This is a genomic window from Nostoc sp. DSM 114167 (assembly GCF_052692655.1).
This window is the reverse complement of the sequence record NZ_CP195116.1, coordinates 5606751-5664421: the sequence shown is the minus strand read 5'-3', so window position 1 is coordinate 5664421 and position 57671 is coordinate 5606751. Positions and strand designations below refer to the sequence as shown.

Genomic DNA, 57671 nt, shown 5'->3' with positions numbered 1-57671 from the left:
AATTAGCACTGGAGCATCCTTGAGCAGGGCACGGGCGATCGCTAACCGTTGCTTCTCACCCCCTGAAAGTGTGGCTCCGCGCTCGCCAATTACCGTGTCATAACCTTGAGGTAATCGTTGAATAAAGCTGTCAGCATTGGCAACTTGAGCGGCTTTGACGATCGCTTCGCGGCTAGCATTAAAGCAGCCATACGCAATGTTCTCAGCAATAGTTATCGGCAGTAAAAATGGCTCTTGCAACACTAGGGCAATCTGCTCGCGCAGGCTTTTCAGTTGTACGCTTTGGACATCCACCCCATCAAAGAGGACTCGTCCCTGCCAAGGATCGAAAAACCGGAGAATCAGGGAGACTAGGGTAGTTTTGCCAGCACCCGTTGCGCCTACGAGGGCGATCGTTTCTCCCGGTCGCGCTTCTAGGGTAATTTCTTGAAGGACGGGATAGTTCGGTTCGTAACCGAAGGTGACTTTCTCTAAACATACGTGTCCGCGTCCTCCTACTGGACGAACTGGCAATGGTCTAACATCAGGAGCATCCTGCACCCCATCTTGAGTATCCAAAACCTCTAACACTCTCCTAGCACTAGCAGCTGCACTAGCAAAACTAGAGGACATATAAGCCAGAGTCGCCATCGGCACGTACAAGGAGGCGAGATAAGAGAGGAAGACTAGTAAAGAACCAATTGAGAGTGACCCATCCAAAACCTGGAAGCCACCGTAAGCCATGATTGCTGCTGTTCCAACTGCGGTTACACCTCCCACCCCAACTTTGAATTGCATTTGGGCAAGGATAGAGCGTACATAAGCTTGCAGGGCTTTTTGAGACAGGTAGCGAAAGCGCTCATCTTCGTGTGCTTCACGTCCGAATGCTTGAATAATCGGTATTGCTGTCAAGGTTTGCTCGCTGAGTGCAACGATCTCACCTTCAAATTGTTGATACTGATAGGTTCGTTCAGTCATGGGCTGGTTAAAGACCCAAATTAGTAAGATTATTAAAGGAGCGATCGTCAGCGAGAGCAGTGAAAGCAGTTGATTAATTTGCCACATCACGCCGAACATTGCGACCAAATTCACCAGAGAAGTAAGCACGGGCAGAAAAACCCCCATTGCCAAATTCTGAATACAGATGCTGTCGGTCATCACCCGCCTGACCAGATCGCCAGCGCGCTGTTGATTGTGGAATCTCAAAGAAAGATGCTGTAAGCGATCGAATAGTGCTGCTCCCAAGTCATAAACCATCTGGCTGCCAACACCAGCTCCAACATATTCCTGTATCAGTCGAACTCCCTCACTGGATAAAAATAAAACGATTGTGGCAGCTGCTAACCAAGCGAGTAACTGCATATCGGATTGACTACCAGACAAGGTTTTGAGCCAAAGAACGCTATTTGGTAGCGATTGGTTGTTCAAGACGCAATCAACGATCAACTTCAAAGGCCAGGGCTTGAGTACATTTAGCCCCACATTAATCAGCATTAGCAGCATGACAAAAATGAGTCCGCGCCAACGAACCAGGGCGTAACGTGCCAATCGCAGCCACCACAGTTTCATAGAACGACCTCCTGCGGCGGTTTGGGAAACTGCAAGGAGTGCAAACGATGATAGAAACCATTGATAGCCAGCAACTCCTGGTGCGTTCCCATCTCCACAACCTTTCCCTGTTCCAGAACTACAATCCGATCTGCTCGTTGAATCGTGGAAAGTCGATGGGCAATGATAAACGTAGTCCGGCCTTCGATCAGGCGATCTAAAGCTTCCAGCAGTAAAGCCTCAGTCTGGGCATCCAGAGCAGAAGTGGGTTCATCGAGAATCAGTACTGGTGCATCCTTGAGCAGGGCGCGGGCGATCGCTATTCGCTGTCTCTGTCCGCCAGAGAGGAGTGCCCCTCTTTCACCGATCGGGGTATCATACCCTTGGGGCAACTGTTGGATGAAGTCGTCCGCCTTAGCCGCTTTGGCTGCTGCGACAATCTTTGCTAAACTTGCTTCTGGACACCCGTAGGCAATGTTCTCTGCCACCGAGAGCGGCAGTAAAAACGGCTCTTGCAGCATCAGAGCAATTTGCTCGCGCAAGCTTTTCAGTTGTACATCTCGGACATCCACCCCATCAAAGAGGACTCGTCCCTGCCAAGGGTCAAAAAAGCGGGGAATCAGGGAAACCAGTGTACTCTTACCAGCACCTGTCGCGCCTACGAGGGCGATCGTTTCTCCCGGTCGCGCTTCTAGGGTAATTTCTTTGAGGACGGGATAGTTAGGTTCGTAACCGAAGGTGACTTTCTCTAAACATACGTGCCCGCGTTCTCTAAGTGGACGAACTGGCAATGCTCTGGCAGCAGGAGCATCTTGTACGCCATCTTGAGCATCCAAAACTTCTAAAACTCTATCTATATTGGCATCTACAGACTTCAGGCTCCCGTAGATGCCAAATAGACCCTTAAATGCTCCTTGTATAGATTGTAGGTATGCTAAGAAGACGAGCAAGCTGCCGATACTCATAGCCCCCAATAACACCTGCTGCCCGCCCACATACAGAACGATCGCAGTACCAATCGTTGTCACAGTACCATTGGCTACACCGTAAACACTTTTGAGCAGAGTTTCGCGTTGTGAAAGAACAACTGCGTCTGCCGCTAAATGCTCAAACTGCCGGGTATTGTAACTCTCTCTACCAAATGCCTGAATCATCGGGATTGCTGTTACTGTTTGGTGGACAAAACTGGTGAGGCGGGACTGGGCTTCACGGTTAAGTTTTGTCCGGCGCTTGAGTCGGGAACCAAAAACAAGGGCTGAACCGCCCATTATTGGAGCCACGAAAAGCGAAAGTAGTGTTAGTAAAGGACTTAGATTCCAGGCGACGAGGCTAATAGTTGCTAGCGTCAGCAAGTATTGCACAGGTGAAATTAGCAAAGCACCGCTTAAGGTATAAACGCAATAGGTATCTCCGGCTAGACGGCTGAGGGAATCACCCACAGTCCGTTGGTTATGGAACAGCAGTGAAAGGCGTTGCAAACGATAGAACAGTCTTTGGGCCAGTTCGTAGACCATACCTTGTCCGGCAGCGCTCCAGGCCCAGCTAAGGCTAGTTTCTAGGGTAGCGTTTAAAGTATAAAGTCCAAGGCTACAAACTGCGGCGACAACAACCAGCAACGCTGGTGTGAGCGCCAAGTTAAAAGTCCCCAGGAATGAGCGAACCAACGGGGGGATGACTGCCTGACCGAGAGCATAATCTACCAAGATTTTCATTGGCCAAGGTTGAAGTGTGGCGGTGGCACAAGTGCCAGCCGTGAGACCGATGATTGCGATTAAGGTACGCCACTGGCGCAGCGGATATCGGAGCATCTGCCCGTATCGATGCATGATTAATTTGATCTCTTGCCTCACTTGCAGATTTACCTCTCGTCTGGCCATTTGCTTACTGGAGTACCAAGACGTTTGTCATGGCTGTAATATTACACTTTCTGCGACAGACTGGTTGTTGGTGGTTTGTATTGGCAGCAAGTAAACTCTTTTGGCAACAATCTCCAGTACTTGGTAAAGAATACGTCCCAACTGGAAGTTCTGATATAAGATGACACTGGCGTTCAGCGTACCTAGTGCAATTGTGAGTGTTGCTACTTCTGGCATTCCCAGAACGATCGCCACAATTGCGAACAGACAATAGCCAACCATCGCCATAATGGCTAACTGTGACATTCTCAAAGCACACCGCACCCGCAAAACTCTTTTGTTACCTCCATGATTTTCAGCACATACTTTCAGTTGAACTTTTGACCAAATCCCCTGATAAATCTCTAAATCCCAGTCGCTCCAGCCTCGATCCATCGCAATGAAATACTTGCAAGACACGAGTAAATCCATTACCTTTTGCAGCAGGTTCTCCTTTTCGATTCCTGCTTCTGTCCAATAGGACAACTCATAGGCGCGATCGCGCCAGGAAATATTTACTTTGTGCGCTGGCAAATCAAATTGAATTAAATCTGCTTGAGTTAATGTTTGAGTCACGTCGCTTCGCTCCGAATTCAAAATTCAAAATTCAAAATTAATGATCCCCATAAATAAATTTAGAGGCTTGTATCATGAGTCGTTTTCGGTCATTTTTTTTATGCTTCTATTTTTATTTACAGTTCATCAAACTTTATCGGCTCGGCTTTCTTAAGTTCTTTAATTCGCCATTTATAGCGCTCTATACTACGTACAATCGGCCCCAGGTAAATTAATAGCGCCACCAGTAACCGTGCCCTTCTTTTGAGAAAACGAGAGTCAATCCGCGCTTGTATAGCACCAGCTACACACCAGCTAAAAGAGATAAGGAACATTGCTGCACCCAACCACGGGCGATCGCCAGATAAAAGCGCAGACACAAATAGGATCAAAGCTGCGATATTCCACTCCAGTGTCAGGGGGAGGTAAGAAATCAGAGACGAGGAAGGCTCGTACAAGGTTTGAAACAGACCGCGACCAAACACCCCAGAGTAGATAATTGGTTGACCAATACGAAGAAATGCAGATAAATCTCCGTAGATTCTCCCCAACCAAGAAGGCTGTCCCAGAAGGTTAAAGCGGTAGGGATGCTGAAAATAAACGAGTGCTTCTGCCTTGCCATAACCTTGCTGCTGTTTGAGATAGGCTGCTACTGTGTTACGGCGAAAATGCCATACGATTGCCGCTGGGCTAAAACCAATGGTGTAACCTCGATCTTGCAGTCGCCAGCAGATATCAACATCATCCCCGGCAGTACGAAATATCGGGTTGAAGCCGTTAATTTCTTGTAGAACCTGCCGACGAAAAGCCATGTTACAGCCAGCAATATGTTCCGCTACTTCATCACTCAAAAGTATGTGGGTAGGTACGCCAGGTGAGACAGCAACGCAGGCGGGAACAAGAGAGTCTTCCGGGGGAGATAAGTTTGGCCCGCCTACGGCAGCTAGACCAGAGGAGAGAAACTTGGCGACCAGATAGGTGAGCCAGTCTGGATCTGCCATACAATCAGAATCGGTATAGGCAACAATCTCGCCAGTTGCGGCGGTCATCCCAACGTTGCGGGCGACGCTTAATCCCTTATTTTCTTGGTTAATTAGGCGTACATAATCGTAACGCTGAGTAATTTGGAGAGTGCGATCGCTCGATCCATCATTAACTACAATGACTTCATAGTTGGGATAGTTGAGTTCTTTGAGAGAAGCTAGACAACTATCCATCGTGCGTTCAGCATTGTAAGCGCAGACAATCACTGAGACTTTAGGATATTCAGGTAGCGCTGGCGGCAGAGGCGCTGTGTAGTACTGCTGAACTGTCTGGAAAGCTGGCTTTTCGAGCCGTTCGGCGTCAACTAGACCAAAAGCCCAATCTTGTATGGCATATCCGCCGGTAAACCATTCATCCGTCCAAGAAAATATGATTGTCCCGGCTGCTCCCATCTCAAAACTAGATGACAGCTTTTGAGAGAGAATTTCGGCTTGGGCTTGGGTTCCTTCACGCATCGAGTCAACGCCAAACTCACTCAGTACTAGAGGTTTATCCTCAGCTAGATTATGGAGTCGTGAGAGGTAGCGACGAAAATCTGTTTCCCGATGCAGGTAAACGTTAAAGCATGAAAAATCAGTAAAGTCAATATTTAAATACTCTGTAGAGGGGTAATTGGCATAGCTCACCAAACCTTCGGGATCGCTGTCTTTTGCTACCGCCATTAACTCTTTAATAAAAGCCCGAACTGGTTTTGCTCCATGCCATCGGACAATATCTGGAGGAATTTCATTGCCCACCAAATAGGCAAAGGTAGCGGGATGATTCCGGCAAACTTTAACTCCTTGAACAATGCAGTTACGGATTTCTGCTTTGACAGCAGAAGAGTTAAGGAAGGCAATATGCTGAGACCAAGGTATACCAATTAACAGTCTCAGACCAGAGATTGCAGCTAGATCCAACAGCCAATCAGGTGGAACAGTATAGGTACGCACACAGTTAGCTCCCATTTCTGCCATCATGGCGAAATCTTTTTCCACAACTGATTTTTCTGGAAAGGATTCACCGTGGCTACCAATGGAGAAAGGGCCGTAACTAACTCCTTTAAGATAAAACTTTTTATCCTTAATAAAGAAAAACTTACCTTTTACTGTGACTGCCTCGCCTTGTGCAAGTGGTTCAGCACAGAAGCCAGAAGGTGTTGAAGTCAAGTTTCGCAAATTACCCCCGACAATTCCCTGCAAATTTATTTCCTTGTTGCTGAAACACTACGTCAGTTGGCTCAAAAAAAGAAACACACATATACTTCGTTCAATGCATTGGCAGCATATTTGGCGTTAATACCACCACAATCGCCATTAATTAACAACCTTGTAATACTTAAGAGTGTGTCAGAAGTGGGTTTGCGATCGCGTTTACGAAAATGTATGAATTAACGTATATTTTCAGTCTAGTTTTGTATCCAGTTGGTCAATTAAACTCAGCAACACCAATTGCTGAGTCAGTTCAAAATCTACAGTTGAATATTGAATATATAAATATAGGGTTTCATTTCAACCAATGGACAAAATGTTGCCAAAAATTTGATACTACATATACCCAACTGGAAATGAGTAGTTTAAAACTTCTTACTACTATGGTTTATAAACTTGCTCTCTGCTTTAGCGGTAGGTAACAATAACGTTGCCAAAATACTCTCTGGTATGGTGGGAGTTACTTTACAAGCACTATTGAGGCAATCTACCAATAACTGGCTAGCAGTATAGTACTGTTTAAGTATTTCTTTCTGCTCCTCGCTGAACTGCCATTGATGACCAATGTTGCGACACTGAACTATCGCCAACCTCAAATTATTAGCCCAAGTTTTACCGTTAGCATTCCACCATTCTTTTAACTTTTCTCTACCTTGAACTGGGGTTGGTAATTGTTCTTTGAGTTTTTGCAAAGAATGCTGTAACTCAGGGTGACAGACAATAATTCGGTCATTAGAAAGAGCAAAGCTTAAAGCCAAAACTCGATCTAAAGTCGGCTCGTTAGAGAGAGCAACGCTTAAGTGAAGGGCACAGTGAAGAGTTATATCTAGATCCAAATCAGGGGTAAGATTACTAGTAAGTCTGAGATCGATGCCAAGGGAAAAAGCCAAGTCATTAGTAAAGCTCAGATCGTCGAGAAGTTCTAGGGTTAGATAAAAGGCACGAATAGCTACTCTTTTATGAGTAGACTGAACTGAAAGAGACTTCTGATTAAGCCAGTTGAAGAAATTTTGTAATTGCCAATCGAAGGCGGCAAGCCGATCGATATGTTGCTTGATTAATTGCAACAGATAAGTCGGATTATCCAACATTCCAGCGGTTAGTAAAAAGATTTTGCGCCAACGTGGTTCAGTTAAATGGCTAACCAGATCGATTAATTTTTTTTCTAATATTTGAGGGTTAGGGCTAGTAACAAGATTTTTAGCTGTTAAATACTCCTGAAAAGCTATATGTGAAAACGAGTAAATTCCCTGCGCCTGCTCTATTAGTAATCCATGTGTCTCAAGCAGTTTCAGCACTGCTTCACTGTTGAGTTGCAGTATATCAGGCTCAGTTTGGGTTATGGGTAAGTTACAGAGGTAGTCCGTAATGTATTGCTCGATAATACTTTGTGTGAAAAAGTAATGACCTTGTTTAAAGGTAATAGCAGCAATTTGACTCAGCAGTTCCAGCTTTTGAGCTAAAGAAAAATGAAGATAAATTTCATCTCGTTTAATGTTCCTCACTTTATCCCAGCGATTGAGCAAAGTGTCCAATCCTTGCTTGTAAAATTCGACCTTTCTAATTGGAAAGTCCGAGCAAGCTTGAAACACACAACAAGCCAAATTAAGCAAAAGTGGTCTGACAGCTAGTTCTCGAATTTGTTGATTCTCTAATAACTGTAATTTTTGCACAAATCGACAAGCTAAAGCTTTTCCTTTGTCGATGGAATTCTTACTAACATTGACAAACCAATTTTGCACAAAAGCCTCAATTTGAGAACAATCAAAATCAGCAATTTCAACATCACTAAATTCCTCGAACTGATACTGTTGATAACCGATACGACATGTTAGAATCAACTTATTTTGGTAATAGTTTGCAGCAAAACTGCGAATTTTAGTGATGATTTTGGCGTTATCATCTTCTGAAATTTCATCTAAGCCATCCAGTAAAATTAATATTTTGCCACTAACTAGTAATGTTTGAATTTCTCGATCTGAAGCACCGCAATTGGCAAGCTCTTGACTAATATAGTTCAATAAACTATAATTTCCGCTTTCTCTAGCATTCTCAGCAAAGTTTTTCAAGCGAATAAAAATTGGTATCCGGTCTGATAGTAATTTGCCTTGATTGCATTGCATAGCAATATACTGTAAAAACGTAGTTTTACCAGATCCTGGTTTACCTAGTACCATGAGTTTGGGATAGGTGATAACTGCTTGGATTGCAGAAACTCGTTCTTGATAAAGTTGATTAAAAGCAAAACAGTCGAACTCTTCGGGAATGAAGTTTTGTAGGTCGAGAATATCTACCCATCTTCGACTTGTAATATGATTCAGAATATTGGTGTTGACATAAATTTCTTCTAGTTGAATTGGTCGATCGATATCTAACAACCTCGTAGTGCCACATTGGCATTTAATCTTATCACTTAGACGCGATCGCAACATTTGCACTAAGCTTTCGATATCTTGGCAGTTTTCTCTTTCCCATTCCTGCTGATTGGGTAGTTCAGCAATATCTTGCCAATCTAAACCGAGTCGAAAGCATATTTCCATAAAGTTCTGACGCTCAATCGGCTTGCCTGTAAAAAATTTCCAGATTGGTTGCCGAGTCTCAAGTCCTATCTCGCTAGCTAAATACTCTTGCGTCCATTCTCTAATTTTAAAAGCCTTTTTTGCTTTCTCAATACCTACAGTAGATGCTTTCAACGAACGTCGTGCCATAAAGCAGTTTTTTAATCTCCAGTTATTAACTTAAGGAAATATTTAATCAATTAATTAATTATTGATTCATAATTATGTCACTTTCATGTTTAAATTTTATCAATTTTTTTTGATATATCTAAATAAGTAAAATTGTAACTAACGTAATCAATGTAGTTTTACTGATATTTATTAATACGATCGGTTTAATTACTGAGTTTTAAAACTAACTAATTTTTTTCGGGGCTTCTTCCCTCTTATGGCTTATATTTTACCTTTATTTGGAAAAAAAAATGTTTTGATGATTCGTGATTTTAAATCCGATTTAAAACAATTTAATTAAAAGTAGGAAAGGTAGGAAAAGTAGGAAAAGTAGGATAGATATACAAATTCAAGCAAACTCATCTGATATAACTTATACGTTAAGTCATACATGCTCCTGAATGGGATCGCAAACAGATTTGTTGGATTCATCCCCTATTTAGAAAAACCTTGCTATTAGGTATCCCAAAAGACAGTTGCTATTTTCGCCAGTACTGAATGTAAACTTTCAGACTATTTTCAGATTGCGATCGCCTTGATAAAATTCTCAAAGGTTTTACCTTAAAAAGCTACGCCAAGGCCATCTTTAGCACCGCTATCTGCGAAACTTTATGCCAAAAGGGGGAAGCAAAAAGTCCAAAAACCTCCTTCATTTGCATCTCTGCGATCTTAATGATAAGTTTTTAAGCGGACATGGTATCAACTAGCTACGCCTACGCAGGTATATAAAAATTGTTTATGATACCACACTTTACTGCGTCTACCTTAAAAACCATAGTTTTTTGGAATTAGGGTAAAGTTCACAACCCAAGCCACAACCGAATAATACACTCTCCTTAAAAGACTTCAAGTTTCAAAATGGACGGGGTTTATAACTGGCATAGAGTAACTTTGTCTAGAAGTTGCACTATTACCAGGAGAAAACATAACCTGGCAAATAAAACCTCTTTTTGTCAATTATGAGCGAGAAATACTCAGATTTTAACTCTGGTGGCTTTTTTATAGATAATTATAGTGGGGAATTATCAGCTAAATCCATTTACAAATAAAAAGCCATGAAAGAAAAACCTAAACAAATGCGTATATGGGCGATGTTGTGTCATCTCTCGGCTTTGCTAGGGTGGATATTATTGTGTTTTTTGGTATTTCTTGGCATTCCTTTATATTTACCTTTAAATGTTTTGCCTCCATTCATAATTTGGCACTTGAAAAAATCTCAATATCCTTGGATTGATTTACAAGGTAAGGAATCATTAAATTTTCAAATCTCTTTAACTTTTTATACTTTTATTACAATCGCAATATCATTAATTTTAGTAGTAACTAGCTTGAGTCTGGCAGTGACTACTAATGGTTCAATTAATCAAATAAAAAATACTTTAGATAATTTATTAATTATACTTATATCATTAATTTTATTCAAACTGTTACTACAATCTTTTGTAGTGACTTTTGCTGCTGTTAAAGCTTACAATGGTGAGCATTATCGTTACCCCTTGACAATTAGAGTTTTACGATAAGCCTAGATGATAGTATACTAGATTCAAAAGAGCGATCGCTAGATGTTATCAACTCAATAGCAATCGCCAAACATGAGGAAAATATTGCCGATATTTGATGTAACTACATATTAGATGTAAATTATAAGTAAACAATAAGTTGCATAAATATGAGGATAAAAATTAGATGATTGGAGTTGCGATCGCCGGCACTGGATTTGGTCAAAAAGTCCATATACCCGGATTCCAAGCACATTCTCGCACTGAGATAGTTGCTGTTTATCACCGTGATATAAATAAAGCCAAAGCCATAGCAGAATCCCATAATATTCGTCATGCTTCCGACTCACTTGCAGATATTGTGGCATTACCAGAAGTGCAAGCCGTCAGCATTTCGACACCGCCTTTTTTGCATTATGAAATGGCAAAAACTGTACTGCAAGCTGGCAAACATTTATTATTAGAAAAACCGACAACTTTAAATGCATTTGAAGCGAAAGAACTTTATCAATTAGCTAAAGCTAAAAGCGTGATTGCAACCGTAGATTTTGAATTTCGCTTTGTACCAGCATGGCAATTGTTTGCAGAATTATTGTCAGAAAACTATGTGGGTGAGTTACGCCTAATTAAAATTGATTGGTTAGGTTCTTCTCGTGCTGATGTTTCACGCCCTTGGAATTGGTATTCTGAGAAAGAGAAAGGAGGTGGTGCATTGGGATCTTTGGGTTCTCACGCCTTCGATTATATTCACTGGTTATTTGGGCCAGTGCGTAGATTAAACGCTCATTTAACTACTGCTATTCCTACACGAGTTGACCCGATTAGCGGGAAATCTAAAGCTGTGAATACAGATGACAATTGTATATTAACGCTGGAATTAGCCAATGGTACACCTTGCCAACTTTCTATCAGTGCAGTTGTTCATGCAGCAAGAACTCATTGGATAGAAGTATATGGCGATCGCGGTACATTAATCGTAGGTAGTGAAAATCAAAAAGATTATATACATGGTTTTCGTGTTTGGGGTTCCCAACCAGGTAAATCTTTAACAGAAATAGAAATACCGAATCGGTTAATTTTTTCCAAAAATTATGCTGATGGACGGATTTCGGCATTTATCCGCGTAGTAGATCGATGGGTGCAAGGAATCGATCGCAATCAGGAAATTACACCATCACTACGTGAAGGAATTTATTCTCAGCTGTTGATGGATTTATCTCATGAATCGCATCAAAAAGCAAGTTGGGTAGACGTACCCAGTTTGGAAGGATTTCTTAGTAACTAGAAAACAGATGAGCAAAACTCCCCGCATTCGTATCCCACCGGAAGTAAAAAAATATGTTTTTCAACGCGACCAATATCAATGCCGAAGCTGCGGTAAAACTAATGTAGAAGCTAATCTCAGTATTGACCATATTATTCCCCTGGCTCGTGGGGGTCAAAATGATATTAGTAATCTTCAAACTCTCTGTTTTAACTGCAATCAGCAGAAAACAGACAATATTGATCTCCGCTTCCGGCGACATTTTCAGCTTTAGGTTACGATGGTATGAGCTATTAGTTTCTCTCTCATTTCTATGCCTCAAAATCAAAATAGCAATTCCCGAAGATTTCCCAACATTAAAACTACAATTCTTTACCTCTTCGCTATCATAGCTATTTTTGTAGTAGCCTTTCCCTGGCTATATGAGATTAAAACAAAAGCTGGGATCGACATATCACCTGGACGCCATGCAGGAACATTTTTTGAAAAACATACACGCGGACTCTTCAAGTGTGAGTGGCTTTATCCCTACCATTGCGATCGCTCTCGCATTAGGTAAAGGAAGTTACAACGGAATTCTGAAGTATAGCAGGAGACAGGGAACAGGTGACAGAGGACAGGGTTGAAAGTCTCTTGGTGTCTAGGTTCTATATTCAGTTTATCTCCTAATCTACCTGGCGACCGCTATAAAACAGACTTTATTACCTGAAAAACCCAAGATTTTACCCCACCCTAACCCTCCCCTTATAAAGGGGAGCCACTGCGTTGGGCGGCTTCGCCGACTTGAAGCATGTGGCGTGAGGGAACTAGATTTATTTCTTATTTCCCCCCTTTATAAGGGGGGATTAAGGGGGGTAAAACGTATGTGGGACAAGCACTTTAGCTTAAATTGAGACTAATGCACCACTGTAGTGTCCCTACATCTATTTCAACTGATTTGAGATCGAGCTAACATCAACGGCTAACTTTTTGCCCAACTTGAGTAACTGAAGGCACTGATTATCTGCTTCATTTCCAACGCTATTAATGCACATCGGTGCTATCTGACTTTGCAGACAACTAAAATAGAGTTCCTGCGATCGCTGTAGGGAAATATGAATATTTAGTTGATCCCCGACATCAATCAATCGTTCCAACAGTTGGATATCTGCATTAAAGGTATCATTGGCATCGTGCAACAGTTGCCAGAGCGATCGCGCAATTAACTGCTCTAACATTTGCTTCCCGTCGGGAATATTCAGCCGACAACGCAAATGTTTTGCTTCAGTAGCGATCGCCTCCAATTCTAAGATGTGATTGCAACTCTTTTGGGGATCGGCAATCTCTTGCTCAAGCGATCGCAATGTCATCAGACAGCGATGTCCTAAAGCAATATCTGCCGCCACCTGCAATTCTTGCGGTACTGCAATTTCATCACGATGAAACGCCATCAGCACACCGTAATTATCACGGTAGGCTTGAGTATATAACTGTCCTAAACGTGCCAGTGTTTCCTGACTCAACAGCCCCATAATCCGGTGGCGTTCTTCAGCAAATAGATTTTGCAAGTTAAAAGCTTCTTTCCCAAATAGCTGTGTCATCGCCAATATCGTATGAGCCGCACTAGCTTGTTTTAGCGCCCCAAACAGCTTTTCTTTTAATTTGCTGTAGTCACGCCGCCCAGTAAATTGTTGAATGCCACAGTGGAAATCCCAGCCTCCCAAATGTAGGACTGCAAATACCAAATGCTCACTTTCCCAAGTAATCTCTGATACCAGCTTTAAATTTCCCACAGCCAGAGTTAGCGATCCCATACGTTGCAGTTGGTAATCTAGCTCATTGGCAGCATAGCAATAAACCCGCTTTTGGTAACGCTGAGACTGTTTGTCAGCAGCATCTTTTCTCGGTAGAGAATTGTGCGTTTCTGCTGGTTTCTGATTGGTAAACAGGGAAGTAATGGCGTAATGGGCTGCAACTTGCTTAAAGCCAAGTTGGGCAGTTAACACTAATTGCCGATAAATTTCTGCACCGTGTTTGAACTGATCCACATTACTGGGGGCTAAACCTAGATGTTTGACGAAGCCTTTTTCCAGCTGCACGCCGGCCACTTCCCCTGCCAATTCCAAAGCACGGGCGGCATAGCGCAGAATTTGTGTCCCTTCTGGACGGGAAATTTCTTCAAAAAACCAGCCACAACTAGTGAACATCAACAAAGCGTGACGCTGCATTTCTAACAAGCGCAAAGCGTCTACTTGTTCGGCTGCGGTTAGTTTGTGGGTTTGATGACGGGCGAGAAAACGGTTGACATTGGTAGCAGAGCGATCGCGTATTACTTGGATATATTCATCTCGCGCTAGCCAGGGATCGCGAAATAACTGTCTACCATGTTCTGTATACACTTCAGTTAGCCGATCCCGCAGCCAATTTAGGGCATCCCGCAGTGGACGACGCCATTTCTGATGCCAAACTGAGCCTTCCCCACCGCAACCACAGTCATCCTCCCATCTGCCGACACCGTGGGCGCAACTCCAGGCTGTGACTGACTTTAATTCCACTTCCCAACTGGGAGAATTTAAGCTCAGGTAGTGGGCGAAGTTTGTCACCGTCCAACTTTGTTGAGGAAACTCTTTGGTAAAGGCGTAGGCTAAAGTTTTCTCTGTTCCCTTTTTGTGATGTCCGAAGGTTTCCCCATCTGTCGCCACAGAAATTAGCTGTGCCAGACGATGATCCCCACGCACTGCCGAACCGATACGTCCGGTAAAGTGACTGGAATTATAAACGACATCACTAAAACCCATATCCCGCGATATCGGCCCATCGTAGAAGAAGATATCAATGTAGGGTAATTCTTCTGTACTAGCATCCTTGGGGCTAGTGGCGATCGCCTCCGGCGGGGCGTAGCCCAACGCACTTAAAGGTGAAGATGAAGTGTCTAATGTGGGCTTCAAATAACAACGATAGGGACGGGTGGAATCAATCTGACTACCGCCGACTTCGATCCATTCAGGATGGGGACGATCTGGAGTCGGCAGGGGACGGCAACGCAGTGCTTGAGATGGTGCCAGGACAATGAAGCGAATACCCTCAGCCACAAGAGCTTCTAGGGTGGCGTAGTCTACAGCAGTTTCTGCTAGCCACATCCCTTCGGGATCGCGGCCAAAGCGGGAGCGGAAGTCTTCTTTACCCCAGCGAATTTGGGTATATTTGTCACGCTCGTTCGCCAGAGGCATGATGATGTGATTGTATACTTGCGCGATCGCATTACCGTGACCATGCAAGCGTTGGCTACTCTTGGCATCCGCCTCTAAAATCCGCTGATAAACTTCCACATCGTAGCGTTCTAGCCACGACATCAGCGTTGGGCCAATATTAAAACTGAAATACTCGTAATTATTGACGATCCCCACCACTTCACCTTGCTCATTTAAGACTCTGGCAAAGGCGTTTGGACGATAGCATTCCCAATGAATCCGCTCATTCCAATCATGGAAAGGTGCAGCGCTCGGTTGGCGTTCAATTGCGTCCAGATAAGGGTTTTCCCTTGGTGGCTGGTAAAAATGACCATGCACCGTCACATAAACACCATTAGCTTTTCTCAGGGGATCGGTTTCTTTGGTGTTATTGGGATCTGAATGTAATGTTAACGTTGAGCCAGAGCTAGCTGGCATTTCAGCAGCAGAAGTCATGTATATTTATCCAAAACAAAAAACTTGCATTTGCACCGAAAACATTGTGCATAAACTTTTCTCCAATAGTTTGAACACAAAATCCGGTATAAACAACAACTATGAAATCCAACTAAATTTTTGACAAAGCGGTTTCATTGTAGTGGGAAATCTGCGTTATCGCACAGCCCTTTCCTGAAGGCTTAAAATAATTAGCCATTGAACAAAGCCTCAGTTAGGGGTTTTCTCTTTTTCAGCGCCAATCAAAAATTTAATTGTCTTTTAATATATTAAACCCCATTTTTGATGTAATACTTTGGCTCAAATTCATACTTTTGCAACAAAAGATTACGAAAACTTATTATATCGCAATTTTGCTTTACACAACATCCACAGCGGTGAACGGAAAACAGTACAATCTCTGAATTGTTCTACAGGCGGTTGAGAGTATCCTATGGGAGTGCTGAGTGAAAGTAATTGTTAATTCAACACTCCAAATTTAAAACTTAGGATTGCTCGCTGTGAATGATACCCTCAACTTAAGACAACAAATGTCAACCAAAAACATTATTCTTTTCGCTTTACTACTGTTCATCCCGGTTTCTGTAGCAGCCCACTTTCTGGAGTGGGGAGAATTAATAGTTTTCATTACAGCTGGATTAGCCATTCTGCCCTTAGCAGCTTGGATGGGTACAGCTACAGAAGAAATTGCTGTCGTAGTTGGGCCATCATTGGGGGGCTTGTTAAACGCCACCTTTGGCAACGCTACAGAATTAATCATTGCCCTAGTAGCGTTGAACGCTGGGTTAGTAGATGTAGTCAAAGCTAGTATCACGGGATCGATTATTAGCAACTTACTACTAGTGATGGGTTTTTCCATGCTTTTGGGAGGACTGCGCTACAAAGAACAGACATTTCAGCCAATTGTGGCGCGGGTAAATGCTGCCTCGATGAATTTGGCAGTGATTGCCATTTTGATGCCAACAGCAATGAACTATACCTCTCAAGGAATTAACGAACAAACATTGCAAAATCTTTCTATTGCTGTTGCCCTAGTATTAATCTTGGTTTACGCCCTAACGCTGCTATTTTCGATGAAAACCCACTCCTATTTGTATGATGTGGGTGTAGCGGAGACAGAAGAAGAAAAAACTCCTCACGCGAAACCAAATATGATTTTGTGGGTTGGCGTGTTGCTAGTATGTACCTTGCTAGTGGCAATTGAGTCAGAAATGCTAGTAGATTCTCTGGAAGTGGCCACATCTCAGATAGGTTTGACGGCGCTGTTTACAGGGGTGATATTGGTTCCCATCGTCGGTAACGCAGCTGAACATGCCACAGCAGTCACCGTGGCGATGAAAGATAAGATGGATCTTTCCCTTTCGGTAGCTGTGGGATCAAGTATGCAGATTGCCTTATTTGTTGCACCCGTGTTAGTTATAGCAGGGCGGGTATTGGGGCAACCAATGGATTTGGATTTCAAACCCTTTGAATTAGTCGCTGTAGTTGTGTCAGTGTTGATTGCCAACAGTATTAGTTCCGATGGTAAGTCCAATTGGTTGGAAGGCACTTTGTTATTAGCTGCTTATACAGTGTTGGGGTTCGCCTTCTACTTTCATCCAGTTATGGAAGGTATGGGGTAGTACCGCAAGGCAAAAGTCAGAAAGAGGAAAAGGGGCAGTTCTTGCTGGGAGCAGGGGGAAACCCTATAAATAAATTTACTTTCTCTGTACCTTTTTATTTCTGCTAAAAAGTTCATAGTAAGGAATTTAGTGCTTATCCTTTCCTTATCCTTATCTTCTAAGCACGCTTTGTGCTTAGTACAAACCCTCAAAACGAGCTTATTGTACTAGTTAGTAGTGCGACGCCAAATAGCCCGTCGTAGAGATCGCTCATATTTTAACGGATTCGCAAAAGTCTCCACCCTTAACGCCAGTAAAATAAAGAGATATAAGAGCGATCGCCTATATGAGCTACTGCCTTAACCCTCATTGTCCTAAGCCTGAAAATCCCAATCATGTCAATTTTTGCGTGACTTGCGGTACCAAGTTACTCCTCAAAGAACGTTACCGTGCTATCAAACCAATCGGACAAGGTGGTTTTGGTAAAACCTTCTTAGCTGTGGATGAAGATAAACCCTCAAAACCACGCTGCGTAATTAAGCAATTTTATCCCCAATCCCAAGGCACTAACACTCTGGCCAAAGCCGTAGAGTTATTTAATCATGAAGCGGTGCAGTTAGATGAATTGGGTAAACATCCCCAAATTCCCGAACTACTGGCATATTTTACCCAAGAAGCTCGGCAGTATCTTGTACAAGAATTTATCGACGGGCAAAACTTAGCCCAGGAGTTAGCACATAGAGGTGCTTTTAGTGAAATAGAAATCTGGCAATTACTAAATGATTTATTACCAGTTCTGCAATTTTGTCATGCCAGACACGTAATTCACCGCGATATCAAGCCAGAAAATATTATTTTACGCGAGAGCGATGCCTACGGCAAGGGCGAAGCCCAACGCAAACTAGTACTAGTAGATTTTGGTGCTGCTAAATCTGCCACTGGCGCTGCCTTAAATCAAACTGGTACTAGTATTGGTAGTCCAGAATATGTTGCTCCTGAACAAATGAGAGGTAAAGCTATTTTCGCCAGTGATATTTACAGTTTGGGGGCTACTTGTATTAATTTATTAACAGTGCGATCGCCCTTCGATTCTTATGATACTAACAACGATACTTGGGTATGGCAGCAATACTTAAAAACTCCTGTTAGTAATCAGTTGAGTCGCATTCTCAACAAAATGTTAGAAAGTATTCCAATTCGGCGTTATCAAACAGTAGATGAAGTTCTCAAAGATTTAAATCAATACTCGCCAGCAGCATCCAAGCCAGCGATTCCACCAAAACCGATTTCTCAATCACCACCAAATTCTTCACCTGCTTTTGTATCGAAATCTCCTAGTCAAATTGAGAAAGAATTAGAGGAAATGAAAACCCAATTTATGGGTGGTAATAAACCTCAACCAAATAAAATACAGCCACAAAATCCTACATCTCAGCCTACTAGTAAAAGTAAAATAGATGAAGAATTAGAAGAATTAAAAGCTAAATATCTTGGAAAGAATAATACGCCAAATCAATGATAAAACCAAATATCAAAAGTCTCTATTACATCACACATATTGAAAATTTGCCCTCAATACTTCAAAGAGGTATTTTATCCCACAAAGCAGTTGAGGAGTTAGGTGTTTCATATACACCAATCTATGATAGTGGGATTGTTAGCAAGCGTAAAGATAAGTCTACACCTGGAAGGAGTAGTTTGTGGGAGTACGCTAACTTATACTTTCAGCCACGTAACCCAATGATGTATCGAGTGGTTCATGAAAAGGACAAAAGAGATATTGCTGTTGTTGGAGTCAAACCGGATGTATTTGGAGCAGCAGGAGGACTAATTACAGATGGAAATGCTGCCAATGATCCAACTCAATTTTTTGCTATTAAGGAAGGAATAGAAATACTTCAGAAACAATGGAAAATTATTCAAAATGAGTGGTGGAATGAGCTAGATGGTTCCAAACGAAAGATAATGGCTGAGTACCTGGTTCCTGAGCAAATCAGCCCAGAACTTGTTCATTCAGTTTTTGTAGCAGACTATAAGGCTAAAGAGCGAGTCGAAACAATTATAGGTTCAGCTAGAATACCTATTGTTCCTGAACCAAATATGTTTTTCCAACCTATATCTGCTGCCCGTATCGGGACTAATATTTCCTTGATTGATGGGGATATGTTTTTTTCAAATATGCAAACCTTGACGATTAGTGTTAACCTTCAAGGCATAATGGGCAAAGGATTAGCGTCACGAGCAAAATATCAGTTTCCTGACGTATATGTAGTTTATCAAGATGCTTGCCGAAATCAACAGCTGACTGCCACAAAACCCTATCTTTATAAACGGGAAGCTTCTTTAGACCAAGAACTAGCCGATCTTAGTCTTCCGCTTGTGTCCTCCAATGCTGTAAAGTGGTTCTTGTTGTTTGCTACGAAAAGACAATGGCGAGAAAACTCTCGTTTAGAAGATATTGAAGGTGGCTTAGAATGGGTTAGAAACAATTGTCATGAAATTGGTATTCAGTCTTTGGCAATGCCAGCTTTGGGTTGTGGTTTAGGCAATTTAAATTGGTCTGAAGTAGGGCCACTAATGTGTCGATATTTGCATAATATAGGAATTCCGGTTGCGATTTATCTTCCACGGGAACACCAAATTGATTCCAAATATTTAACTAATGCTTACTTGCTAAATCGCTCTTGATTCGCACATTGTCTTAATCGCCTAATTACTGTCCGTCGGCTCATTTTTGACATCCACTCGAATTTCATAAAACCTATATTTCATAAGGTTTTTAACTTTTATAGAGACTTTCTAATCTCCATTTTTATTCACCTCTTATAGTTCAAATAGACTACTAAATGTCTTTGATAGTTTTCACAAAAAAGTGACTCTAATATCTAGAGTCACCTGCAAATAAAATAAATTGAGACTTTAGAGGTACAAAACCTTACTTCTTAGCTTCAGCAATAGGTACCCATTCAGTGTGGAAAGTTCCAGGCTTATCAAGACGCAGGTAGGTATGTGCGCCGAAGTAGTCGCGTTGTGCTTGAGTTAGATTTTGGGGCAAGCGATCGCGGCGATAGCTGTCAAAATAATCCAAGGATGCGCTAAATGCCGGTACTGGAATTCCCAGTGTTGCAGCTGTCGCAATCACTTCCCGCCAAGCAGTCTGTCTGTCGAGAATTGTTTGCTTAAATTCGGGAGCTAACAGCAAGTTAGGCAAAGCTGGATTTTCGCTAAAAGCCTTTTTAATCTTATTCAAAAAGCGAGCGCGAATAATACAACCACCTTTCCAAATCCGCGCCATCTCGCCCAGATCCAAATTCCAGTTATATGTTTTTGAAGCTGTGGATAGCAACGCCATCCCTTGAGCATAAGAACAGATTTTTGAGCAATAGAGAGCATCGCGTACTTTATTGATAAAGTCCTTGGTTTGCCCGTCATACTTGCCACTGGGGCCTGTGAGGACTTTAGATGCTGCAACCCGCTCCTCTTTAATCGAAGATATAATCCGGGCATTAACTGCTGCTGTAATTGTAGGAATAGCAACTCCTAATTCCAATGCAGTTTGTACAGTCCAGCGTCCAGTTCCCTTTTGACCTGCTGCGTCAACAATCAAATCCACCAGGGGTTTTTTTGTTTCTGGGTCAATATATGGGAAGATATTCTTCGTAATCTCAATCAAAAATGAATCGAGTTCATCGGTGGTGTTCCATTCAGCAAACACCTCATGTAGCTGATTATGGTCTAATCCAGCGACATTTTTCAGCAAATCGTAGGCTTCAGCAATTAACTGCATATCGCCATACTCAATGCCGTTGTGTACCATTTTGACATAGTGGCCAGAACCACCAGGGCCAATATAGGTTACACAGGGGCCATCATCGACTTGGGCAGCAATTTTGTTGAAAATTGGCGATAGATACTCGTAAGAGCTTGTTGTACCTCCAGGCATCAGTGAAGGCCCATTTAGCGCTCCTTCTTCACCGCCACTGACACCCATACCAAGATACCGAAGCCCAGCGGGTTCTAATTCCTGAGTGCGGCGTTCCGTATCTTCAAACCAAGAGTTACCACCGTCGATAATGATATCGCCTTCCTCTAACAAGGGTTTGAGTTGAGCAATCACCGCATCTACTGGCTTACCAGCTTGCACCATTACTAGAATTTTGCGGGGACGTTCCAATAAGGCAACGAATTCTTCCAAAGTAAATGCGGCTTTGACGTTCCGTCCTGTAGCACGCTGCGCCATAAACGCATCCGTTTTTTCTCGGGAGCGGTTGTAAACTGCAATTGGGAAGCCATTGCGCTCTACGTTTAGAGCGATGTTCTCACCCATAACGGCTAATCCAATCACACCAAAGCTTTGTAGTGTCATAAAAAATTTCTGGCTAACTCTTGCAGATCCTTTTACTTTAAGGGTAGTCCGATATTTTCCCTTCTCCCCTAAAGAAGACCTTAAGACTTCATATAAACCACAAAAATCCACAACTAACATGGATAATTAATTTTAAATTGTATCTAAATCAACAATTGACTGGCAAAATTTGCAAAATTGAAATAATCAAAGGACGCAGTAAGGAGTAACCAAATAATGCTGGCATTTGTCCTAGCTTTGGTAGTGGGTCTTGGTAGTTTAGCCATTTACATAGCAGCTTTCTTTTTCCCAGAAATCCACCGCAAGAATGACTTTATCTGGAGTGGTGTAGGGCTGTTCTACGCTTTAGTCTTATGGGTGTTTGCACCACGCATTACTGGAGGTTTGTTGCTCGGTCATGTGGCTAGTGTGGCTCTTTTGGTCTGGTTTGGCTGGCAAACTCTATCATTACGTCGGCAATTGACTCCACAGGCACAACAAACCCAAGTACCCAGTGCTGAGACAGTAAAAACTGGCATTCAAGAACAGGTGAATAAGTTGTCTCTTCAGGAACGGCTGGGACAGTTGCAAAAAGGTCTGGGTAGTACCTTCAGTGGCGCGAAAGACAAGGTGCAACAGACTGTGAGTAAAAAAACACCCACAACCCCCAAACCTGAAGATATTACCTCTGTATTGTCAGAGAAACCTGCTATTGAGATTATCGACAAAACTATTGTCATACCAGAACCACCAGCAGAGGAGATTACTACCGACACCGAAGCAAAAACCGAGAGTGTACCGGAAGCGATTCCTCCACATCCCCCATCTCCTGAATTGGTGGAAGCAGCACAACCAGATTTTGAAATTGAGGATAAGCAACCGATTTCTGTAGAAGAAATTGCTCCAGATGCGGTACTCGCTCCCCCAGCAGAAACGCCACCTGAGCAAATACCGCCTAATCAAGGTAGTTAAATTCTGTCAAACCCAACGTTAACCTAATATAATGTTGGGTTTCACTATTTCCATCAGGTTATTTTAGAGCTAATTTCAAACGCTAATTCAGAACGATAGAAGCACACATCGAACGCTAAAAAGAAATTCATGTGTCCTAAAATCAATGGGGCGTTTCTATCTCTTGTCCAAGCAAAAGCTAACTCTACTGTCGGAAATTGTTCTACATTCGCCATCAACACCAATGCCCTCGCCTCAAACCTAGCCAGATTACCACCCAATGGAACGGAGAGTCTTTGACGTTCCCAAACTGCTCCCAGCCTTAACCCGATTTCGTAGGGCAATACGTTGACAGTAGAGCCAGTATCTAGCAAGCCTGATACACTTACTGAACGATTTTCATAAGTAAGAATTAGCGGTAGATAAGGCAGCGTACTTAATGCACCGAGTTCTGGATTTACCTCAGTAAATGCAAATGTAACTTTATCAACCATGTGTTGCTGCCTTTTCTTCTGCTAATGCCTTTGCTAAAACAGCAGCAGCTTCAAAAGAATCATATAAGCCAAGACTAGCTACTTTGTCCTGAGCATCCAATGGAACTAAACTTGATTCCTTCAACAATTCGGCTGCCAGGAAATGCATTAGTAAGAGTTTATCAGTGTGGGATAATTCTTTAACTAGCGGTATGAGTTCGGTAAGAAGCATAAGTTAAGGCTTTAATGAATTTAGATAAATTCTAAAGCATAGTTTTAAAAGAGAATTGAAGCACTAGAGTTGCAAGATTGGAGTCAAGCTTGACGTGTTTTGATTGCAATAAAAGTTACCCTGTCGATTTGATGCAGCGATCGCAGTAGCATCAGAATGGAATAGCGATCGCAATTTCATATTTTTGGGTTAAGACGATGAATTGCACTGGCGATCGGGGTTAGTTTATCAAGGAAATCACGCAAAAATACTATAATTTGTAAGAAGCGTAATTTATACTACTCCTAAAGACGCAAAATGGCAGATGTTTCGTTAGAACCACTCAAGGTGTTTTGTTCCTACTCTCACAACGACGAACCTTTAAAGGATGAACTGGCTAAACACCTGACCATGTTGGAACGGCAAGGTATTATTTCAACTTGGCACGATCGCAAGATACCACCGGGAAGAGAATGGGATGAGGAGATTAATGAAAATTTAAATATAGCCGATATCATTTTATTATTAGTCAGTTCAGACTTTATATATTCTAAATACTGCTGGGATGTTGAAGTTACCAAAGCGATACAACGCCACGAAGCTGGAGAGGCTTGTGTCATTCCAATTATTCTGCGAAACGTTTCTTGGCAAGATGCACCATTTGCTAAACTACAAGCTCTGCCCAAAAATACCCAACCTATTAAGTCTTGGAGTAATCAAGATGATGCATTCGCAAATGTAGCTCAGGGAATTAAGTTTGCGGCTGAACAATTAATTAAGGAACGTCAACAACAACGGTTAACCAGGGAAGCCGCAATAGTTGAGTATCGCCAAAAGGCTAAAGAATTTGCGTCTGATGGCGAGATTTCTCTTGTGGAATCTGATATATTAAAAGACTTACAAGAAAAATTAAAATTAACAGATCAAGAAGCGAGTGCAGTTCGAGAAAAAGTATTAGAACCTTACGGTATATATAAGAAAAATCTAGACAAATACAAGCAATACTTGACGAGTTTTGTAAATGAACAAGGATATCCATTGGCTGAAAAAGCTGAAGCTGAATTAGAAAAATTTCAAAAATATTATCTGCTTAAAGATGAAGATGTAGTTCGCCTAAAACAAGAACAAGAAATAGAGTATCAAAAACTACAAGCAGAATATGAGCGTCAGCAAGAACAAGAAACAGCCGAAAATCAAAGACGGCAGGCAGAGTTAAAAAAAGAACGAGAAAGGGAATCATCTTCTCCTTCTCCAGGTATTCAAACTCGCGCCAAAAGATGGAAGCGCTTGGTTAGGTGATAATGATAATCAAAATCATCTGCTGCGTGGTGGTTCGTGGGTCAACTCCCCCCCCAGTTATTGCCGCTCGGCGCTTCGCTTCTATCGCGCACGTGACGAGAGGCACGGCTACGCGGGTTTTCGGGTTGTGGTGGTTGGGGGCAGGAATTAGTAGCCCTTTAGCACTCTGCTCTTTATTTCTTTACCCTTCTTAATGTCTCGCGCTCTGCGCGATCATTTTTTTGAGAAAATTTTGTCTGGATGAATGATTTACCTATCATACAGAAAACATACGATTTAATCAAGTGGTATGTGCCAATTTTAAACCACCTTCCCAGAGATCATAAATTGTCCGCCTCATCCAATTTCACGAAGAAACAACTTTCAAATGTGAGCCATGATGAGATAGGTAGCTGGAGTTAATCACCCGATTACGCCCAGAAGTTTTAGCCTGTAACAAACATTGATCGGCACGATGCAGCAGACTCTCTCCTTTTTCATCATCCTCAGCTTGCAGAGAGGCTGTACCCAAACTAATGGTGACATTAATTGTCAGTTTATTGTTGAGTGCAAATGGTTCGTCGCTGACTACGCGATTGAGACGACGGGCTACTAATAGTGCTTCGTCATCGGTAGTGTTAGCTAGAAGAATTACAAATTCTTCGCCACCATAGCGGAATGCTGTATCTTGGCAGCGCAAATTGTGGCGCAAACGCTGACATAATATTTGCAAGATGCGATCGCCTATTAAATGCCCATGAGTATCGTTAACTTTCTTAAAATGATCTACATCCAGAATAATCAAACTCAGGGAAGTTTTTTGAGTCCTGGCTCTTTGAATTTGCCTTGGTAAGTCCCATTCTAAAGCACGACGATTATTTAATTCTGTCAAGGAATCGGCTAAGGCGATCGCAGATAACATATCATTTGTCCGAATCAAATCTCGGTATTTTTGTGCTTTCCGCAAACCAACTGTCAATTGAGCAAGTATTAGTCCATGATTGGCAGTCAACTCTGCCAAGCTATAGTCTGTTTTTTCTTCAATAAGATGCCAAATATATGCATCGGCTCCTTGCTTTAGTGCCGCAGCACTCATTTCCAATTCCCTATGCCAACCTTTATTTCGATCGGTAAGCTGCTGGGAACGATCCTCGAAAAGAATACAATATATCCACGATAGTTTTGTTTGATCTTTCAACCAACCGCAGAGTTCCATACTACTATCCAGACTAGCCTGCACCAGAATTATATCGGGGGGTGTTGTTTTAATCTGCGACACTGCTCGATCAAAATTGTCTATAACTTCTACACTAAAAGCAGTCGCATAACGGATCTGATCTGGAAGTGTGGCGATAAAATTATTTTTTCCAAAGATCAGAATAGAAATATTCATTGCTTTATTTTTTATCCTATTTAAATTTTAAATTAAATAAATTCACTTGGGTAACTACTGCTCTTGTCGTCTAATACTAAATATTATGTTCTAGGCTCAATTATATTTGTTGCATCTTGTTTTTTGAGCATAGATTAGATAGTAAACTTCCAAGCTTAATCTGATTTTAAGATTTTATGTTTACTACTACGTTTCGGAAATATTCATTTCTAATAACTAATGTCTTCTTTACAGTTTATTTTTAAAACAGTGAAAACACTGAATATTATTTAAATGCATAAAAACTATTTTTGTCGTTTCTTAAGTACTATTCACATGATGAAACTACCGAAATTAATACTTTTTTAATAACCATTGCGTTAGGTAAAGAAATTTATTCTTCAGTAGAAAAATAAAATGCAAAGCTTTTTGAATTGAATTATCAAATCCGAAATTTTATTATGCAATTCAAAATATTATTTTCCATAAAACTTTTAGCCTTCTTATTTATAAGCTAGGCTTAGATCGCATATTAAGAAAGTGTTTAAAATATATAAAATATACACAGCAAAACTACCTACTGCTATGTACAGCAACTTTTTGGGGCTTACCTCCCATCTAAATAAAGACAGAACTTGCTGGGTAAAAATTTATAAATTAAGTAAATTTAAACCAAAATAAACAAGGCGTTATCAGAAGAAAGAAAATATTTATACCGACATTTTATCTAGATTTGCCTATTTACTTAATTCACGTCTTTTGTATTTGCTGTAACATCATAAATTTAGAAAATATAGCTAAATAAAAAAATTATGTCAAAACGTGCCACTAATTTGGGGAAGTTATTTCTATTTTGCCTTTCTACAGGCAGAAAATATAAAAAAATTTTGTTAGCGTCGCTTGAGATATTAAAGTCTAAACTTCTTCTGTGAAAAGCTGAAATCCGATCGATCGCCTTCTCCAGCGTAACCAGCAACAACAATTACCTGTTTGATTGACTCCTCAGAAGCTTCGGACTCCACCATGACAGTTTTTGCGTTAATCTTAACATCCACTTTGCTTCAGGTTATATAACCTAGTAATTATTTTTGCACATCCCTCAAAAGCAATATTTGATACTTTCAGTTGTAGTGCCATTTGCTACCTCAGTATGGGAATTTTAAACTATTTCTTAATGATTAATTTTAAGCATCGAAATGCGGTGCTTACTACGGGCTACGCCTATGCACATCCTGTCAAAGTCAGATAGTAGCTTAATAGCATCCTAGTAACTGCATATATTTCACCCAATGGCAGAATTAGCTGGCAGTAATATAAAACAAAATGCAAGAATATATAAAGCTATTTATGAAAATACACCTACCTAGTGCCGCTACGCGTAAGTCGAAAGTCTAAAGTCTAAAGTTAAAAACACCTATGTCTTCAAATCCCCAGTACCTAAGCGGTAACGAAATTCGCAACATATTTCTCGACTTCTTTGCTCAACGGGAACACCAAATTCTCCCAAGTGCCTCCCTCGTGCCAGAAGATCCAACTGTACTGCTGACGATCGCGGGGATGCTACCATTTAAGCCAATATTCTTGGGGCAGCGCACACCAGAATTTAAACGGGCTACGACTTCGCAAAAGTGTATCCGCACCAACGACATTGAGAATGTTGGACGCACCAAACGGCATCACACCTTTTTTGAAATGCTGGGTAATTTTAGCTTTGGTGATTATTTTAAAGAACAAGCGATCGCTTGGGGTTGGGAAATTTCCACGCAAGTCTTTGGCTTTTCCCCCCAAAATCTCGTCGTCAGCGTTTTTGAAGATGATGATGAAGCTTTTGGAATTTGGCGCGATCAAATCGGTGTGCCGATAGCGAGAATTAAACGTTTGGGCGAAGATGATAACTTTTGGGTATCCGGGCCGACTGGGCCTTGTGGCCCTTGTTCCGAAATTTATTATGACTTCCACCCAGAACGCGGTGACGAAAATATAGATTTAGAAGACGATTCCCGGTTCATCGAGTTTTACAACCTCGTCTTCATGCAATATAACCGGGATGCGTCAGGCAATTTAACGCCACTGCAAAACAAGAATATTGACACCGGTATGGGTTTGGATAGAATGGCGCAAATTCTCCAAAAAGTGCCGAATAACTACGAAACTGACCTGATTTTTCCAATTATCCAAACAGCAGGGCAAATTGCTGGTGTTGATTACCACAAAAGTGATGAAAAAACCAAAACTTCCCTAAAAGTCATTGGCGATCATATTCGGGCTGTTATCCACATGATTGCTGATGAAATTCGCGCTTCCAATGTCGGACGCGGTTATGTACTGCGGCGATTAATTCGGCGGGTGGTGCGTCATGGGCGATTAATTGGGATTTCTGGCGAATTTACTACCCAAGTTGCTGAAACTGCGATCGCTCTTTCGGAATCAGCTTACCCTAATGTGCGCCAACGAGAAGCAGCAATTAAAGCTGAGTTGCAGCGAGAAGAATCCAATTTCCTCAGAACTCTGGATAGAGGTGAAAAACTGCTAGAAGAAATCATTCAAGAGGTGAAACAGCGAGGGGAAACTCAAATTAGCGGTGACAGTGCATTTACTCTTTACGATACCCACGGTTTTCCCTTTGAACTTACTCAAGAAATTGCTGAGGAAAATAATCTGACAGTTGATGTTGATGGATTCCAGAAAGCAATGGAAATCCAACAACAAGGAGGTAGAGGCGCACATGAAACCATCGATTTAACTGTCCAAGGTTCCCTTGACAAATTAGCAGAACACGTTCAAGTCACCGAGTTTTTAGGCTATACCCAATCGACGGCAACGGCAAAAGTCGAAGCAATTTTGGTAGAAGGTGTTTCCCAAGAAGAAGCAGAAGCAGGGACACAGGTGCAAATTGTCCTTGACAAAACGCCATTTTATGGTGAATCTGGGGGACAAATCGGCGATCGCGGTTATATCTCCGGTGATGGTATCGTAGTTCGGGTAGAAGACGTGAAGAAAGAATCTGATTTCTTTGTTCACTTCGGACGTATTGAACGCGGTACACTGCGCGTAGGCGATCGCGTCAGCGCTCAAATCGATCCGGCTTGTCGCCGTCGCGCCCAAGCTAACCATACCGCAACGCACCTATTGCAAGCAGCATTGAAGAAAATTGTTGATGAGGGCATATCTCAAGCTGGTTCTCTGGTTTCATTCGATCGGTTGCGCTTCGACTTCAACTGTCCCCGCGCGTTGACAGCAGAGGAAGTTCAACAAGTTGAAGAACAGGTGAACACTTGGATTGCTGAAGCTCATGCTGCGAAAGTGGAAGTATTACCAATAGCCGAGGCGAAAGCTAGGGGTGCTGTTGCCATGTTTGGAGAAAAATACGGTGAGGAAGTGCGCGTGATTGACTTTCCTAGCGTATCAATGGAACTATGCGGTGGGACTCACGTAAGTAATACTGCTGAAATCGGCGTTTTCAAGATTATCTCGGAAGCTGGCGTGGCTTCTGGGGTGCGGCGGATTGAAGCCGTTTCGGGGCCAGCAATCCTAGATTATTTGAATCTGCGGGATAAAGTAGTTAAAGATTTGAGCGATCGCTTTAAAGTGAAACCCGAAGAATTACCAGACAGAATCACAAGTCTGCAAAGCGAACTGAGAAATAGCCAAAAAGAATTAGAAACCTTAAAGGTACAGTTAGCGATCGCTAAATCTGACAGCTTGCTACAAACAGCCCAAACCGTAGGCGATTCTAAAATTATTGTCGCCCAATTAGAAGATGTCGATCCAGAATCATTGAAAACCGCAGCCGAACGTTTATTACAAAAAATTGGTAACGGTGCAGTGGTACTGGGTTCTGTTCCAGAAGTTGGGAAAGTGAGTATAGTTGCAGCTTTTAGTTCAGAAGTGAACAAAAAAGGTTTGCAAGCTGGTAAATTTGTGGGTGCGATCGCTAAAATTTGCGGCGGCGGCGGTGGTGGAAGACCAAACCTAGCCCAAGCCGGCGGACGCGATGCAAGTAAATTACCAGATGCATTGGCACAAGCGAAAAGTGATTTAAAGTCCGCATTAGGTTAATAAGCTGCTAACGCGAAACCTAATCTCCAAGCTCCATTTTCTATAGAACTTAGGCACACGCACTCAGGGGCAATTCATGAATTGCCCCTACTTAAAAATCAGGGTTTCAACTATGAGTTTGCATAAGTCCTGTTTTCTCTTCAAGGCAGATATAGGAATCCAGTTTGATTCGGAGAATTTACTTGCGTGTGCAGGAAACAGGGAACAGGGAATAGGAAAGAAGGGATAGATCCGTACTGAGTCTTGTTCAAAAATCAAATAGGAGTTTTATATATTGTTATTTATTATTCCCCTGTGCCCCCCTGCCCCTCTGCTTTCAAGGGCAGGCTTTTAGGCTTTCGATAAATAGTTGAGAATGTTCTCAATTATTGAACGTAGTTTTAAGTTCTCAGACAATGGTTTTGGTTTTAAAATCCCAAAAATTTGTCTAATCAAAAAAACCTGCCCCAGAAAGCTGCCCCTCTGCCCCTCTGCCCCCTACTTCCTCCCCATTCCCCAGATATGCCTCAGACTTTTCTATAATTAAGTGATTCCCGTCATCAAAAACAGCCTGTGACTACCACTCCCTTATCTCCAAGTTCAACTGCTCAGGTTCCAGATACGTTAGGCCGCTTCGGACAGTTTGGCGGTAAGTATGTACCTGAAACGCTCATGCCTGCCCTAGCTGAACTAGAAACAGCTTATCAGCAATACCGCAATGACCCTGGTTTTCAAGCAGAACTACAGCAGTTGTTACGAGACTATGTAGGACGGGCGACACCATTGTATTTTGCTGAACGCTTGACTGCTCATTATGCTAGACCCGATCGCACCGGGCCACAAATTTACTTGAAACGTGAAGATTTAAATCATACTGGCGCTCACAAAATCAATAATGCTGTTGGTCAAGTATTGTTGGCGAAACGTATGGGTAAGCAACGGATTATTGCCGAAACGGGTGCTGGACAACATGGAGTGGCTACAGCTACAGTTTGCGCTCGTTTTGGGCTGGAATGCATAATTTACATGGGCGTTCATGACATGGAACGCCAAGCATTAAATGTGTTTAGAATGCGGCTGATGGGGGCAGAAGTGCGTCCGGTGGAGGCGGGAACCGGAACTTTGAAGGATGCTACTTCGGAAGCAATCCGCGATTGGGTGACAAATGTGGAAACAACTCACTACATCCTGGGTTCGGTAGCAGGGCCTCATCCTTACCCGATGATGGTACGTGATTTCCATGCAATCATCGGCGAAGAAACTCGCGCCCAAGCAATCGAAAAGTGGGGTGGATTGCCTGATATTCTCTTGGCTTGTGTGGGTGGTGGCTCCAACGCGATGGGACTATTTTATGAGTTTATTAAAGAATCTTCTATACGCTTAATTGGGGTTGAGGCAGCCGGCGAAGGTGTCAATACCGAAAAACACGCAGCAACCTTGACAAAAGGACGAGTTGGTGTATTGCATGGAGCCATGAGCTACCTACTGCAAGATGAAGATGGGCAAATCATTGAGGCACACTCAATTAGTGCGGGGTTAGATTATCCTGGTGTCGGCCCAGAACATAGTTATTTGAAAGATATTGGTCGCGCTGAATACTATAGTGTGACGGATGCAGAGGCTTTGGAGGCATTCCAGCGATTAGCGAAATTGGAAGGGATTATCCCGGCATTGGAAACAGCCCATGCGATCGCTTATCTCGAAACCCTCTGTCCTCAATTAACCGGCAGTCCTCGGATTGTAATTAACTGCTCTGGACGTGGTGACAAAGATGTACAAACGGTAGCCAAATTATTATATCCAGCGTAAATATAGCTCAAATTTTTGGGAGGAAGCAATCATGAATCGACAATTCCAACACCCAATGTTACCGCAGCCCACTCACGACGAGTTGGCACGCCAAAACTTTGTGCAAACTATGAAAATGCACATTTTCAAGAATGTCACTCCTGGTAATAAAGAAATTTATGAAAAATTAGCGAAGCCGAAGTTTGAACAAGAACATCAGCGCCCTCCCCAGAATCGTTATGAAATTCGGGAAGTAATGCAGCAAGAACCCTACTATCGCTGGACTAGTGCCCTGAAGCGCATCAACCAGGAAATGTTATGGGATGCTGTAAATGCCAACGTTGACAGACAACTGCCAGAGTTGATCGAGCGTGCCAAAGATAAAGGTGGTGAACTGGGTACTTTAACCCTCGACCCAAATTTTCAAATACCTGCTTATCAAAAGGCTGTAGACATTCACTGTATGCCCGGAGGATATCACGGTGAATTCACTGCTGATGATGTCGCGGCCGGTGCAACCTACGATCGCGGTGCTTACGTTTATGGACTAGGTTGGTTGGGGCCGCTCAACGATGATATGGGGCTATCTATAGTCCAAAACTACCTTTTAGCGGAGTTTCCCGACTTTCGACCGAGGAAAATCCTCGATATGGGATGTTCTATTGGCAATAGCACATTACCTTATGTCGATGGTTTCCCAGATGCAGAAGTCCATGCTATAGATATCGGCGCATCTATACTGCGTTATGCTCATGCAAGAGCCGAAGCCTTGGGAAAACGGGTACACTTCTCTCAGCAAAATGCCGAACATACTAACTTCCCTGATGAATCATTTGATTTAGTGGTTTCTCACATTTTGCTGCATGAAATCCCCCCGTCATCTGTGCGTAAAGTTATGCAAGAGTCTTATCGTCTACTGGCTCCTGGTGGCATGATGATTCATCTAGAAGCACCCCTTTATCGTCACATGGATGTTTATACACAGTTTATTTATGATTGGGAAACCGCTAACAACAACGAACCCTTCTGGAGTGCTGTACGCGATTTAGATTTAGTGCCACTAGTTACTGAGGCTGGTTTTGCAGCAGATAAGACATTCGAGAAATTTATCCCGAATGGGGCATGGAAAGCAAAAGAAACTAATGGCCTGGTTAAAAATGGTAACTCAGCCACCCAAGGCACTTGGTTTATGGTTGCTGCAACTAAGTAAGCAAAGAAAATTTTGTAATACTTCGGCTCCCTTCTCTACGAGAGGCTGCGCCCGAAGCGTAGCTATGCCGCAGGCTTTACGACTACGCTCAGGGCAAGTCGCTCAGTACAAGTTCGTAATGGGCTATGGCCTGCTACGCTAACGTGATTCGTAATTGAGAAAGTCAGATTTTATCTGGCTTTCCTCATTTTGTATGTCTAGTCATATTTTTGGAGAATTGGTATTAGGATGACAAAAATAGCCAAGGGTAAACGACCTGTTTACTTAGAAAATTCGCAAACTGATAAATTGTTAGCGATCGTCATGGCCTTGACTGGTGAGGTGTCCGTGCTGCATGAGCGACTAGACACCATCGAACGGTTGCTAGAGGTGAAAGGTATTTTATCGACTAGTGAAATTGAAGCTTACGAGCCGGATGTCCAAGTAGCTAAAGAACGGGAACAGTGGCGTGCAGAATATATTGCACGGGTGTTGCGTGTGATACAGGAAGAGGTAGAAACCTTGAAATAAAGCTAGTTGAAATCACGCAGAGATTTTGCTGAATAAATTCAGCCTATTTATATCCTACATTCCGTATTTTTCACTTTTACAATCGGTTTTTACTGCTTTTTATACGTAATAACGCTTGTGGAATATACTTAAAAGCAGTAAGATAACTGAATTTAAAAGATGAATAAGCATAATCTGGAACTAAGAAATTCAGAATAAATTCAGTAATTACACTATGTAATAACCTAAGTATGGAATGTGGGATAAAAATAATCAGACTAATGCTAGAAGTCAATTATTGAGCAAATAGTACTAATTTTGCGTCAAATCGTGCATTTAAACGTTTGCTAGTAGTTATTGAACAAAAAAGCCCACAAATAGAGCAATTTAGACCTATAAGCAAGTTGTCACATTGATATTCGTTGGTTACATTGTCTAAAACTTTACTGCCGCGACAAATGATCAAACAAATAGTTTTCAGCGTTGCTTTAGGCACTATTGCTCTCAGTAGTGGAGCGATCGCTACTTCTGTAACAAATCCAACTTGTACGCCTGTGCCTTCAAACGTATCGAATAATACTAATCAAATTGCAGCATATAGTACGGACACTGCTGCTCTAGAACAGTCGATTTTTAACCAAATCAATAACTACAGAGCTTCCCAAGGGCTACCAGCGCTGACTCGTAATTCTGCCATCGATAATCAAGTTAGGCTTCACAGTAAGAACATGGCTAATGGTACTGTTCCCTTTGGACATAATGGATTTTCAGAACGTCTTAATGCAACCGGTGTTGCTTACAGATCGGCTGCTGAAAATGTCGCTTATAACCAGGGATATGGCGATCCTGCCACAATAGCTGTTCAAGGCTGGCTCAAAAGTCCAGGGCATCTTGCTAATATCAGAGGTAATTACAATCTGACGGGGATTGGTGTTGCTAAAAACAGTCAAGGCGCAATCTACTTCACACAAATGTTCATTCGCTCATAAGTTTGACGCGATGTGCAACTTAATATTCGGATCTAACTTCCATTCCTCTTTCCTGCAAAGAGCTATCCATTACCCGGATCTTTTTCCAAATTTGCGAGAGTATTCACTTGCGTTTTTTATAACCCTGATTCGTTCGTCGTTAATTCTCAATAAAAACCTACTTTTAGCGAGAAGATTAAGCGCTAACTTGTCAAGTATGCCACACACTGAGCGTGTTTAAGATGCCTTACAAAACAAGCGTGTCAAGATTGTAAAGAAAGATGTGACTAATGGATAGCCTGCAAAAAGAGAGAGGCTTTGAATTCTACCTATTCCTTATTGTTAAGCAAAGAGATTAGGTTTGAGTAAAAATTGCACATAGCGTTAGATTTGGTATTTAGGTTTTTTCGTAAATTCCCCAGACTTTAACCTGTTAGTAAAGCTTTTGCTAGATAATTCATGAAAATCTGAAATTATTAGCCAAATTAACCATGATTTTCATGAAGCTGACCTATTGAAGTACTGACAATTGGAAATTATTGTTTGTGTTACTTGTAAAGGATGTAGCCAAATTGCCGAAATTCATCATTACTTAATAGTATTGTGGTATATATCCTTGGAACAATAGGGTAGAGTAGAAGTCTTATATCTCTACACATACGCAATTCTCCATGTTCCGACAAACTGCTTTTGGCATCGCTTTAAGTGCGCTTGTCCTTGCTAGTGGATTAACGACTGCTCCGATACCAAATCATACTTCTACGAATACATCCACCCGTAATAAGCTGTTGTCGCTTTTTTCTAGTCAGGTTGCAATATCGACTCCTACTTTTAAAACTACTGAGCTAGAAAAATCAGTATTTGACCAAATTAATCGATATCGGGTTTCTAAAGGGCTGCCAAAGTTGACTTTAAATGCAAATTTAACTCGACAGGCAAGAATTCATAGTCAAAATATGGCTAAAGGTAAAACCCCATTTAGCCATCAGGGATTTGAAGGGCGAGTTAAAGCTATCCCGATTCGCTACAACAGTGCAGCAGAAAATGTTGCTTTTAACCGGGGATATAGCAACCCCGTAGAGGAAGCTGTTACTGGTTGGATCAAAAGTCCCGGACACCTAAAGAATCTTAAAGGAAATTACAACCTGACTGGAATTGGCGTTGCTACTAATAATCAAGGCGAAGTCTACCTGACACAGATGTTTTTTCGCACTAGGTAGATTTAATTTCTGATTTTTTTGCACAATAATAATGTAGTGTCTGACAAGACTTTTTTCTGCTGGACACTGCTATTATTTTTGAACAATTGATGACATTACCAGATTTTCAGGTGAGCGATCGCGACCTCAGTGACGCAGCCCTTAGCCAGTATTTAGAATCTACAGCGATCGCAGTTGATACAGAAACAATGGGATTGCTGCCGTTGCGCGATCGCTTGTGTCTCGTCCAGCTGTGCAATCTTGAAGGGAAAGTAACTGCAATCCGCATAGCCAAAGGGCAAGCTGACGCCCCCAACTTAAAAAAACTCTTGGAAGCAGCCAATGTCGTGAAAGTGTTTCACTTTGCTAGATTTGACTTGGCCACTTTGCGAGCCAATCTGGGTATTCAGGTACGGCCAATTTTTTGCACCAAAATTGCCAGTAAATTAGCCCGTACTTACACAAATCGCCACGGACTCAAAGACGTGGTACAAGAGTTAGAACAAGTGGAATTAGATAAAAGCTCTCAAAGTTCTGATTGGGGTAACGCCGTTAGCTTATCTGAAGCTCAACTCAGTTATGCTGCCAACGATGTACGCTATTTACTTAGTGTGCAGCAGAAGTTAATACAAATGCTGAAACGAGAAGAACGTTGGCAAATTGCTCAAGAATGTTTTGAGTTTCTACCAACTATAGTTTCTTTAGATTTATTGCAATTCAAGGATCTATTTGAACACTAATTCAATAGGGAATAGTGAGAAGAAATTTTTATTTTTCGTCAATTTCCACTAGTTATATATTAAGTTGAAATTGATAGATAAACAGGTTCGTAGTAAGTACTAAAGTCGTTATTTCCCAACCACTAAAGTGCTTACTACAAACCTTCATGCTAAATTACAGCAGATTTCAAGGAAAGTGAAATACACAAAAGTTCGTCTCAAAGCCAGGTATATATAAAGCCTCTTTTACTTTTGGATTCTGACGCCTCGGTGGAGCGTCTTTGGCTTTGCTCCCGAATTCTGAATTCTGCTGTATTTTTTGCCTAAGAGCCAACATTAGAATCATTAGTGTCTCTAGAAGTAGATTCACTAACGCCTTCCTTGAGGTTACTTGCTTGCTCTTTAGCGCCTTCTTTAAGGTTACTTGCTTGCTCTTGAACACCTTCTTTGAGGTTACTTGCTTGCTCTTGAGCGCTTTCCTTGAGGTTACTTGCTTGCTCTTGAATACCTTCCTTAAGGTTACTTGCTCCTTCTTTGAGGTTACTTGCTCCCTGTTTAATGGATTCGGTGAAGCTAGTACCGCCCTTTTGCAGATTTTCTTGGTGGTTTTTTAGCCGATCTACAACATTGTAGTCATCTGCACCTGCGGGAGTTTTTGATTCAACAATACCTTCTGTTGGGCCGCCGATCGCCTTCCATGCGCCAAGACCACCTTTAAGTTGGGAGACATGCTCAAATCCATTAGAACGCAGTTGTTGTGCGGCTTGGGCAGTGTCTTGTTCATTATCACCGTAAAGGTAAATGTCACGGCTCTTATCTAAAGAAGCTACTGCACGCTCTACCAACTCATCTGCTGGCATTGGCATTGCTCCCATAATGTGACCTTCGTTGAAGGTTGCGCGATCACGCACATCCAGGATTGTAAAAGCTGGTTCACCCCATTCCAGACGACTCTTTAGGGTATGAGCATCAGTTTGTGCTTCTATTGGTGGTTGTGGAGGAATGATGCCGCCGACTAAGTTATTAACCATAATTTTTCCTTGCTGACCATGTTGATAGTAATTTAGCGAACTGAAGATATTCAATTGATCTTTCTCTGGTATGAATATTTTCAAACTCTCTCCTCAGATAGACGAGTATTTTCCAGAAAATCAACCAATTAATCAATTGTAAATAATGCCCTTTGAGAGTATAAACAGACAGTATTTTCTTTAAATCTAATCCAATATATTTTAAGTTTATATTTTTTTGATATTTTAGTTATCGAGATATTTTAGATTTTACTGAATTCCTCATTAATCGATAAAACATTAGCTTTAAATGAAAAATATTTAGCAATAAGCTAGTAATTGATACCTTTTTAATAACGGCGATCGCTAATAATGTCTCCTCATTTTCTGCCAAACTTGTAGAGTTATATACAGCAGATTAGAAGTTTGTGAGGTACATAAGTTAAATCTGATTAAATATAAAATAAACTTCTAGTTTGTAGTGAGCGATTTATCGCTCAGAGCAAGGATTATCAGGACTAAAGTCCTGACTACAAACAATAAATTTATTTATGCCTAGATACTTACCCAAATACAAAGGGTGTTTTACTTCTTAATTCTGCTGTCAGCAGTACTATTGAAACAAGCTCCCAGCAAGTTATTGACATCATAATATTGCTATAGGAATCCTATTTGATTGCGTGAAAAAAAACTCAGTACACATTTATTCCCTATTCCCTGCCTACGCAAATAATTTCTCCGAATCAAAGCGGATTCCTATAGAGCAATTCTTGTTGTTATTGCTTTTGTCTGTTAAAGCTGGTTTTGACGCCCTATATACCTTCTGGCGATACTTTCAGTCTTTTTGTCATACTTCAGACTGAAACTTGTAGTATACTATATGCTTAAGAGGGCAGCTATATGTAAATGCACCAGGGTAGATTTTCGTAGACCTTCTTCAAGAGAACATACCTGTTGGTTCTAGTACAGTCGAGTAAGTAGGAGTTGAGAATCTAGATTGGCTGATAAGTTAGTTTCTCAGCCTTTGTAGAGACCTAATTAACCAGGGAGTGCCTTACTCTTGTAAATTTGTAGCAATTACCGTCGCTTCTGGATGTGTCTTTTGACTATTTGCGGTTACGGAGATGGTTTTTAATTACACTTATTTCAAACGTAAAATTTTAACATTATACAATACAAATTTAAAATTATGCAAAAATCATGCCATAATTATAAATTTTATTGGCCCTATCGTGGCTGAGGTTGCGATCGGCTTCATGGAAAATTAAATGTACACAAGTACTACATTAGCGATGGTACTCAACAGAAACACGTAAAGTAAAGCTGGCACAACAGCAAATCGCCCAATCTACAATAGATAGCATTATGGTTATGGTTACTGCTACTACTACTCCCAAAATTCTGATCGTTGATGACGACTTCGGCGTCCGAAATCTTGTCTATCGTTTTTTAAGTCGGAAATATCAAATAGAGTCGGCAGCAGATGGTAGAACTGCTTTATCGTTGTTTGAGCAATTCAACCCAGCTTTAGTAATTCTGGATTGGAATTTGCCGGATGTTACTGGTTATAGCCTTTGCCAAGAAATGCAGAGTCGTACTAATGTTTTAGTACTAATACTGACTAGTAGGACTGACGAGGCTGATAAAATTAAAATCTTAAGCGCAGGTGCTGATGATTTCATGACTAAACCATTTAGTCTTGCAGAAGTTGAAGTTAGAGTAGAAGCTCTTTTGAGGCGGATACGCTACATCAATCCTTCCTCAACACAACGTATCGTTTTCAAGCAGCTAGTAATTAATCCAGAGGCTCGCGAGGTAACACTTAACGATAAAACTCTTCCCTTAACAGCACTAGAATTTAATATCTTGCATTTTTTGGCAAGTCATCCTAATCAGGCTTGGAGTCGCCCACAGCTAATCCAAAAAATTTGGGGTTGCGACTACGTAGGAGATGGTCGGGTAGTTGATGTGCATATTGGTCAACTTCGCAAAAAGATGGAAGTCGACCCCAGCATACCGGAGTTTATCAAAACTGTGCGAGGCTATGGTTATAAGTTTGAAGCGCCCGACTAGAATACTAGTTTTTATGGCTACCACAAAAGTGCCAACAACACTAAAAGAATAAAGAAATGCTTTGAACCATATTCAGAACTGATTTGGTCGTGTCTTAAAGATTTTAAGCAAAGCTGTACTTAAGGATTATTTATTATTTTTCTTAGCCAATCTTTGACTAACTAACTCAGCGGCTAAATGTATTGCTGCTTTTATACTCGTCGCATCAGCGATTCCTTTACCTGCAATATCGAACGCTGTGCCATGATCGGGTGAAGTGCGAACGAAAGGAAGACCTATAGAAGTATTAACTGCCCGATCGAACGCCATTAGCTTTACAGGAATTAAGCCTTGGTCGTGGTAAAGTGCCAAGTAGCCATCAGCTGGATTTTGTACTAAAGAATTTCCATACCAAGCTTGACCAGGTTTAACCCACATCGTATCTGGCGGTATCGGCCCATCTAACTGCAATTGTGGTCGGTTTTGCCGCTCTTGCTCTAACCAGGGAATTAACCAATCTTGTTCTTCGTTTCCAAGTTGTCCCTGTTCGCCACTGTGGGGATTTAAACCGGCGATCGCAATTCTCCCTTTATATATACCAAAATCTTTCTCTAAACACTCCACTAACAAATCCAGTTTTTGTGTCAACAACTGCCGTGTCAATACATCGGCTACTTGACGTAGGGGAATATGTGTGGTTGCTAGTATTGCGCGGAGTGTCCAATTAGTATGAGGCGATCGCGCCACAAATAACATCCCAAAACGGTCAACACCTGATTTTTCTGCCAAAAGTTCTGTTTGCCCTGGATAATTATAGCCTGCGGCCTTCCAAGCAGATTTAGCGATCGGCCCTGTGACAATACCATCGAATTTACCAGCCAGTGTTTGAGCGATCGCATATTCCATATACGCAAAACTAGCCGCACCACTGGCTGCATTACCTATTCCTGAAATAATTCGGTCTTTAATTTTTCCATCCAACTGCACATCGCTGACTGACAAATCATCTGGATTTGCCAAAGCTACTAAATTCTCAGTTAAATTCAGTTTGTAATAAATCTGTGCCAGCAAATCTCTGTTACCTACTACTGTAACGTCATATTTTTGACGAATTTCTGGATCGGCTAAAGCTTTCAAAATCACCTCCGGCCCAATTCCCGCCGGATCTCCCAGCGTCAGCGCCAAACGCGGACGATTCTTTTTTACAAAATTTATTAAACCACCTTGATTATTTTGATACATAAAAATTCTTCATAATTATTATCATCAAAATTTTCCAATTTACCCATCTTCCCTTCTACCAAGAATGGGGATTACCCCCCAAACCAGTAGGGATTAGCTGCTAAACTAGTTTAAAATTGTTTACACAGGTCTAATCCTAGCAACTGTTGAAAAGCTTTTGGTAGACCTAGTTTACACACCAATTTGCACATAAGGAGAATCACGCTAATGGGCGGCGAAATTTTGAATGCAGCTCTACTGTCTTTCGGTTTAATCTTCGTAGGCTGGGGCTTAGGCGCTTTGTTACTGAAAATTCAAGGCACAGAAGAATAATTGAGTGCTGTATATGGATAGCGGGGCGTTTAGCCCGTGCTGAGTGCTGAGTTAGGAGTAGTGGAGACGCGATGAATCGCGTCTGTACAAGAGTTATTATTCTCCCCATTCCCTACTCCCTACTCTCTTTTTTACCGAAATGAGAAAAAAGCTTGTTCGTTAATCGGACAGCTATTTTCTCATAAGTCCATCCAAATAGATTGATTTTCTGAGAAAAGATGTAAACTTTTGTTTGCATAGGTTATTCTGATAACATTCTTTTCATAAAACATTAAAATTTATTACAACCCTCATGACTTTATTAATCGTCGGTGCCACTGGCACCTTAGGAAGACAAGTGGCTCGTCGTGCTATCGATGAGGGATATAAAGTACGCTGTCTTGTCCGCAGCAGTAAAAAAGCAGCTTTTCTGAAAGAATGGGGAGCAGAACTCGTCCCTGGAAATTTACGTTACCCCGATACACTAGCAGAAGCTTTAGTTGGTGTAACCCAAGTTATTGATGCCTCAACCTCTCGCCCTACAGATTCACTGAGTATCAAACAAGTGGACTGGGAAGGCAAAGTAGCATTGATTCAAGCAGCAAAAGCAGCTGGTGTCGAGCGTTTTATTTTCTTTTCGATTTTAGATGTTGATAAATACCCAGAAGTGCCGCTGATGGAAATTAAGCGGTGTACAGAACTATTCTTGGCTGAGTCAGGCTTGAATTTTACCATCTTGCGACTAGCTGGATTTATGCAAGGGTTAATCGGCCAGTATGGGATTCCCATTTTGGAAGGACAGCCAGTTTGGGTGACAGGTAATTCTTCTCCCATTGCTTATATGGACACTCAAGATATTGCTAAGTTTGCAATCCGGGCATTGAGTGTACCAGAAACGGAAAACCAAGCTTTTCCTGTAGTCGGCACTCGTGCATGGAGTGCAGAAGAAATTATCAACCTGTGCGAACGCTTATCTGGAAAAGATGCTAGAGTAACGCGGATGCCAATAAACTTACTGCGTACAGTGCGGGGCATAATGCGGTTCTTTCAGTGGGGATGGAACGTAGCAGATAGGCTGGCGTTTACAGAAGTATTGGCTAGTGGTAAACAGTTAAATGCTTCAATGGATCAAGTATACACAGTATTTGGTTTAGATCCGCAACAAACCACAACCCTAGAAAGTTATCTCCAAGAGTACTTCAGCCGAATAATGAAAAAACTCAAAGAGGTAGACTACCAGAAAAATAAAAATAAAAAACAGAAACCTAAAAAAACTCCTTTTAAGCAATCTTCAAAAGCCAACAGTCAATAGTCATTACAAAACAGACATTAGTCGTAAAACTCTAGACTCTGGATATTTGACCTAGATTAATGACTACATGACCAAAAATGTGTAACGATTACATAATACAGAGCATCGCCTAAACTTGGATATTTGAGTGTGCCGAAAGCAGGCATTATCTACAATGACGTTAAACCGATAGCGGGCCGTGTCGCTATCGAGTTGAAAGACAAGCTAACCGCAGCCGGTTGGAATGTATGTATCACATCGAGTATCGGTGGTATATTGGGCTACCCTAACCCGGAGAGTCCTGTGTGCCACACCCCCATTGACGGTCTGACACCCCCTGGTTTTGATTCAGATATGGAGTTTGCAGTGGTATTAGGGGGAGACGGCACTGTTCTGGCAGCGTCTCGTCAAGTAGCCCCTTGTGGTATTCCACTGTTAACAGTGAATACCGGCCACATGGGATTTTTGACGGAAACTTTCCTGAATCAATTGCCCCAAGCGCTAGAACAGGTAATGGCAGGTGAGTATGAAATTGAAGAACGAGCAATGCTCAATGTCAAAGTGTTTCGGGATGATTCAGTGCTATGGGAAGCCCTATGCCTGAATGAAATGGTGCTACACCGAGAACCTTTGACCTCTATGTGCCATTTTGAAATTGCCATAGGGCGTCATGCGCCAGTAGATATTGCCGCAGATGGTGTGATTGTTTCTACGCCTACTGGTTCTACAGCTTACTCATTGAGTGCTGGTGGTCCAGTGGTGACTCCTGGCGTACCTGTTTTACAGCTAGTACCCATTTGTCCCCATTCCCTAGCTTCTAGAGCATTGGTATTTCCAGATACTGAATCGGTCAATATCTACCCAGTCAATATCCCTCGGCTGGTAATGGTAGTAGATGGTAATGGAGGGTGCTATATCTTACCAGAAGATCGAGTATATATGGAGCGATCGCAATATAGTGCCCGATTTATTCGCCTGCAACCGCCTGAGTTTTTCCGAATTTTGAGAGAAAAATTAGGTTGGGGTTTACCACATATCGCTAAACCAACTTCGGTAGAATTGCCGTAAGCATTGGGCAAGAGGCAGTGTTTCGACTACGCTCAACAACCAGGCAGAAGGTCACTGAGCGTAGTCGAAGTGAGGCAGGAGGCAGAAGTTTTTGAATTTGAATTGATTTCTCCCTCATCTTCTCACTCTCTACTCCCTACTCCCTAACTTACTGATTTCCTTCCAGAATTACTGGTATGGAGATGGAATTTGGAGTTAGTTATTAAGATTGCATCCGAGAATTCGATAGCTGACACCTGAACGTGCTAAAACATCCTTAGCAGCGCGTCAAATCAGAATTGCTACATCACTAAAAGCTCGTAATTGCACTTTATAACTGATGTAAAGATTTTCTCTGGAATATCTTTACAATCCCAAATCCCATATCCCAAATTGTTATGACAGTTGCTCAAAGTCCTTGTGTTTTGGTGATTGAAACCGATGAGAGCCTTGCAAATCAGCTTTCTTGCGATTTGCAAGAAGCTGGTTATGAATCAATTTTGGCTCATGATGCAACGAGTGGTTTACAACACTGTCGCGATCGCCAACCTGCTTTAATTGTTTTAGACCGGATGTTAGCAGGAGAATCAGGACTCTCATTGTGCAAAAATATGAGAAGCACTGGTATGCGCTCGCCTGTACTGATTTTAATGGCAAGGGATACAGTTGACGATCGTGTAGCTTGTCTAGAAGCTGGAGCGGATGATTACATCCTCAAACCTTACCGCTCAGAAGACTTTTTGAAGTTGATTCGCCTCTACTTAAAACCCGATGTAGATACCACAGAGCAATTACGCTTTGGGGATTTAATTTTAGACATAGCAACTCGCCGTGCCATACACAACGGGCGACCAATTGACTTGACAATGAAGGAATTTGAACTATTAAAATTCTTAATGGAACATCCCCGTGAAGTGTTAACCCGCGAACAAATTCTAGAAAATGTTTGGGGTTACGACTTTCTCGGTGAGTCAAATGTAATTGAAGTGTACATCCGTTACTTGCGGTTAAAAATCGAAGATGAAGGTCAAAAGCGCCTGATTCAAACAGTGCGAGGCGTAGGGTACGTTTTAAGAGAATCCTAGTATACTGTAGCGGGAGTTTGCTTATTTCCTGACCTCGTTCCCAGTTTCACATTGGGAATGCTTCCTTTGGGTGTTGCTACCTCCCACCTAAAGGGTTTTTCTGCCTACAACACTGTAAAATTGAAGTCTAAATAACAAAATTGAAAAGCTATATGACTCGTCGGCTAAGTTTGCTCTCGATAATGCTGAGTATTTTTCTGATGGGTTGTTCTGTGCCAACAACTGCTAAATCTCCTAGCCCCACCTCTGGTTCTAAAACTCCAGCACCAGAAAGTTTAGGTCAAAAACTACCAATTTCTGCTAAAGCTATTGTGCCTAATGGTACAACGATTCAATTAGAGGTAGCGCAAACGCCAAAACAGCAAGCGATGGGATTGATGTATCGACCAGCTTTACCAGATGACCGGGGAATGCTGTTTGGATTCCCTTCAGCACAACCAGTCAGTTTCTGGATGAAGAATGTACCGGTACCCCTAGACATGGTATTTCTACATAAAGGTGTTGTTAAATATATTCAGGTTGCTGCACCTCCTTGTGCGAGTGAGCCTTGTCCTACCTATGGTCCCAATACACCAATTGATAAAGTGATTGAACTTCGTTCTGGAAGAGCTGCCGAATTGAAGTTGAAAGTGGGCGATATTCTCAAAATTGAGTTTTGAAACCCTGGTGTTTTGCCTGGATAAAAACTTGGGTAATTACTCGGTTGAGAGCCTATACGGTGGAAATATATGTTTTTTTTGTAAAAAATGTCACTGTATGTGGTCAAACAGCACTTGTAACGCTACTATTTAAAAACTGTGGGAATAATGTAAAATTCTACTGTCTCAAACCTGAAATCGCAGTTTTCAGGTTTAGTCTCAAAAATATTCCCTTGGGCGTAAGTGTAAATAGTCGCCAATAAGAGAGTATAGGCTATGGAATCTTTATTACTACTTGTGTAATTAAATAAAACACAAAGGTAAATAAGATGAAGCCAATTTAATTAAGTAAAAATACTGCTTAATAAGCTAGCAAAAGATTTGTATGAGAATTTTTATTTCTCAGACCATCTATAAGAAGCCTCTGTTGAAGGCAGATTAACAAAAACTGTGCTGGGGTGTATAGCCGAAAACGGCACAGTGACAGATAAAATACTGGCTACTGTCTACCGAGTAATGGTGAACTGATATATGACAATACATTCTGCACAAGGAGGTGAGATACAAATGTCACCATCAAAATATTCCCGACTGATTCATTTTTTGCAAGAAGATTTAGCAATTTCTACAGCATCACTAGCAGTGGCGCTTCGGCATCGGGAGCAAGACCCAGGCCCTTTGGCAATGATTCTTTGGCAATATGGTTTGATTACTTTAGAGCAATTAGAACAAATTTACGATTGGCTGGAGACGGCGTAGGTTATACCAATTTTAGATTGGAAATTTTAGACTTTGGCTTAAAAGTTTCTACCAAATGCCTATTAGCAGAATCTCAAACAATACTATTTATACCAATTTTGGATGATACTAAGTTGCCAAAGTTAGTCTTGTTTGGTGTCAAAGATACAGTCCGACTTTCTTCAAAGCAAATAATACTATCTAGGGCAACTTGGTGTCATTTAAAAGAATTGAGGTATGTCACATCAACTCTACCTGATGCAAAGGTTTCTACTCTATATACAAATTAAAAGAGCGAGTTGATAATTTAACTCGCTCTTTTGATTTATTACTCAGGATTGACTAAACACTTTAACTGCTGCTGCTATACCAGAACCAGGGGTGAAATCTTCGTAGCCAAGTTCTGTGAGGGTAACTTCTAAGGATGCTATACAGCTAAGGATATCGCGATCGCTAACAAAACCCAAGTGACCAATACGGAAAATTTTATTGCTCAAATGATCTTGACCGCCAGCGAGGGCAATATCAAAGCGTTTTTTCATCAATGACCGAATCTTATCCGGTTCAATTCCCTGTGGCGCTACAGCTGTAATCGCCGGACTAGCGGAACTATCTGCTGCAAGCAAAGGCAAATTCAACCCTTTAATGGCGGCGCGAGTAGCATTTTTCAGCCGTTCGTGTCGAGCAAATATTGATTCTAAGCCTTCTTCTTTCATGATTCGTAACGTGGTGTGTAACGCTACGATCAAGTTCACAGGCGGAGTAAATGGAGTTGTATTTTTGGCTGTAGCTTTGCGATATTTGCCTAAGTCCAAATAATATTTCGGTAGCTTCGCAGTTTTGTAAGCTTCCCAAGCTTTGGGACTGACTGAAACAAAACCCAACCCTGGCGGAATCATATAACCTTTTTGGGAACCGGAAGCGACGATATCCAAACCCCAAGCATCCACGGGTAAATTGAATGCACCCAAGCTCGTGACGGCATCAACGATAATTAAAGCTTCACCGTGTTCTTTAACGTGGCGGTTGATGGTTTCTAGGTCATTCAACACACCGGTTGAGGTTTCACTGTGGGTAATAATTACAGCTTTGATTTGCTTTTGGCTATCTGCTTGGAGTTTTTCGGCAAATACTGCGGGGTCTAAGGGTTTTCCCCATTCCACCTTAACTTCTTCTACATTCAAACCGTAGGCTTGACCAATTTCTACCCAGCGTTCGCCAAATTTACCATTAGAGCCAACTAAAATGCGATCGCCTGGAGAGAGAAAATTAATTATTCCCGCTTCTACAGCACCCGTACCACTGACATTCAGCATCAGCACATCACTTTGAGTTTGGTGCAGCCACTTCAGGTTTTCTGTCACCTCTGCCAATATGTTGCTAAATTCACTAGTACGATGCCCAATCGGATGCTTGGCTAATGCCAGTAAGGCAGCTTCTGGCACCGGTGTAGGGCCTGGAATCATCAGCATCAGCTTATCGTTCATGTTTCTATCCTAAAAGTCAAATAAAAGTCAAAATTGTCGGAAGTTGGTTAAGTCTGATAGCAAATCCTAGATATTCATCTACAATTTCCACTCAGATTGTCACCAGTATTGTTGTATATTTTCCAAATTTATAGGAAAAGTATTGTGGGAGTTAACGATCGGTCAGCTTGACCTTTGCAATTTATACCAGACTCCAACTCAGATAAAACCTCTGTTCCAGGCAATCTTACCACACACCTAGACGCCAGGTTAAGGTGTCTGCTCGTAGGCGAACGGCTATTTTAGCCAAGGATGAAACATCTATCTTGATGAGGCATAGGTACGATAAATTCTTAAAATCTACCCATAATCCACCTCAGTTGTTTTTATAGAAAAACGCGAAATCTTTTTGAACATCGCGGTAATTGTCGCTGAAAAAGTTGTGTTTTGCTTCCATGAAAGAAGTAACTCCCTACACTATACAGAAGACTTGGATGTTACCGTTTGCTAAGAGATAAAAGATACCCAACTCAAACTTTTCAATCTATTTGGGTCAAAGATTTGTTCTTGGGTTGCCATTCTCTAAACAATACCTTCGTTTATGATTTATTTGAGTCAAAATCGCTTTGATATCAATATCCAAGCCTTTTCTAGGTTATTTGATAGCGACTAATTTGACGCAGAAGTTGAGATATCTATGCTACTAATTGCTGCATTTTTTGATACTGCACTTAGTAGTAAACAATGTCGGCGGCTGGTAGTAATAAACTATAAGTTTTTATACTATACTTACAAAATTGCTACAATCGTGCTTAGTCTCCTTAGTTACTATTCACGGTGAGTCGTTTTTAACTAGTGTTCAGTTCATAAACTGTCACTCACTAGATCCCTGGTATTCTTACAAAAGAGATATTCTTAGTTAGTGCAAGGAGTGATACCATTTCACCACATGTTTGTCACAAGTTATCCCAGTAATACTCCCTCCTCAGGGAGTGTTGCAGATTTCAAATGTTGCATCAAACGAGTGAGTTGGTATAAGCTTTTACGAAAAAGCGCTTGAGTGAGCAAAACTCTCAAGCGTTTTTTTGTGTATAAATAAAACAGTTGAACTCTCTGGACAATAATTAAAAATGTCTTTAAATACACATATACCAGAGAAGGAACCTACTGTTATAAAAATTGTTGCAACATATACCTGATGACTCTAGATTTGTGCGTACCATCAAAACCTTTTTAAGTTACTGGACGTACCACACGAATTAGTTTTCCTTGCAAAGGTTCTTCTTTTGCCACAGCCTCATCTATCCGTGCTGCAAATTGTTCCCAATTACGATTATTCGTGCAAACAAAAATACCGAAGTGGTTAGAATCACGACGATGCAAACGGATAAAATCAACTCTGTTGATAGTTAATATTGAGCGTTCTTGACTTATGGCAAATGCTAGCACTTCCTCATCAGGTATACCTTGGTCTGCATTTTCTGCTTCTTGAACTGTCAAAACATCATGCCCCAAAGCGCGTAATAATTCCACAACTGGAAAGGGAAACTGCTCATCTGCGTACCGCGCCATCGATTAGGCTACCTCATTACGCTCAATTGCCAATTCGATTTCATCGGGATGAGCTTCTGCATATACCCAAGCATTAGCTAAATCTGTAGCTGTAAGAGGTAATTTGTAAACTCAAGTAAAGTACTTGTCTTGCAAGGATTTCAGGAATTTGAGTCAATAAAATACTTATTCGCTGAAACTCAGACCTAGTAACGAGTTGAGTATCCTTCAGATTTTCTTTACGAATCAGCTCTAATAGTTGGATAGCTCGTCAAAAGGTCAGCATCACTATATCCAAGACCGCGAGCTTCCACAAGTACCCAAACGGGAATACGAGTTTTAGCGATGCGAGCCTTTCCACCACAAACTCTAGGAGTTTTTTCAATTCCTTGCCAATTGTTGCCGAGACTTTGAGCAAGTAACTGTATAGCCTGCAATTTTTCCCCAGGACTGAGGGCAAGAAGTTGTTGTTCTAACTCTTTGAGTGTCACGGATGTAAATCCTCTGATGTTTTGTCAAGCTAAATTCACAATTTTATCAATTGCTAAGTACAAGATTTCATTAATTCGTAGCGAATTCCCTACGGTAAGGCGTACCCTTCGGGAAGCAAGCTACGCGTAGCGTCTCGTAGAGAAGCGCATCTGCGTTTAAATTTCAACTCTCAATTTGCCACGATTTTATGCAAAACTGTACTTAGCTAACTACAAAATTCACCAACTTTCCAGGCACCACAATTACCTTTTTAATCTCTTTACCTTCGATGTAACGCTGGGCAATTTCTGATTCACGAGCATATTTTTCCAACGCTGCTTTATCTGCTTGTGCTGGTACTTGAATTGCGCCGCGAGTTTTACCCATAACTTGAATCACTAAAGTGATTTCATCAGCTACCAAAGCATCAGGGTCAAATGATGGCCAAGTTTGAGTATGAACTGAATCACTTTCACCCAATAAATGCCACAATTCATCAGCAATATGTGGTGCAAATGGTGCTAGTAAAACCACCAAAGTGCGAATACCTTCTGCGTAAATTGGTGAACTTTTGCTGTCAGCATCAGTTAAGGCGTTACTCAACTTCATCAATTCGGAAATAGCGGTATTGAATTGATATTCGTCTTCTACGTCTTCTGTCACCGCTTGAATAGCCGTGTGAATCGCCCGCCGCAATTCCTTTTCTACCTTAGTTAAATCAGATTGGGGTTTTTTACGTGATACCCCAGCCGCAATATAATCTGTCACCAAACGCCAAACCCGATTTAAAAAGCGGAATTGTCCTTCTACATCGGCTTCATCCCATTCCAAATCTTTTTCTGGCGGCGCTTTGAACAAGATGAACATCCGCGCTGTATCTACACCGTATTTAGAAATTACATCTTCTGGCGCTACACCGTTGCCCTTTGATTTAGACATGGTGGCGTAGAGACGTTGCAGTGGTTCGCCTGTTTGGGGGTCACGGGGGTCAGCAGAATTTACCAGATTAGAAGGAATCCATTTATCTTTGCCGCCTTTGTTGGGATTTAGGTAAGTTAAACCCTGTACCATACCTTGAGTTAACAAGCGTTGGAAAGGTTCATCAAAGTTCAGTAACCCTCTGTCCCGTAGTACCTTAGTAAAGAACCGCGAATACAACAAATGTAAAATTGCGTGTTCAATCCCACCTACATACTGATCGACTGGCATCCAGTCATTGATTTTACTGGAATCAAAAACCTGTTGTTCGTTTTTAGCGTCAGGGAAGCGCAAGAAGTACCACGAGGAATCAATAAAAGTATCCATCGTGTCGGTTTCCCGCTTTGCTGGAGTGCCGCAAGTTGGACAAGGTACATTTACCCAACTCTCTAACTGAGTCAAAGGTGAACCACCACGTCCAGTAAATTCCACCTCTTCCGGCAACTGTACTGGCAAATCTCGATCGGGAACTGGTACTATCCCACAGTTGGGACAGTGAATTACAGGTATCGGTGCGCCCCAGTAACGTTGCCGTGAAATCAACCAATCCCGCAAGCGATATTGCACCCGTTCTTTGCCAAAACCTTGTTGTTCGGCGTATTCAATTATTGCTTGTTTAGCCTCTGTGGAAGACATAGCAGTAAAAGCACCGGAATTAATTAAAATTCCTGGTTCGGTGTATGCCTGGTTATATTCAATTTGCACTAGTTGTGTGACTTCATCCGTCTCCGATGTTGGAGTTAAATCAAAACCTGCAACATCATCTGGGGAAACGATGACAAAATCAACTGGCAAATCGTAATTTTTGGCAAACTTAAAATCCCGGACATCGTGTGCCGGTACACCCATCACTGCTCCGGTACCATACTCATACAGTACATAGTCAGCAATCCAAATCGGCACTTCTTCCCCTGAAAATGGGTTAATTGCCTTACCACCTGTGGGTATACCGCGCTTAAGTTTGTCTTCAGCAGTACGTTCCAACTCACTGTGATTGGAAACCTCTTTAATAAAAGCTTCTACCGCTGCTTGTTGTTCTTTTGTAGTGACACGCTTTGTTAAGGGATGTTCTGGTGCTAACACTAGGTAGCTAACACCATAAACTGTATCTGGGCGTGTGGTGTACACTCCGATTTTTTCATCTATCCCAATAATGGGAAATTCTAAGTAAGCGCCTGTAGATTTGCCAATCCAGTTTGCCTGCATAGACTTGACGCGTTCCGGCCAACCTGTCAATTGATGCAAGTCATTGAGTAATTCTTCGGCGTAGTCGGTAATCTTGAAAAACCACTGGCGTAATAATTTGCGTTCAACTATTGCCCCACTGCGCCAAGAACGTCCTTCGTTATCAACTTGCTCATTTGCTAGTACTGTTTGATCGATAGGGTCCCAGTTTACAGCTGCTTCTTTTTGATAAGCTAAACCCGCTTGCAAAAACTGCAAGAAAATCCATTGCGTCCACTTGTAATAATCTGGCGAACAGGTAGCGAGTTCGCATTCCCAATCAATAGATAAACCGAGACGCTGCAATTGTTGCCGCATCTGGGTAATATTCTGATAAGTCCATTTTGCTGGCGGTACGCCACGGTCAATGGCAGCATTTTCTGCTGGCAAGCCAAAGGCATCCCAACCCATTGGGTGTATTACCCGATACCCTTGCATTCGCTTGAGGCGGGCAATCACATCGGTAATCGTATAATTACGGACGTGACCCATGTGTAGGCTGCCCGATGGATAAGGGAACATGGAAAGAGCATAGAATTTTGGCTTGTTGCTAACTGTCGGTGTCTTATCTAAGCCAAGTTCTACCCATGTTTTTTGCCATTTTTCCTCAATTGCTGCTGGGTTATATCGGGAATCTACAGAATCACGTATTTCCAATGGTTTCATGCCTGTTACACTTTATTTCTACTAATTTTCTAGCATTTGTTTACTAGTACATTTGAACCACTATATTGAGGGAATTATCTGTCTAGTAATTTTCTAATTTAATTTACAAAATCAATTTACTATTTCTTTCTACCCCCTATTTCTATCTATCTTATATCCCTAAAGTTCAACAAGTTTAGGTATATAGTGCATAAAAAAGTCCCTAAGCTTAGGATGCTGGGGACTAGATGTATTTGGTTCTAAACTGATTTACTGGGTTAGCAATCCGATCGCCATTTCAAGGTGCATCTTAGCTTTGTGCAAATTAAGCAAATTTTCTTGGTCGTATCTGTCAGGATAGCTCATAGCTTTGCCTTCCATCGTCAGCTTAATCAGTGCTGCTTGCTCATCTGTGGGTGAATTCATCTCATCTACCACCCCTTCAAGGAATTGAATAACACTGAAACCTGGTGACTTCAACCCTCTACCCTGCCTTAGTTGAACGAGTGCTATCTGTGCAAATGCGATTAATGTGACAATCCAACTAGTCTTGTAGCCTCCATTCCCAGTAGGCTTTAATCCGTAACGCCTACATAAGTCTCTCAACTCAGCAGTGGTTTTGATTTCGAGTTCTGCACGTGTGAACATAAAATAGAGTTACCCATTTGTAAAAGTGGTATCGGTGGTGAACCATTTCCAAGGATGAAAGCACCACCGATTTAAAATCATATTTACTCGCTTCCACGTAGATCAAGCTATATTTACATCTCTCAACAATGGCTAATCCTAAAGGAAATCCAGAAAATTTAAAAAAATTCACTACTGACAGAGAGGAGCCACTGACCGAGAAAATGAATATACGCATGACTAAGACAATGAAAGAGGAAGTGCAGCAACAAGATAACCCTCCTGAATTTTGTAGAGAAGCTATTCAAGAGAAGTTAGATAGGAATAAAGGGCAAGAGTAGTACTTAATTGTTTAACTATTAATCTGAGTAAACAAAAATACCTCTAGAACTGATATCTAGAGGTATTCAACATCATAGGTTTTTATTGCTGTCAAGTTAGATGGTTAAAATAGGCGATGGTTGAATCAAATCTAAAATTTACTGATTTGGTGCGGGTTTTTGTCTACGGCACGCTCAAACCAGGTGAAGCTAACTATACAAGATACTGTGCTGACAAAGTAGTTGATGTCAAAACAGCGTTTGTACAAGGCAAATTATTTGCTCTGCCAATGGGCTACCCAGCGATGACGCTAGGGAATAGCCAAGTGTATGGATATTTACTTTCTTTTTCCAACCCAAAAATTTTAAATGAGCTAGATGTGCTGGAAGATTACCAGCCCAATAGACAAACACCAGAAAACCTCTATAATCGACAAATTATCGAGGTTTATGAGCCACAGTCGCTCTCTTATAGTTGGGCTTGGGTTTATTTAATGACTCTAGAACGAGTTGAGCAATTAGGAGGCTTCCTCCAACCTGACGGCTGGTGGAGCGGCTGTGGTTTAACCCTAGAGTACAGTTTTGAACTGTAAACTGTTAATGCGATTAGTTTATGTCCTGTTTGGGGTCGTGTCGTTGCGGCTGAACCTGATAAATTGAATTTTCTGGAGAGGCTACTGCTGCTTTCGGAATTTCAATTACCGGGTTATTTAGTCCCACCATCAGCGGGGAAGGGGGAACTATAGACGCTGAGGACGTTTGTATCGGTTCTCTTTGTGGTCGTTGCGCCAGTTGCGGCACCATCGAACCACCACCTACTAAGCCAGATATTGCACCGATCGCACAAGCAGCAACAGCTCCACCTGCCGCTATCCAGTTTAAACGGGAGCGGCGGCGCAAACGTGTCAATACTTGCTGAACTGTTTCTTCTGGCGACTGTTGGGCTGCTGGCACTGGGAGCGTCCGCAAACCTTGGCGCAGCTTTAACAGTCGGGCATACAAACATTGAACTGAGGCATCATTTGCCAGCCATTCTTCTACTTGCCTGCGTTCGGTGGCTGTGACTTCACCATCCAGGTAAGCACTCAATAACTCGAAGCGATCGCGCTTCACCATATCCATAAGACCCGTTGATTCATTGGTATGCTTGGCCATTCCATCTGACAAATCTTGAGGAAGTTGCAAAGGAGAACGGTCGTAAAACTGAGAATCAGTAGTCATCTTAACATTATTACCAATTCATACACGGGTAAACTTGGCGGGAATTTTGGGAAAATTAGCCAATTTTCCCCCTAAAGGCAGAAACAATCTACGTCTTTCTAGTAATTTTTAATCTATGCTTAAATTCTGCCATTGGGCAGAAGCAAGATACTGTAAATTAAGAAAATTAGGAGTCTAGATAATTCTGCAAGTGGGCTTGCAGCCTCGATCTAGCTCTGGCTATTCTTGATTTCACAGTTCCTAGAGAAACTCCAGTGATTTCGGCAATTTCTTCATAAGCCATGCCTTCGATTTCTCTGAGGACAATGGTAGTACGGAAGACTTCTGGTAAATCCGCGATCGCTTCCCGCAATTGCTCGTAAAATTCTCTCGTTGTTAGTTCTTCTTCAGGACCTGGGGTATCGCCAGCGATTTCCCAATCCATCTCGCCGTCCTCTAAGGAACGGGGAGCATCCAGTGACAAAGGACTCATCACCCGCTTGCGTTTACGTAACTCGTCGTAAAACAAGTTCGTGGCAATGCGGCTTAACCAGCCCCGAAATTTAGCAGGCTCTTGTAATCGGTTAATGTTCCGATACACTCGAATCCAAACTTCTTGAGCCAAATCGGCTCTGTCAGGCCAATCTGGAGCTAAGTGGTATAGAACTCGATCGACTTGACTTTGATAGCGGCGTAATAGTTCCGCAAAAGCAGCACGATCTGGTCGCAGTCCGGCTTGACAGCGCAAAATTAAATCGTGATTAGGGAGTTTGTCAACTTGCACTGATGCTTCTGGATACTTTGCATCAACCGTTGACCAGGATACAGTAATCGATTGACTCATAGATCGTACTGGCTCTAAATCATCCCTATCCATTAGACCTGCTAATGGTACAGAAGTTCCATGCTTAGGTGACGGATTTATGACTGGAACACTGAAGCAGACAATTTTGGATATATTTATAGCAATAAGCAGAGCCACTTTTCCTTATACTGCTCCCATAGTTGCCTAAGAGCGATCTGACGAACAAAGGCGCGATGTGATACACATTTTAGTACTTTTAGCAACTGGGTATATACGCTTGATCGAGATAATTAAATTTAGCTATAAAAATGAAGATAAAATTTTGTAATTCTAACTTCTTCATACCTTTAAAATTCGGGTAATAATTTCTGGAAGTTAGGTTGCTGTGGTTGCTAAGATGGTGATTTAATTTTTTGATTTCGTTACCAGAATAGTAGCTGATTGTTCTGGTTGTGAACCGAAAGCAGTACTAGAGCTATGTGGCTCTGGTACGCGAACTTGAAAAAATAAATTCAGGGAAAATGTAATTGTTACCGCTAGCAATAGTTTTTCAAACATGAGTTTTCATCCACCTACACCATTAATGATTGATTGCTACATTTCAAGAGTTCCACCAAAAAGTCCGAAAAGAGGCTTACGACCCTCAAAACTTTTGAGGAATGAGGTTGCTCACTTGGAATTTTGCCACTGGGACAATTTATATAGTCTTAGTTTGCCCAGAGGTGTTGGCAGATTTACAGCGGAAATGATAAGTATTGATAAATTTTTGATAATCGGATGATGAACTCATTCAATTGCTCGGCTGGATATGTCAGGGATAAACAATAGGCGATGGCAATGGTAAGAAACGAATCTGTAGGGCGTATGGTAATGCTGCTTTGTTTTGGCACAGCATTTTTATCCTTAGCTGTCCATTGGCGCATTAGTACGGCGGAACGGCAATATGAGAAGTCTGCATCTACTTCGATGCGGCAAGATTCTACCCGAACCAATCTTAAGGGAAGCCGGACAGAGGGAGTCTACAAGAATCTTTCCCAAGTGAGTTTGGGGGAAATTGCGCTGGGTGGATCTGTGCCACCTGATAAAGTTACCCAAGGCTCGACTGCCCAGAGGACGTTTACACCAAAGTCCTCTGCTATTAAACCTAAAACTAAATCAAAAATAATTAAGAAGAATCTAACTAAAACAACTACTCGTAGGGCTTCTACTATTAATAAGTCGCAAATAATTAAGAAGAATCTAGCGAAAGCAACTATTCCTAAGGCTTCTAAACTCAAGCCTGCTACCATTCAGCCACAAACTAAGCCCCAAATTATTAAGAATAATGTAGCTAAAGCAAGTGACCTACCAACTCAGACGCAGGTGGTGGCGAAAGTAGAAAGACAAAATCCAATTGCAGATAGTTGGCCAAAAGGTCTGTGGTCTCAGGCTTCAGCCCAACAAGTACCATCTAGTAGGCTGGCAAATGTCAAGACGCAAGTGGTGGTTGATTTAAGCGATCGCCGCACCTATGTATATGCAGGAGACGAGGTGATCGCCAGCTATCCCATTGCTGTTGGTAAGAAAGGTTGGGAAACGCCTACAGGTTCTTTCCAGGTGATCCACATGCGACACTATCCAATCTGGCGTCACCCGATTACTGGCAAAGTATTTCAGGCTGGTACGGATAGTCCTTTGGGAGATAGATGGATTGGTTTTTGGTCAGATGGACGCAATGAAATTGGCTTTCATGGCACGCCGGATGTTGACCTGGTAGGAACGGCTGTATCCCACGGCTGCTTAAGAATGCGAAATTCTGATGTCCGATTGTTATATGAACAAGTGAGTATAGGGACAAAAGTGTTAGTACGTGATTAATTAGTTAAAAGTCATTAGTCCTTTGTCCTTTGTCCTTTGTCTAAAACAAATGACTAATGACTAATGACTAATGACCAATGACCAATGACTAATGACTAATGACTCTTAAAATTATAATTTTTGCTCAAAGTTAGGTGCATAAGTTTGGAGTAAAGCACTAACTTGGCGTACAACCTCATTGCCAGTATTTTTACCCAAAGCTTGACGTTCTGGGAAGAAATTGGGTCGATCGAGGTAACGGTTAATTGCCTCACTTATTTGTTGAGAAATTAAGTCTTGCAGTTGTGCCTGAGCCGTTTGGCGCTGGAAGTTAGCACCCTCTTCTGTAGTAGCATACAAAGGTGGTAGCCGATTGAGAGCGTAGGCAGCAATATCCCCGACATCTAAAGAACTTTCGCTGGTAGCTTCAATTTCTGCGACTCGGGCGATCGCTTCCGTCAGCACCAATTCTTCCATAACGTTAATAAATTGTTTGCGAGGTACCGCCACTACCTCACCAGTCAATAGCGCACCCATCAGCCGATCCAACGCCATATACTCTTCAATTGAGAGTTCTGAGGCGTTATCACAGATTCTACCGACTTCTGCTTCCATTGCTGGTGTCAAATAACCATCCTGGAGAGCTTGTTCTACAATTTTTTCGATACTCATAACGCTTATCATCATTTATGTTGGCAAAGCTTGGTAGGGACGGTATCAATCCAATTTATTTTGCCTAATTCTCAGCAAAAAATACACAAATTATGCAAAGACACGATCGATTCTGCCTCTACTAGTTAACGACCTTAGTTCGCCAAGGTGTTGGATCGACAGATTGTCCGTTGACATACAGACCCCAGTGTAAATGTGGTCCCGTGGCTGCACCTGTTGAACCTACTGCACCAATTAGTTGACCAGCTTTCACAAAATCACCTTCTTTAACGTTAATACGACTCAGGTGCATGAAAATACTGGTTACTCCTTGACCGTGGTCAATGCCAACTACGTTACCGTGTATCCGAAACCCTTGGGATACCCTACCTACCAAAGCAACTCGCCCAGCGGCTGGGGCAATTACCGGTGAACCGGCAGCACCAGCGTAGTCAAGACCACGATGATAGTAGTCTTTTGCAAATGTACCATT

At 41.8% G+C, this 57671-nt stretch carries 48 protein-coding genes and 2 pseudogenes (2 of these 50 cut by a window edge); 28 read left to right on the top strand and 22 right to left on the bottom strand.

Going from position 1 to position 57671, the window contains the following annotated elements; all coding sequences use genetic code 11:
- From NSTC731_RS24130 to NSTC731_RS24110, 5 genes are all read right to left on the bottom strand, one after another.
- Window positions 1-1548, bottom strand: partial view of an ABC transporter ATP-binding protein gene (locus tag NSTC731_RS24130; RefSeq protein ID WP_445627135.1) — the 5' portion only. The gene continues 264 nt to the left of window position 1, outside the view; only the first 1548 of its 1812 coding nucleotides appear in the window; the start codon lies at window positions 1546-1548; its stop codon lies beyond the left edge, outside the window.
- Window positions 1545-3335: an ABC transporter ATP-binding protein gene (locus NSTC731_RS24125; protein ID WP_445627134.1), complete on the bottom strand. Its 1791-nt coding sequence runs from the start codon at window positions 3333-3335 to the stop codon at window positions 1545-1547. The genes NSTC731_RS24130 and NSTC731_RS24125 overlap by 4 nt, the downstream gene beginning before the upstream one ends.
- Window positions 3336-3431: 96 nt before the next feature.
- On the bottom strand, window positions 3432-3998 hold the full coding sequence (locus NSTC731_RS24120) for a hypothetical protein (protein WP_445627133.1): 567 nt from the start codon (window positions 3996-3998) through the stop codon (window positions 3432-3434).
- Window positions 3999-4114: 116 nt separating this feature from the next.
- Entirely contained in the window at window positions 4115-6169 is a 2055-nt protein-coding gene (locus NSTC731_RS24115) for a glycosyltransferase (protein ID WP_445627132.1), read from the bottom strand.
- A gap of 407 nt (window positions 6170-6576) precedes the next feature.
- Window positions 6577-8919, bottom strand: coding sequence for an NACHT domain-containing protein (locus NSTC731_RS24110; protein ID WP_445627131.1), 2343 nt, complete (start codon window positions 8917-8919; stop codon window positions 6577-6579).
- 1076 nt (window positions 8920-9995) lie between these two features.
- Between NSTC731_RS24110 and NSTC731_RS24105 the strand changes: the two genes are divergently transcribed.
- The 4 genes from NSTC731_RS24105 to NSTC731_RS24090 all read left to right on the top strand — a co-directional run bounded on the left by NSTC731_RS24105 (window position 9996) and on the right by NSTC731_RS24090 (window position 12262).
- Window positions 9996-10460: a DUF4870 domain-containing protein gene (locus NSTC731_RS24105; protein ID WP_445627130.1), complete on the top strand. Its 465-nt coding sequence runs from the start codon at window positions 9996-9998 to the stop codon at window positions 10458-10460.
- A gap of 166 nt (window positions 10461-10626) precedes the next feature.
- Window positions 10627-11724 carry a Gfo/Idh/MocA family protein gene (locus tag NSTC731_RS24100; protein ID WP_445627129.1) on the top strand — a complete coding sequence of 366 codons (1098 nt, stop codon included), beginning with the start codon at window positions 10627-10629 and terminating at the stop codon, window positions 11722-11724.
- 7 nt (window positions 11725-11731) lie between these two features.
- The gene (locus NSTC731_RS24095) at window positions 11732-11977 is read left to right on the top strand and encodes an HNH endonuclease (RefSeq protein WP_445627128.1); all 246 of its coding nucleotides are present in this window, start codon (window positions 11732-11734) and stop codon (window positions 11975-11977) included.
- Between the two features lie 39 nt (window positions 11978-12016).
- On the top strand, window positions 12017-12262 hold the full coding sequence (locus NSTC731_RS24090; RefSeq protein ID WP_445627127.1) for a hypothetical protein: 246 nt from the start codon (window positions 12017-12019) through the stop codon (window positions 12260-12262).
- Between the two features lie 364 nt (window positions 12263-12626).
- On the opposite strand, the gene NSTC731_RS24085 is transcribed toward NSTC731_RS24090, so the two are convergent.
- The gene (locus NSTC731_RS24085; RefSeq protein ID WP_445627126.1) at window positions 12627-15368 is read right to left on the bottom strand and encodes a DUF3536 domain-containing protein; all 2742 of its coding nucleotides are present in this window, start codon (window positions 15366-15368) and stop codon (window positions 12627-12629) included.
- A 530-nt stretch (window positions 15369-15898) separates the two neighbouring features.
- On the opposite strand from NSTC731_RS24085, the gene cax reads away from it, so the two are divergent.
- The 3 genes from cax to NSTC731_RS24070 all read left to right on the top strand — a co-directional run bounded on the left by cax (window position 15899) and on the right by NSTC731_RS24070 (window position 19657).
- A complete protein-coding gene (gene cax, locus NSTC731_RS24080) occupies window positions 15899-16990 on the top strand; it encodes a calcium/proton exchanger (protein ID WP_445627125.1) in 1092 nt (363 codons plus the stop codon).
- A gap of 325 nt (window positions 16991-17315) precedes the next feature.
- Window positions 17316-18488, top strand: coding sequence for a protein kinase domain-containing protein (locus tag NSTC731_RS24075; RefSeq protein ID WP_445627124.1), 1173 nt, complete (start codon window positions 17316-17318; stop codon window positions 18486-18488).
- On the top strand, window positions 18485-19657 hold the full coding sequence (locus tag NSTC731_RS24070; protein WP_445627123.1) for a DarT ssDNA thymidine ADP-ribosyltransferase family protein: 1173 nt from the start codon (window positions 18485-18487) through the stop codon (window positions 19655-19657). The genes NSTC731_RS24075 and NSTC731_RS24070 overlap by 4 nt, the downstream gene beginning before the upstream one ends.
- A 247-nt stretch (window positions 19658-19904) precedes the next feature.
- Here the strand turns inward: NSTC731_RS24070 and gndA are convergent, their stop codons facing one another.
- The gene (gene gndA / locus NSTC731_RS24065; protein WP_445627122.1) at window positions 19905-21335 is read right to left on the bottom strand and encodes an NADP-dependent phosphogluconate dehydrogenase; all 1431 of its coding nucleotides are present in this window, start codon (window positions 21333-21335) and stop codon (window positions 19905-19907) included.
- A 216-nt stretch (window positions 21336-21551) separates the two neighbouring features.
- On the opposite strand from gndA, the gene NSTC731_RS24060 reads away from it, so the two are divergent.
- Entirely contained in the window at window positions 21552-22286 is a 735-nt protein-coding gene (locus tag NSTC731_RS24060; protein WP_445627121.1) for a Ycf66 family protein, read from the top strand.
- Between the two features lie 53 nt (window positions 22287-22339).
- On the opposite strand, the gene NSTC731_RS24055 is transcribed toward NSTC731_RS24060, so the two are convergent.
- The gene (locus NSTC731_RS24055) at window positions 22340-22759 is read right to left on the bottom strand and encodes a hypothetical protein (protein ID WP_445627120.1); all 420 of its coding nucleotides are present in this window, start codon (window positions 22757-22759) and stop codon (window positions 22340-22342) included.
- Window positions 22752-22970 carry a hypothetical protein gene (locus tag NSTC731_RS24050; protein WP_445627119.1) on the bottom strand — a complete coding sequence of 73 codons (219 nt, stop codon included), beginning with the start codon at window positions 22968-22970 and terminating at the stop codon, window positions 22752-22754. Before NSTC731_RS24050 ends, NSTC731_RS24055 begins: the two co-directional genes overlap by 8 nt.
- A 297-nt stretch (window positions 22971-23267) precedes the next feature.
- Here NSTC731_RS24050 and NSTC731_RS24045 point away from each other — a divergent pair, with 297 nt between their 5' ends.
- The 3 genes and pseudogenes from NSTC731_RS24045 to NSTC731_RS24035 form a co-directional block, all read left to right on the top strand.
- Window positions 23268-24248 carry a TIR domain-containing protein gene (locus tag NSTC731_RS24045; RefSeq protein WP_445627118.1) on the top strand — a complete coding sequence of 327 codons (981 nt, stop codon included), beginning with the start codon at window positions 23268-23270 and terminating at the stop codon, window positions 24246-24248.
- A gap of 19 nt (window positions 24249-24267) precedes the next feature.
- Window positions 24268-24399: a hypothetical protein gene (locus NSTC731_RS24040; RefSeq protein WP_445632159.1), complete on the top strand. Its 132-nt coding sequence runs from the start codon at window positions 24268-24270 to the stop codon at window positions 24397-24399.
- A gap of 89 nt (window positions 24400-24488) precedes the next feature.
- Window positions 24489-24581: pseudogene (locus tag NSTC731_RS24035) on the top strand (diversity-generating retroelement protein Avd); the annotation flags it as partial.
- A gap of 13 nt (window positions 24582-24594) precedes the next feature.
- On the opposite strand, the gene NSTC731_RS24030 reads toward NSTC731_RS24035, so the two are convergent.
- Window positions 24595-25620, bottom strand: coding sequence for a GGDEF domain-containing protein (locus NSTC731_RS24030; RefSeq protein WP_445627117.1), 1026 nt, complete (start codon window positions 25618-25620; stop codon window positions 24595-24597).
- Window positions 25621-27015: 1395 nt separating this feature from the next.
- Between NSTC731_RS24030 and alaS the strand changes: the two genes are divergently transcribed.
- The 7 genes from alaS to NSTC731_RS23995 all read left to right on the top strand — a co-directional run bounded on the left by alaS (window position 27016) and on the right by NSTC731_RS23995 (window position 36031).
- Window positions 27016-29658: an alanine--tRNA ligase gene (gene alaS / locus NSTC731_RS24025; protein ID WP_445627116.1), complete on the top strand. Its 2643-nt coding sequence runs from the start codon at window positions 27016-27018 to the stop codon at window positions 29656-29658.
- Window positions 29659-30210: 552 nt separating this feature from the next.
- Window positions 30211-31446, top strand: coding sequence for a tryptophan synthase subunit beta (trpB, locus tag NSTC731_RS24020; protein WP_445627115.1), 1236 nt, complete (start codon window positions 30211-30213; stop codon window positions 31444-31446).
- A gap of 31 nt (window positions 31447-31477) precedes the next feature.
- On the top strand, window positions 31478-32635 hold the full coding sequence (locus NSTC731_RS24015) for a class I SAM-dependent methyltransferase (protein ID WP_445627114.1): 1158 nt from the start codon (window positions 31478-31480) through the stop codon (window positions 32633-32635).
- Window positions 32636-32863: 228 nt separating this feature from the next.
- Window positions 32864-33145 (top strand): hypothetical protein, encoded by a 282-nt coding sequence (locus NSTC731_RS24010; protein ID WP_445627113.1) that lies wholly within the window; start codon window positions 32864-32866, stop codon window positions 33143-33145.
- Between the two features lie 437 nt (window positions 33146-33582).
- The gene (locus NSTC731_RS24005; protein WP_445627112.1) at window positions 33583-34113 is read left to right on the top strand and encodes a CAP domain-containing protein; all 531 of its coding nucleotides are present in this window, start codon (window positions 33583-33585) and stop codon (window positions 34111-34113) included.
- A 650-nt stretch (window positions 34114-34763) separates the two neighbouring features.
- Window positions 34764-35312 (top strand): CAP domain-containing protein, encoded by a 549-nt coding sequence (locus tag NSTC731_RS24000; protein ID WP_292783269.1) that lies wholly within the window; start codon window positions 34764-34766, stop codon window positions 35310-35312.
- Window positions 35313-35401: 89 nt separating this feature from the next.
- Entirely contained in the window at window positions 35402-36031 is a 630-nt protein-coding gene (locus NSTC731_RS23995; protein WP_445627111.1) for a ribonuclease H-like domain-containing protein, read from the top strand.
- A gap of 563 nt (window positions 36032-36594) precedes the next feature.
- On the opposite strand, the pseudogene NSTC731_RS23990 reads toward NSTC731_RS23995, so the two are convergent.
- Window positions 36595-37041 (bottom strand): annotated as a pseudogene (locus NSTC731_RS23990) (rhodanese-like domain-containing protein); the annotation flags it as partial.
- Window positions 37042-38385: 1344 nt separating this feature from the next.
- Here NSTC731_RS23990 and NSTC731_RS23985 point away from each other — a divergent pair.
- The gene (locus NSTC731_RS23985) at window positions 38386-39093 is read left to right on the top strand and encodes a response regulator transcription factor (protein ID WP_445627110.1); all 708 of its coding nucleotides are present in this window, start codon (window positions 38386-38388) and stop codon (window positions 39091-39093) included.
- Window positions 39094-39219: 126 nt separating this feature from the next.
- Here the strand turns inward: NSTC731_RS23985 and pdxA are convergent, their stop codons facing one another.
- The gene (gene pdxA / locus NSTC731_RS23980; RefSeq protein ID WP_445627109.1) at window positions 39220-40314 is read right to left on the bottom strand and encodes a 4-hydroxythreonine-4-phosphate dehydrogenase PdxA; all 1095 of its coding nucleotides are present in this window, start codon (window positions 40312-40314) and stop codon (window positions 39220-39222) included.
- Between the two features lie 207 nt (window positions 40315-40521).
- On the opposite strand from pdxA, the gene petM reads away from it, so the two are divergent.
- The 6 genes from petM to NSTC731_RS23950 all read left to right on the top strand — a co-directional run bounded on the left by petM (window position 40522) and on the right by NSTC731_RS23950 (window position 45425).
- Window positions 40522-40626: a cytochrome b6-f complex subunit PetM gene (gene petM / locus NSTC731_RS23975; RefSeq protein ID WP_094344256.1), complete on the top strand. Its 105-nt coding sequence runs from the start codon at window positions 40522-40524 to the stop codon at window positions 40624-40626.
- Window positions 40627-40918: 292 nt separating this feature from the next.
- Window positions 40919-41917 carry an SDR family oxidoreductase gene (locus tag NSTC731_RS23970; RefSeq protein ID WP_445627108.1) on the top strand — a complete coding sequence of 333 codons (999 nt, stop codon included), beginning with the start codon at window positions 40919-40921 and terminating at the stop codon, window positions 41915-41917.
- Window positions 41918-42046: 129 nt separating this feature from the next.
- Window positions 42047-42964 carry an NAD(+) kinase gene (locus NSTC731_RS23965; RefSeq protein WP_322697280.1) on the top strand — a complete coding sequence of 306 codons (918 nt, stop codon included), beginning with the start codon at window positions 42047-42049 and terminating at the stop codon, window positions 42962-42964.
- Between the two features lie 377 nt (window positions 42965-43341).
- Window positions 43342-44028, top strand: coding sequence for a response regulator transcription factor NblR (nblR, locus tag NSTC731_RS23960; protein ID WP_099103317.1), 687 nt, complete (start codon window positions 43342-43344; stop codon window positions 44026-44028).
- Window positions 44029-44180: 152 nt separating this feature from the next.
- Entirely contained in the window at window positions 44181-44687 is a 507-nt protein-coding gene (locus NSTC731_RS23955; protein WP_445627107.1) for a DUF192 domain-containing protein, read from the top strand.
- Window positions 44688-45197: 510 nt separating this feature from the next.
- Window positions 45198-45425 carry a DUF2949 domain-containing protein gene (locus NSTC731_RS23950; RefSeq protein ID WP_012410503.1) on the top strand — a complete coding sequence of 76 codons (228 nt, stop codon included), beginning with the start codon at window positions 45198-45200 and terminating at the stop codon, window positions 45423-45425.
- 311 nt (window positions 45426-45736) lie between these two features.
- Here the strand turns inward: NSTC731_RS23950 and NSTC731_RS23945 are convergent, their stop codons facing one another.
- From NSTC731_RS23945 to NSTC731_RS23925, 5 genes are all read right to left on the bottom strand, one after another.
- Window positions 45737-46891, bottom strand: a complete 1155-nt coding sequence (locus tag NSTC731_RS23945) for a pyridoxal-phosphate-dependent aminotransferase family protein (RefSeq protein ID WP_445627106.1) — start codon at window positions 46889-46891, stop codon at window positions 45737-45739.
- A gap of 1212 nt (window positions 46892-48103) precedes the next feature.
- Complete coding sequence (locus tag NSTC731_RS23940; protein ID WP_445627105.1) at window positions 48104-48442, bottom strand: DUF5615 family PIN-like protein; 339 nt, start codon at window positions 48440-48442, stop codon at window positions 48104-48106.
- Between the two features lie 218 nt (window positions 48443-48660).
- On the bottom strand, window positions 48661-48912 hold the full coding sequence (locus NSTC731_RS23935) for a DUF433 domain-containing protein (RefSeq protein WP_445627104.1): 252 nt from the start codon (window positions 48910-48912) through the stop codon (window positions 48661-48663).
- Between the two features lie 202 nt (window positions 48913-49114).
- Window positions 49115-51760 (bottom strand): leucine--tRNA ligase, encoded by a 2646-nt coding sequence (leuS, locus tag NSTC731_RS23930; RefSeq protein ID WP_445627103.1) that lies wholly within the window; start codon window positions 51758-51760, stop codon window positions 49115-49117.
- A gap of 249 nt (window positions 51761-52009) precedes the next feature.
- Window positions 52010-52387: a hypothetical protein gene (locus tag NSTC731_RS23925; RefSeq protein WP_445627102.1), complete on the bottom strand. Its 378-nt coding sequence runs from the start codon at window positions 52385-52387 to the stop codon at window positions 52010-52012.
- A 128-nt stretch (window positions 52388-52515) separates the two neighbouring features.
- Here NSTC731_RS23925 and NSTC731_RS23920 point away from each other — a divergent pair, with 128 nt between their 5' ends.
- Together NSTC731_RS23920 and NSTC731_RS23915 are read left to right on the top strand one after the other, a co-directional pair.
- Window positions 52516-52707: a hypothetical protein gene (locus tag NSTC731_RS23920; RefSeq protein ID WP_334854157.1), complete on the top strand. Its 192-nt coding sequence runs from the start codon at window positions 52516-52518 to the stop codon at window positions 52705-52707.
- A 116-nt stretch (window positions 52708-52823) separates the two neighbouring features.
- Window positions 52824-53279, top strand: coding sequence for a gamma-glutamylcyclotransferase family protein (locus NSTC731_RS23915; protein ID WP_445627101.1), 456 nt, complete (start codon window positions 52824-52826; stop codon window positions 53277-53279).
- Between the two features lie 13 nt (window positions 53280-53292).
- Here NSTC731_RS23915 and NSTC731_RS23910 read toward each other — a convergent pair whose 3' ends face one another.
- The 3 genes from NSTC731_RS23910 to NSTC731_RS23900 form a co-directional block, all read right to left on the bottom strand.
- Complete coding sequence (locus tag NSTC731_RS23910; RefSeq protein WP_445627100.1) at window positions 53293-53907, bottom strand: anti-sigma factor family protein; 615 nt, start codon at window positions 53905-53907, stop codon at window positions 53293-53295.
- Between the two features lie 166 nt (window positions 53908-54073).
- Window positions 54074-54730 (bottom strand): sigma-70 family RNA polymerase sigma factor, encoded by a 657-nt coding sequence (locus NSTC731_RS23905; protein WP_094352725.1) that lies wholly within the window; start codon window positions 54728-54730, stop codon window positions 54074-54076.
- A gap of 366 nt (window positions 54731-55096) precedes the next feature.
- Entirely contained in the window at window positions 55097-55249 is a 153-nt protein-coding gene (locus NSTC731_RS23900) for a hypothetical protein (protein WP_445627099.1), read from the bottom strand.
- A 279-nt stretch (window positions 55250-55528) separates the two neighbouring features.
- Here NSTC731_RS23900 and NSTC731_RS23895 point away from each other — a divergent pair, with 279 nt between their 5' ends.
- Window positions 55529-56548, top strand: coding sequence for a L,D-transpeptidase family protein (locus tag NSTC731_RS23895; RefSeq protein ID WP_445627098.1), 1020 nt, complete (start codon window positions 55529-55531; stop codon window positions 56546-56548).
- Window positions 56549-56659: 111 nt separating this feature from the next.
- On the opposite strand, the gene NSTC731_RS23890 is transcribed toward NSTC731_RS23895, so the two are convergent.
- Complete coding sequence (locus NSTC731_RS23890; RefSeq protein ID WP_190909652.1) at window positions 56660-57199, bottom strand: late competence development ComFB family protein; 540 nt, start codon at window positions 57197-57199, stop codon at window positions 56660-56662.
- Between the two features lie 121 nt (window positions 57200-57320).
- On the bottom strand, window positions 57321-57671 hold the 3' end of the coding sequence (locus NSTC731_RS23885) for a M23 family metallopeptidase (RefSeq protein ID WP_445627097.1). Its footprint extends 585 nt past the window's final position; 351 of the gene's 936 nt are visible here — the last part of the coding sequence; the start codon falls outside the window, past its right edge; it ends in the stop codon at window positions 57321-57323.

Bases quoted from the DNA above. Each gene is read 5' to 3' on its own strand.
- NSTC731_RS24060 (WP_445627121.1), top strand. From the start codon at position 21,552: ATGCTGGCATTTGTCCTAGCTTTGGTAGTGGGTCTTGGTAGTTTAGCC.
- NSTC731_RS23995 (WP_445627111.1), top strand. From the start codon at position 35,402: ATGACATTACCAGATTTTCAGGTGAGCGATCGCGACCTCAGTGACGCA.
- NSTC731_RS24075 (WP_445627124.1), top strand. From the start codon at position 17,316: ATGAGCTACTGCCTTAACCCTCATTGTCCTAAGCCTGAAAATCCCAAT.
- petM (WP_094344256.1), top strand. From the start codon at position 40,522: ATGGGCGGCGAAATTTTGAATGCAGCTCTACTGTCTTTCGGTTTAATC.
- NSTC731_RS24070 (WP_445627123.1), top strand. From the start codon at position 18,485: ATGATAAAACCAAATATCAAAAGTCTCTATTACATCACACATATTGAA.
- nblR (WP_099103317.1), top strand. From the start codon at position 43,342: ATGACAGTTGCTCAAAGTCCTTGTGTTTTGGTGATTGAAACCGATGAG.
- NSTC731_RS24085 (WP_445627126.1), bottom strand. From the start codon at position 15,368: ATGACTTCTGCTGCTGAAATGCCAGCTAGCTCTGGCTCAACGTTAACA.
- NSTC731_RS23945 (WP_445627106.1), bottom strand. From the start codon at position 46,891: ATGAACGATAAGCTGATGCTGATGATTCCAGGCCCTACACCGGTGCCA.
- NSTC731_RS23940 (WP_445627105.1), bottom strand. From the start codon at position 48,442: ATGGCGCGGTACGCAGATGAGCAGTTTCCCTTTCCAGTTGTGGAATTA.
- NSTC731_RS24045 (WP_445627118.1), top strand. From the start codon at position 23,268: ATGGCAGATGTTTCGTTAGAACCACTCAAGGTGTTTTGTTCCTACTCT.
- NSTC731_RS24090 (WP_445627127.1), top strand. From the start codon at position 12,017: ATGCCTCAAAATCAAAATAGCAATTCCCGAAGATTTCCCAACATTAAA.
- alaS (WP_445627116.1), top strand. From the start codon at position 27,016: ATGTCTTCAAATCCCCAGTACCTAAGCGGTAACGAAATTCGCAACATA.
- NSTC731_RS24000 (WP_292783269.1), top strand. From the start codon at position 34,764: ATGTTCCGACAAACTGCTTTTGGCATCGCTTTAAGTGCGCTTGTCCTT.
- NSTC731_RS23925 (WP_445627102.1), bottom strand. From the start codon at position 52,387: ATGTTCACACGTGCAGAACTCGAAATCAAAACCACTGCTGAGTTGAGA.
- NSTC731_RS24010 (WP_445627113.1), top strand. From the start codon at position 32,864: ATGACAAAAATAGCCAAGGGTAAACGACCTGTTTACTTAGAAAATTCG.
- NSTC731_RS24005 (WP_445627112.1), top strand. From the start codon at position 33,583: ATGATCAAACAAATAGTTTTCAGCGTTGCTTTAGGCACTATTGCTCTC.
- NSTC731_RS23905 (WP_094352725.1), bottom strand. From the start codon at position 54,730: ATGAGTCAATCGATTACTGTATCCTGGTCAACGGTTGATGCAAAGTAT.
- NSTC731_RS23970 (WP_445627108.1), top strand. From the start codon at position 40,919: ATGACTTTATTAATCGTCGGTGCCACTGGCACCTTAGGAAGACAAGTG.
- NSTC731_RS24050 (WP_445627119.1), bottom strand. From the start codon at position 22,970: ATGCTTCTTACCGAACTCATACCGCTAGTTAAAGAATTATCCCACACT.
- NSTC731_RS23890 (WP_190909652.1), bottom strand. From the start codon at position 57,199: ATGAGTATCGAAAAAATTGTAGAACAAGCTCTCCAGGATGGTTATTTG.
- NSTC731_RS23900 (WP_445627099.1), bottom strand. From the start codon at position 55,249: ATGTTTGAAAAACTATTGCTAGCGGTAACAATTACATTTTCCCTGAAT.
- pdxA (WP_445627109.1), bottom strand. From the start codon at position 40,314: ATGTATCAAAATAATCAAGGTGGTTTAATAAATTTTGTAAAAAAGAAT.
- cax (WP_445627125.1), top strand. From the start codon at position 15,899: ATGTCAACCAAAAACATTATTCTTTTCGCTTTACTACTGTTCATCCCG.
- NSTC731_RS23985 (WP_445627110.1), top strand. From the start codon at position 38,386: ATGGTTATGGTTACTGCTACTACTACTCCCAAAATTCTGATCGTTGAT.
- NSTC731_RS23920 (WP_334854157.1), top strand. From the start codon at position 52,516: ATGGCTAATCCTAAAGGAAATCCAGAAAATTTAAAAAAATTCACTACT.
- NSTC731_RS23955 (WP_445627107.1), top strand. From the start codon at position 44,181: ATGACTCGTCGGCTAAGTTTGCTCTCGATAATGCTGAGTATTTTTCTG.
- NSTC731_RS24100 (WP_445627129.1), top strand. From the start codon at position 10,627: ATGATTGGAGTTGCGATCGCCGGCACTGGATTTGGTCAAAAAGTCCAT.
- NSTC731_RS24105 (WP_445627130.1), top strand. From the start codon at position 9,996: ATGAAAGAAAAACCTAAACAAATGCGTATATGGGCGATGTTGTGTCAT.
- NSTC731_RS23950 (WP_012410503.1), top strand. From the start codon at position 45,198: ATGACAATACATTCTGCACAAGGAGGTGAGATACAAATGTCACCATCA.
- NSTC731_RS24110 (WP_445627131.1), bottom strand. From the start codon at position 8,919: ATGGCACGACGTTCGTTGAAAGCATCTACTGTAGGTATTGAGAAAGCA.
- gndA (WP_445627122.1), bottom strand. From the start codon at position 21,335: ATGACACTACAAAGCTTTGGTGTGATTGGATTAGCCGTTATGGGTGAG.
- NSTC731_RS23910 (WP_445627100.1), bottom strand. From the start codon at position 53,907: ATGACTACTGATTCTCAGTTTTACGACCGTTCTCCTTTGCAACTTCCT.
- NSTC731_RS24030 (WP_445627117.1), bottom strand. From the start codon at position 25,620: ATGAATATTTCTATTCTGATCTTTGGAAAAAATAATTTTATCGCCACA.
- NSTC731_RS24125 (WP_445627134.1), bottom strand. From the start codon at position 3,335: ATGCTCCGATATCCGCTGCGCCAGTGGCGTACCTTAATCGCAATCATC.
- NSTC731_RS24015 (WP_445627114.1), top strand. From the start codon at position 31,478: ATGAATCGACAATTCCAACACCCAATGTTACCGCAGCCCACTCACGAC.
- NSTC731_RS24095 (WP_445627128.1), top strand. From the start codon at position 11,732: ATGAGCAAAACTCCCCGCATTCGTATCCCACCGGAAGTAAAAAAATAT.
- NSTC731_RS23915 (WP_445627101.1), top strand. From the start codon at position 52,824: ATGGTTGAATCAAATCTAAAATTTACTGATTTGGTGCGGGTTTTTGTC.
- NSTC731_RS24055 (WP_445627120.1), bottom strand. From the start codon at position 22,759: ATGGTTGATAAAGTTACATTTGCATTTACTGAGGTAAATCCAGAACTC.
- leuS (WP_445627103.1), bottom strand. From the start codon at position 51,760: ATGAAACCATTGGAAATACGTGATTCTGTAGATTCCCGATATAACCCA.
- NSTC731_RS23895 (WP_445627098.1), top strand. From the start codon at position 55,529: ATGGTAAGAAACGAATCTGTAGGGCGTATGGTAATGCTGCTTTGTTTT.